Genomic DNA, 57,671 nt, shown 5'->3' with positions numbered 1-57,671 from the left:
TTGTTCCGGCAGGTCGACGCAAGCCGCAAAGTGGGCGCGCGTCCCGACAGGGCGGCGGAGCGCGCATCGAAGCCGCCGCGCCCCCGCCGGATCATGTTGCTCCAGCGGGTTCGCAGCGCGTTGCGGCGCGTCCGGACCTCGATCGTCGCGATCGCGGCGGATCAGAACCGGTGCCGAATGGCGATGCGCAGCGCCGTCTGGTGATTGGACGTCGACGGCGTCAACTGGTTGATGGACGCGACCGCGATACGGCCGGTCGAATCCCGCCCGCTGGCGCGCTGGTACGTGCCGACGAAGTACACGTCGGTACGCTTCGACAGGAAGTAGTCGGCCCCGAACGATGCCTGGTTGTAGTGCGCGCCGCTCTGGCCATCGGCACCGCTGTTCTTCGTGTAGACATACGCGGCGCCGACGAGGAAGGCCGGCGTGACCTGATACTTCACGTTCAGCTCGGCGTTGTTGAATTTCGCCGTGCCGGCGATGCCGCCTGCCGGTACCGGGCCCGTCGTCGTATCGCCGAGGCCGCGAAACTGCGTGTTTGAATAGGTCGCGCCCACGGTGAACGCACCGATCGTGTACGCGGCGCCCGTGCCGATGACCTGCAGCGTATGCGCCGATGCATAGCCCGAAATCACCGGCGATGCGCCGAAGTTCGAGCCGGGCACTTCATTGACGGTCGCGGCGACGGTGCCGCCGGAACCGTAGAACGACGTATTCGGATTCCGGACATTGAGGTAGCCCGCGGCCAGCGCGAGCGGGCCGTTCGTGTAGCTGGCACAGGCCGACCAGATCTGGTTGCGTCCGGTGCGCCCCGCCACGCCGCCCAGCGAGTAGAGGGCGGTCGCGGTCAGGCCGTGAAAGACGGGGCTGGTGTACTTGATCGCGTTGTTGACGCGGTTGGTGTTGTTGAAGTTGTCGTTGTCGGACGGGTGGGCGGCCAGGTAGCCGCCCCATTGATCGCCTGCCTCGAACAGGCCGAGGGAATCGACGACGGAGTCGTACTGGCGCCCGAGCGTCATCGTGCCGTAAGGGCTGGACAGGCCGACATAGACTTGCCGTCCGAACCCGAGCCCGCCCTGGCCGAGCTTGCCGGTATTGACGTCGAATCCGTTTTCCATCACGGCGACCACACCGTAGCCCGCGCCGAGGTCTTCCTTGATGCGCAGCCCCCAGCGGCTGCCGTTCAGCACGCCGCTCGCCATCGCGTACTGGTGGTGGCCCGATGCGTTGCTGACGTAGTTGACCCCTTCGTCAAGAATGCCGTAGAGCTGCACGGTGCTTTGCGCATGCGCTGTCCCACTGACGAACCCGGCTGCTGCGCAAAGCGCAATCGTCTTTCTCATTGAACGTCTCCAAAGTTTCTTCTCGATTCATGTTTTCTGACGCCGCGATTTGTCGTCTGACATTTGATCAGTACAGCAGATCAACGGAATCGGATCGAAGACCAGGTGAAACGCTCATCCTGCTCAATTCAACCGAACCCGGAACGTCATGCCATCGCAGCGTTGGTTGATTAGATTCGGGGCGAATGTCGCCGGTCAACCGCTTGGGCCGAGAGATTCCGTGCATTGAAAACGACGGCGTCGCGGGTGCGGCAATCAGCGTGGAGACCCTTAAGGGTAAAGCCGCATGAGGGCAGGGCGAGCGGAGAAGTGCGCAGCGCAGAGGCTGGCTGAGACATGCGCATCGGCGCATTCGCGGTCGGCCCTGTCATGGTTATTTATGGGCCTGTCGCGCTTGAAGCAATGCTGATTCGTGTACCGTACAGACGGCAGATCGCAGCCGATTACTGGATGCGCTTGCGCTTCCGGGCGGCGCCCGCGTGTGCGATGTCGTCGGCTTCGACATTGGCCTTCGCGATGCGCATCGCCTGATCGAATTGCGTACCGGTCGCAACATGACGATGATCCACGCTGATCAGCCAGCCGCGACCGCTGTGGCACCAGCGGATCCGCCGATCCTCCAGCAGTTCGGCAAACCATCGCCACAGCGCCGCGTCTTCCGCGTTGGCGCTGTCGCGTGCCGCCGCGCGCGCGACCCGCATGTTCGGTGCGCAGCTTTCCGTGCGCCGCATCTGCACGGTGTCCGTCCTGCAGTCGGCCGCGCCGGTCGTGACGTTCGCGTCTGCGACACGTTCGATCGCGAGCGATACCTTCATTCTGCGTCTCCTTTCCATTCGACCACTCACCGCCAGCCACGCGAAAAAAACCGCGGCACTCGGGGAGAACCCACAGTGTCGGTTCGACCGTCGTGACGTCAAGACTGCGCGCCCGACGATTCCGTACTTTGAAAAACGCGTGAAGCCAGTGGAACGCGTCGCGCGTGCCGGATCGCGATGGGCCGACGAGCACGCGGCATGCGGCCGTTCCGACGTACGGAACAACGCCCGTGCGCGCATTGACGCGTTCGGCGGCGGCGCACACGATGGGTATCGACACCGATCGGGTTTCGCGATGTCGTCGGCTGCGTTCAGGGAGGTCCCCGGACGCCGGCCGGCCGATGCGTCCGGAACGATCGCCACGCCGCCCGGCGAGCCCAACATGGAAAGGGAAGCATCATGTCCGAAAGCAGTCAGCACGCGTCCGACTACGCGTCGTATTCAAGCCTCGCGTTCGACCGCCCCGCGAAAGGCGTCTTGCGCATCACGCTCAACCGGCCGGAGCGGCTCAATGCGCTCGATGCGCGCGGCCATGACGAACTGGCGCGCGTATGGCGGGAAGTCGACGAGGATCCGAGCGTCTCCGCCGTGATCCTGTGCGGCGCGGGCAAGGCGTTTTCCGCCGGCGGCGACTTCGACATGGTCGAGGAAATGATCGATTCGTTCGACGCGCGAGTACGCGTGTGGCGCGAATCGAAGGATCTCGTCTACAACATCATCAATTGCTCGAAGCCGATCGTGTCGGCGATCCACGGCTCGGCCGTCGGCGCCGGCCTGGTGGCGGCGCTGCTCGCGGACATTTCGGTGGCCGGCCGGACCGCGCGCCTGGTCGACGGCCACACGCGGCTCGGCGTCGCCGCCGGCGACCATGCGGCGATCATCTGGCCGCTGTTGTGCGGGATGGCGAAGGCGAAGTATCACCTGATGCTGTGCGAGCCTGTGAACGGCGAGAAGGCCGAGCAGATCGGCCTCGTGTCGGTCGCGGTGGACGACGCCGACGTGCAGGAAACCGCACTGTCGATCGCCGTGCGGCTCGCGAACGGCGCGCCGTCGGCGACGCGCTGGACCAAGTATGCGCTCAACAACTGGCTGCGCCAGGCCGGGCCGACGTTCGACGCGTCGCTCGCACTGGAGATGTTCGGCTTCGGCGGGGCCGAGGTGCGCGAAGGCGTGAAATCGTTCCGCGAGAAGCGCGCACCCGAGTTTCCCGTGGATACGCCGGTATCGCCGGCTCGATCTGCATGAACGACATCGCACAGGAGCTTCCGGGCCGCGCGCGCGCTGCCGGCGCGGCTGGCGGCAGCATCGATCTTGCCGCGTTCATTCGTCCCGGCGATACCGTGATGTGGGGCCAGTCGCACGCCGAGCCGGTGACGCTGATGCGCGCACTCGTCGCGCAGCGCGAGCGCCTGAAGCGGATCCGCATTTTCCTCGGGATCGGTCTCTCTGACGTGCTTGCGCCCGAGCATGCCGATGCGTTCGACTTCCTCGCCTACTGCGGCAGCGGATCGAATCGTGCGCTCGCCCGTGCCGGGGTACTCGACATTCTTCCGGCGCACTATTCGCAACTGCCGGAGCTGATTCGTGACGGCCGGCTGCGGATCGACGTCGTGATGCTGCAGGTGTCGCCGCCGGACGAACAGGGCCGCTACAGCCTCGGGCTGGCGCGTGAATACCTGGTCGAAGCAGTGAAGCATGCGCGGGTGATCGTCGCCGAAGTGCATCCCGACGTGCCGTGGACCTACGGCAGTCCGACGCTCGGCGCGGCCGACATCGACCTGCTGGTTGAATCGGATGCGTCGTTTCCCGAGGCCGCCGCTACTGCGCCGGGGCCGGTCGAGCTGGCGATCGGGCGGCACGTCGCGTCGCTCGTCGAGGATGGCGCGACGTTGCAGACGGGCATCGGTTCGATTCCGGACGCGGTGATGGCGGCACTGCACGACAAGCGCGATCTCGGCGTGCATACCGGCAGCATCGGGGACGGCATCGCGGCGTTGTGCGAAGCCGGCGTCGTGACGAATGCACGCAAGACGATCGATGCGGGGATCACCGTCGGCGGCGTGATCATCGGCTCCGAACGCGTGCGGCGCTTTGCGCACCGCAACCCCGCGCTCGAGCTGCGCGGCACCGAGTACACGCACAACCCGTACGTGCTGCGCCGGATCGACCGCTTCGTCGCGATCAATTCGGCGGTGGAGGTCGACCTGACCGGGCAGATCAACGCCGAGGCGATCGGCGGCGCCTATGTCGGTGCGGTCGGCGGTGTGGGGGATTTTCTGCGTGCGGCGCAGGCCAGCCGGGGCGGTGTGCCTGTCGTCGCGTTGCCGTCGACTGCCGGCCGGCACAGCCGTATCGTCCCGCGCGTGTCGGGGCCCGTCACGATACCGCGAAGCGATGCGTGCGTGATCGTCACCGAGTACGGGATCGCCGATCTGCGCGGCCTGTCGCTTGCGCAGCGCATTCCGAGGATGATCGCGGTTGCGCATCCGGATCATCGCGAGCAGTTGGAACGGGAGTTTCATGCAGGCGCGTGAGAAGGCCGCGCACGTCCGCTACGCAATCGTGCGGAAGCGGACTGCGAATGCCGACGCTGATATGCGGAAATCCCTGTAGCAACTCGCCGCACGCTTGCATGCCAATGCACGCCATGCCCGACAAGCACGCCGTTGAGGCGCGCCAGCATCTACTCTCCGGTTCCGCCGAAGGGGCATGAGTCGACGTCGATGGCCGGGGGGCAAAGTGAAGCGCCGGCACGACGCCGGCGCTTCTTCGACTCGACCCGACGCGAAGCGCCAGGCCCCGCGACCGTCAGGCCATGACGATCGTCTTCGATTCCATGAACGCGGTCAGCCCCTCGACACCGCCTTCGCGGCCGATGCCGGACTGCTTGAAGCCGCCGAACCCGATCGAGAAATCGGTGCGCGGGCCATTGTGGCCGACCGTGCCCGAGCGGATCTGCCGCGCCACGTGCAACGCGCGAGCGGGGTCGTTCGTGAAGACCGCCGCATTCAGGCCGAACGGCGTATCGTTCGCCATCCGTATCGCGCTGGCCTCGTCGTCGGCGGGAATGACGCTCAGCACCGGCCCGAAGATCTCGTCCTGCGCGATCGTCGAGCGGTTGTCGACGTTGCCGAATACGGTCGGCTCGAAGAAGAACCCGCGCGACAGTTGCTCCGGCCGCTTGCCGCCGGTGGCCAGCGTCGCGCCTTCCGCGATGCCCGTCGCGACGAATCGTTCGACCGTCTCGCGCTGCCGTGCACTCGCGAGCGGGCCGGAGGTCGTCTCCGGTGCGAACGGATCGCCGACCACGATCTGCTTCGCGATGGCCGACAACGCTTCGACCATCGCATCGTGTTTGGCCCGCGGCACGATCACGCGCGTCAGGCTATGGCAGATCTGCCCGGTGTTGTAGCCGAAATAGGACGGGCCCAGCACGTTCGCCGCGGTTTCGACGTCGTAGTCGTCGAGGATGACCGCGGGCGACTTGCCGCCCAGTTCGAGCGTGACGCGGGCGATCCGGTCGCCGGCGATCGATGCAATCCGGCGGCCGGCGCCCGTCGATCCCGTGAACGTGATCTTGTCGACGCCGGGATGGCGAACCAGTTCCTCGGACACGTCGCGATCGGCCGTCACGACATTGACGACGCCGGGCGGCAAACCGATTTCCTCGCAGATCTCGGCGAACAGGTAGGCCGAGCAGGGCGCTTCGGGCGACGACTTGATGACCAGCGTGCAGCCTGCGAGCAGCGCCGGTGCGGTCTTGTACGCCATCAGGCCGGCGGGGCCGTTCCACGGGATGATCTCGCCGACCACACCGACCGGCTCGTAGACGCGATAGCCGAGATTGCCCGTTACCGATCGATGTTCCTCGACGAACGGGAACGTCGCGGCCATCGCCGCATACTGGCGAAATGCGCCGCTGATGAATAGGCCGATCCGGGGTTGCGCGACCTTGTAGACGATCCCGGTCTCGATCGCCCAGATGCGGGCGAATTCGTCATTCAGCGCTTCCAGGCGCTGCGCGAACTTCTCCAGATAGCCCGCGCGTTCCTGCGGCGTCATGCGCGGCCACGGGCCGTTGTCGAAGGCGTCGCGCGCCGCGCCGATCGCGCGCTGCATGTCGGCCGACGCGGCTTTCGCCACCGTCGCCACGACTTCTTCCGTCGCGCAATCGAGCACGTCGAACGTTTCCGGGGTGGACGGGGCGACCCACTGCCCGCCGATGTAGAACTCTCGAGGATGCTTGAGTTCGATCGTTCTCTTGGTCATTTCATTCTCCATGGCCGTCATTGACGGCGCTTTCCAGATTCCGGACGGCATCGTGATGCGTGCCGTCAAAATACGATGACGCCCTTGCCGCTCGTTTGCTGATTGAAGTGAGCGTAGGCGTCACCGGCTTGCTCGAGACGCCATTCGTCGGTGAACAGCTTGTCGACCTCGACGCCGTGATCGGCGATGAAGTGGGCACACTCCTTCATGCCGGGCTCGGAGAAGGTGAAGGAGCCGATCAGCGTGCGCTGCTTGCCGATCAGGTCTTTCATCGCGTCGATGGTCACGTTGCCGCCGACGGCGACGAGCACCACACGGCCCCAAACCTTCGTGCTGCGAATCGCTTGCGCACGCGGCAGTTCGCCGCCCGCACATTCGACCGCGCAGGACACGCCCTGGCCGCCGGTCAACCGGTGGATCGCGTCGACCGGGTCGCACTGGCTGGCGTCGATGCCGTGCGCCACGCCGAACGCCTTTGCGCGCTCGACGCGGTGCGGGTTGATGTCGACACCGATCACCTCGACACCCATCGCGGCCGCGAGCTGGGCCGTCGACAGGCCGACGGGGCCGAGACCGTAGACGGCCAATCTGTCGCGCGCGCTGATATCGAGGCGCAGCAGCGCGCCGTACGCGGTGCCTGTTCCGCATGCGATGGCCGCACCGCCCTTGAACGACACTTCCTGCGGCAGATGGACCAGCGACGAGATCGGCACCTTCATGTAGTTCGCATGCCCGCCGTGGCTCAACACGCCATAGATGCGCGCACCGTGATCGCAGAGCTGGGTCCAGCCGGTGCGGCACGAGTCGCAGCAACTGCAACCCGCGTAGTGAAACACCATGACGCGATCGCCGACCCGGAATGATTTCGGATCGACCCCGGGGCCCAGCGCGGCCACGACGCCGCACGGCTCGTGGCCGCCGATCACCTGTGCGGATTCCATCCGGTCGCGCATGCCGAGCATGCTCAGCGATTCCGCCATGCCGTGGCGGTAATAGTGAAGGTCGGTCCCGCACATGCCCGATGCCTTCATCTCGATCACGGCTTCGCCGTATCCCGGAACGGGATCGTCGAAATCGAGCACATCGACCTTGCACTCCCCTTGAAAGACCATGCCGCGCATGAAATCTCCTCCGACTGCGTGTTCTTGAGCCGGCGTGTGCGTTTCAGCTCGTGCGCGCAAGGCGACGAGATGCCGATCCTGTTGCGGTGAGCCGGGGCACCACGCGCGGCGTGGTCAATGAATGGTCAATCCGCCGGTCGGACTGAGCGTGGCGCCGGTCAGGTAGGCCGACTCGTCCGATGCGAGGAACGCGACGACCTGGCCGATGTCGGGCGGGGCCGCCACCCCGAGCGGGCAGCCGGCGACGATCTTCTCGTACTGTTTGCGATGGTGCGTCGATACCTGGCTGTCGGCACCGAACACGGCTTCCCACGACGGGCTGTCGCGCACCACCGTTACGCACACACAGTTGACCCGGATCCTGTCTCGCGCCAGTTCCTTCGCGATCACCTTGCTTGCGCGAATCAGGCCGCCGGCAAACGTCGATACGGCTGTCTGGCCGGGCGTCGGCACTCGGCCGCCTTCCGACGTCACGAAGATCACGCTGCCGCCGCCCCGAGGGCGCATGTAGGGCAACGCGGCCTGGACGGGGAAGAGTTTGGCGGCCGTATTTTCCGCCACCACCGCCGCGACACGCGCGAGATCGATGTTGGCGAACGGGCCGCGCACGTCGGGCGAGCGCGCCTCGTCGTCGTTGCCGCCGGCATTGGCGACGACGATGTCGATGCCGCCGTGGCGGCGCGCGGTTTCCGCGGCCAGCGCGTCCATGTCGGCCTTGTTCCGCACGTCACCCGGCAGGAAGTCCGCCTGGCCGCCGGCTTGCCGCAGTTCGGCGATGACCGATTCGGCCTTGGCGGCGTTGCGCCCGCTGACGACGACCGTGGCGCCGCGCGCGGCGAGCTGCAGTGCAATGCCTTTGCCGATCCCGCCGGTGCCGCCGGTGACGATGGCTACTTTCCCTTCAAGACTGCTCATCGAAAATGCCTTCAGTTCGTTGAAAAAATCGTTCGGACTTGCGTTCCTGGCGTGACGCGGGACAGTGCCGATCATGCTGATTGCGCTGATTGCGTGGACCGGGCTGGGGAATCGCGCATGACGGACGCGCCGTCGCCTCGCTGTCCGGCTAATAGTAGGGACGCGAAGGCGTCAATTCGAGTGCCGTTTCTCGAATGCCCGGTTGACGTTTTTCGAATCGGTGCGTGATGGTCGCGCGGCCCGGCGTGCCGGCTGTGTGCAGGCCGATGTCGACGTTCGCAAGACCGCAATCCCGCGTTCATGAATCGGCAATTGAACGGCGCAAGCCGCACCCCTAGCATGGGCCGTGTCGGTGTTGCTCCGGTGAATGCGTAACCGGGGCCCGCGTGTGCAGGGCGCCGGTGCTGCCCGTGACGGAATCGCCACGAAGCCTGCCCAACGTCGCATGCGAACCGCAGTGTCAGGAGACGATGGAAAAGGAGAGGAGATGGAGGAGGTGTTTCATGAGTCGCGCGCCGGAACGACGATCGGCGCGGGACGACCGCTGGCCGGTATTCGCGTGCTGACGGTCGAGAATTTCATCGCGGCGCCGTTTGCGTCGATGTGGCTCGCGGATGCCGGTGCGGAAGTCGTCAAGATCGAAGCGCGCGAAGGCGGCGATTATGCCCGGAGTACGGACCCGGTCCGACCGGGCGCCGACGGCCGGCCGAGCGGGCTCGCCTTTCTGCGGACGAATCGGAACAAGAAGAGCGTCACGCTCGATCTCAAGCACCCGGAGGGGCGGCGCATCTTCACCGAGCTTGCCGCGCATGCCGACGTGGTGCTCGAGAATCTGCGGCCGAACGTGATGGACCGGCTGGGGCTCGGCTACGAGGAGTTGAGCCGGATCAATCCACGCCTGATTTACGGCGCCATTTCCGGTTTCGGCCACGATGACATCCTGCCGAGCCCGTACGGCGACTTCCCCGCGTTCGATATCGTGGGGCAGGCGATGAGCGGGCTGATGTACCGCCCCGAGCGCGGCGACGATCGTCCGACCTATCTCGGCTTCTCGCTGGCCGACATCGAATGCGGGATCCTGGCGCTCTACGGCATCGTGCTGGCGCTGCTGCACCGGCACACGACCGGCAAGGGCAAGAAGATCGATATTTCGATGGTCGATGCCTCGTTGATCCTCAACGAAATCTCGGTCGCGATGTACTCGGCGACGAAACGCACGTCGCCGCCCGGCGTGCATGCCGTCACCGCGCCGTTCGGCACGTATCGCGCGAAAGACGGCTATATCGTGATCGCGGTGCTGGGCGAACACATCTGGAAGCGGTTCGCGGAAGTGATCGGCCGGCCCGGCCTGACCGACGATCCGCGATTCGCCGACGGCATATTGCGCAAGCAGCATGTGGACGCGCTGAACGTCGAGATCGATGCATGGCTCGGCGACCGGTCGCGCGAAGCGGCGCTGGCGGCGCTGCGCGCAGGCGGCGTGCCGTGTTCGAACGTGAATGACGTACCGGACCTGTTCGAATGCCCGCACGTTGCCGCCCGGAAGATGCTCATGACGCTCGACGATCCGGCCTGGGGCCCCATTCAGGTCGCGGGCAATCCGGTCAAGATGTCGGATGTGCCTGAACCGGACGCGAAGACGCCGCCGGTTCTCGGCGAGCACAACGCGGACGTGCTGCACGAATGGCTGGGGCTGGATGAACGCGAGATCACGACATTGCGGGACATGAACGTGATCTGAACCTGCCGGTCCGCGGTGTGCGATCGCGTTGCGCAAAGCGGGTGGCATCGCAGCGACTACCACGGTCGACCCGTCTTCGATTCCCGATTGACGCACGCTGACCCCCGGCTTAGTCTCTATCGCGCATGCTTGCGATCCGGCCGGGCACGAAGACAGGAGAGGAGAAATGGCGGGGCTCAGTCTCCACAATCTGACGAGACGCGTCGACCTGTTCACGTTGAGGCTGTTTCTCACGGTCGTGGAGGAGCAGCAGATGCGTCGCGCGGCGGTGCGGGAAAACATCACGCCGTCGGCCGCGACGCGGCGCATTCAGGATCTCGAGGAGATTGCCGGCATCGACCTGTTCGAGCGGTTGCCGGGCGGCATGGTGCCGAGCCCCGCCGGCGAAGTACTGGCGCGCCACTTGCGTTTGCTGTTCGAGAATCTCGACGTGATGCGCCGGGAGGTTGCCGAATTCACCGAGGGCGTGCGCGGGCAGATCCGCATCAGTTCCACGAGCACGATCATCGTCCATTTCCTCGCGCGGGAGATCGCCGAATTCACGCGGGACTTTCCGCTCGTCGAGATCGAGCTGCAAGAGGACACCAATGCCGCCGTGATCGGCGCGGTCGTGACCGGCAAGGCCGACGTCGCGATGTTCTATGCCACCGCCGATGTCGACCGCGACACGCTCGACATCATCGAGTTCCGGACCGACCGCCTGGTTGCGGTCTTGCCGCACGGGCACCGCCTCGGCGCGCGCACGAGCGTCACGACTCAGGATCTCGTCGACGAGAACATCATCGGCCTCGCGCCGACGACCTTGCTGATGACGCAATTGCACGATGCGGCATCCGCCCTCGGGCGCGAGCTGCGTGTCAAGTACCGGGTCAGCTCGATCGAGGCGGCGCGCAGCCTGGTCAAGGCCGGCCTGGGTGTGATGATCCACCCCGAAAGCATGCTGCCGGTCGAGGACGTCAACAAGGTAACGCTGGTGTCGCTCGACGAACCGTGGGCATTGCGCCGGCTGTGCGTCGGTACGCGGCGCGGCGACGCGTTGACCGCGGCAACGAGGGCGTTTGTCGCGCAGTTGACCGACCACTAGCGACACCTTCAGCAACGCCTTCAGCAACACCTTGGCTCCGGCATTCGCTCCGGGCGACCGACTGCGTCGGTCATGTGCGACGTGACGTCACGTCGCTTCGATTCGCCATTTCCATCACTTCGCCGATAGCGGCGCTTACCCTCGATACGACCGTCTCGTCGAGACAGTGTCGCCACGACTTCCCGTACGAAGAATCACGCTGCGGCAGCCCGAACGACGTACGAATGCATATTTGGCGACGTGCATCGAACGCATTCCTTCCTTCGCGAAGTCGGGGTTCCGATCTCGCGGAACGCGATTCGAATTTGATCAAGCGCTGTTTCGAAATCCGTCACTTGGTCGAAAAATATCGCTTCCCTATAGTGGGCGAGAACATACAAAAAGCCCGGTCGACAACGGGCAATCACGAGTAAAAAAGGAGACAACGTGAACGATTCATCCATTCGCTCTCGCAGCAGCCTGTTCGTGGTTCTGCTGTGTTTCATGACGATTGCCGTCGACGGTTATGACCTCATCGTCTACGGTGCCACGGTATCGGCGCTATTCGCAGAACCCGGATGGGGCTTGAGTGCAAGCGGTGCCGGCATGATCGGAAGCTGGACACTGGCCGGTCTGATGCTGGGTTTGTTCGGTGCCGGATCGCTATCCGACCGGATCGGCCGGCGCAACCTCATCATGGCCGGCGTGCTGTGGTTCTCCGTCGGCTCGCTGCTCTGCGCGTTGGCCCATTCGCCGACGCAACTGGGTATCGCCCGTTTTCTCACCGGGATCGGACTGGGAAGCGTAGTGCCGTCGTCCGTGGCGCTGACGATCGAATACGCGCCGAGAAATCGCCGGCAGCTCTACAACGCACTTGCCCTCACGGGCTATGCGGTGGGCGGCGTGGTCTGTGCGCTGCTGGCCATCGCATTGCTGCAGAGCCATGGCTGGCGAGTGCTCTACGGCGCCGGTGCGCTGTACGTATTCATCCTGCCCGTCATGGTTTTCTTCCTGCCGGAGTCGGTCAGTTTTCTCGTCGAACGCAACAGGATGGACGAGGCGCGCGAACTGGCAGTCCGCTATTCGATCGATCTCGATCGCGTGCTGGCCGATCACGCGCACCAGCGGCAGCTTCATGCGGCAGCGAACCATGCGCGCGGTTTCAGGCTCGCGATGTCGGCCGACTGGCGATCGAAGGTGCTGCTGTTTGCGGTTCTGTTCTTTTGCGGGCAGATCGTCGTCTACGGAATGAACGTGTGGCTGCCCACGCTGATGCGCAAGGCCGGCTATCCGGTGGGATCGTCGCTGCACTTCCTGCTGGTCATGCAGTTCGGTGCCGTCGCCGGCAACCTGATCGGGGCGTGGCTCGCCGATCGCGTGGGCGCCCGGAAAATCCTCATTTCACTTTTTCTCGTGTGCGCGCTTTCGCTGCTGGTCATGAGCCAGAAGCCCGGCTACGCGTGGCTGATGGTGGCGGTGTTCGGCGCGGGCCTCGGTTCGATCGGATCGACGACGCTCGGGTACGGCTTTATCGCCGCGTATTTCCCGGCGTCGTGTCGCGGCTCGGCCATCGGGACGGCGCAGGGTCTGGGGCGAATCGGCTCGGTGCTGGGGCCGATGATCGGCGGATGGGTCGTCGGGTCGAACCTCGGGCATCAATGGAATTTCTACGTGTTCGCGATACCGTCCGTCATTGCCGCGATCGTGGTGACGCAGATTCCTAAAGCAGCACGCATCGACGCGTCGTATGCGAAGGCGTGACGTACCGTCGGCGAGATCGTGCGTTCGCACAACATGCGGCAGGGCACAGGTGTACGATCGCTGAGGGCGGCATCGCACGCCGTTGAAACACGGCATCGCTGCCGCAGCAGGCACGGACTGGCTCGACGCGTTGCCATGGCGGGATGAGCGGGCACGAACCCGCGCGCCGTGCGGCATGACGCCCGACAACGTCATGAACAAGTGCATGCGAGGAGACATGAGTACATTCAACCGATTGCACCTGATTCGGCAGGTCGATCTGTTCACGCTGAAACTGTTCGTGTCTGCGGTTGAAGAGCAGCAGATCGGCCTGGCCGCGATCCGCGAGAATATCGCTGCGTCAACGGCGACCAAGCGTATCCAGGATCTCGAGGACATCGCCGGCGTCAAGCTGCTCGAACGCGGCCCGAAAGGCGTGTCGCCGAGCCCGGCGGGTGAAGTCCTGTTGCGCTATATCCGCAAGATGTTCGACGACCTGGACGACATGCGCTCCGAGATTGCCTCCTTTACCGAGGGCATGCAGGGCGAGCTGACCGTCGCGTCGGCACGGTCGATCATCGTGCCGTTTATCGCGCGTGAAGTCGGCGAGTTCAGCCGCGAGTATCCGCGGGTGGAACTCGTGGTCCAGGAGTTGGAGAACGCGGAGATCGTGCACGCGGTGACCCGCGGCGAAGCCGATGTGGGTGTATTTGCCGCCGCCCACGAGATCGACCTGGGTGGCGTCGACATCACGCCGTACCGCGAGGACCGGCTGATCGCAGTCGTCCCGAAAGAGCATCACCTGAGCGGACGTGCGAGCGTGACTTTCAAGGATCTTCTACCGGAGAACGTCATTGCCGTCACGGCGATGGTCGGCGTGATACGTGCGGCCGCGCGGCGTCTGGGGGAGGAATTCAAGCCACGCTACGGCGTCCGGAGTGCGGGCGTCGCGGTCAGTCTCGTCGAGGCCGGGCTGGGTGTGACGATTCAGCCGGAATGCCTGGTCAGTCATGAGCTGTTCAGCCGGGTGGCCGTGGTGGAGCTGGCCGAACCGTGGGCGGTGCGACGCATTCATATCGCGACGGCGCGCGGTCGCGAACAGAATCCGATCGTGCGCGCGCTGGTCAAGCAACTGCTCGACCGGCCGCGCGACTGACGGGTGAATCGGGCGGCAGGCCTGCCGACGCCCGGCATGGCCGCCCGGGAACGTCAGACGAAAGCCGGTCGATCGCCGTCGGTCCCCGGCTTGTTGACGCCGACGTTGGCACGCACCAGCCTGTCCGGATGCGCGACCAGCTCGGTGACCAGCGCGGCGACGCTTTTGCGCGAAACCTCGGTGCCCTTGAACGGCTCGTCGCGACCGGTGATCTCGTAGCTGACCTCGTCCTTGTCCTGGAGCCACGCGGCGCGGAGGATGGTGTAGTCGGCATCGGATGCCTCGATCAGGTCGGCGGACCGGCGATACGGCGGCAGGTACTGGCCGATTTCCCGGCGGTTCCAGTCGCCGAACTTGCCGGGCACCTCGTCGTAGATGCCGAGGGAATTGACGAAGATCAACCGCTTGACGTTCGCGGCCTTCATCGCGGCAAGCACATGTTCGGTCTGCACGTCGACGTCACCGGCCAGGTTGGCATAGACGATGTCCTGCCCGTCCATGATCCGGGGCAGGAGTTTCTTGTCCAGGACGTCGCCGATCACCACGCTCGCGTTGGCGGGTTCGTTGCCGGCCAGCTTCGCAGGATTGCGCACGAGCAGGGTTTGCCTGACGTCCTGGTGCTCGCCCAGCATCTGCACTGCCCAGCGGGCAATCTGCCCGCTGGCGCCGAGGATCAATACGTTGGTCATGATATTTGTTCCGGATTCCGAAAAAATGAGGAACCCGGGACGGGCTCCTTGGCGCAAGAGATGGCCGGTGTGGTCCCCGCAACGGGGTTACAGGTTTTCCTTGTAGAAGGGGATCAGCTTGGCGAGCGCCTTGCCGACCGGCTCCGGCTTGTCATACAGGTCGTAGTGCGACCAGCCTTCGATGACCACCAGTTCCTTCTGCTTCGATGCCGCGCGGCCGATGATTTCGCAACCGTCGCGATAAGCGCCGAATGCACCGACCTGGTCACCCACCACCACCATCAGTGGCTGGGTGAGCAGCGTTTCACACAGATGGAACGCGTCCCAGCCCACGGCAACAGCCTGGTGCGAGAACAGCGAGCGGTTGACGCCGTTCGGCGTGCGGCCGCGATCCGAGCGGTAGTATTCGGTCGCGCCGTACACGTCGACTTCCGTGATGCCGGCTTCCCAGGCCGCCTCGGGCGACGGCGGCAGCAGGTCGTCCACGCGCAGCGCCGCGCCGCGCGCTTCCGCGGTCCGTTGCTTCGCCATTGCCTCGAGCGCGGCAATGGGGTTGTAGTTGCTGAACCCTTCGCGCATCAGGCGGCCGTAGTTGGCGCCCGTCACGGTGGCCACCGCCTTGATGCGACGCTCGGTCATCGCCGCATTGATCGAGTAGCCGCCGCCGCCGCAGATGCCCAGCACGCCGATGCGCGCTTCGTCGACATACGGCAGCGTCACGAGGTAGTCGCAGACGACGCGGAAATCCTCGACCCGCACCGTCGGATCTTCGATATAGCGCGGCTCGCCGCCGCTGTCGCCCTGGAAGCTGGCATCGAATGCAACGACCACGAAGCCTTCCTTCGCCAGCGCCTCGCCGTATACGTTCCCCGACGTTTGCTCCTTGCAGCTGCCGATCGGATGCGCGCTGATGATGGCGGGGTACTGCTTGCCCTCATCGAAATTCGGCGGGAAGTAGACGTTGGCGGCAATGTCCCAGTACAGATTCTTGATCTTCACACTTTTCATGACAGCTCCTATCAGGGGGCGATTCGAGGTTCGCCGGGCCGGGTGACGCTTTGGCAACCGGGGCAACAACTCGAATATAGAGAGCCGATTGGATTTACGAAAGATCGCAATCCGGACTACAGTGGTATTTTGAAATTGACAATGGCATCGGCATGGACCCTTCATTGCTTCCGTCGCTCGCATGGTTTGCCCACGTCGCTCATCACCGGAGCTTCACGAAGGCGGCCGCCGAGATGGGCGTTTCCCGTGCGAATCTTTCCCAGAACGTAAAAGCGCTCGAGCGCCGGCTGAACGTCAAGCTGCTGTACCGGACGACCCGCGACATGTCGCTGACCGAGGAAGGGCAGCGGCTCTACGACGTGTGGTATCCGGCGCTGGTTGCCGTCGAACGGACCGTCGACGCGTTGCACGAGGCGCGCGACGAGCCGACCGGGCTGATTCGCATGAACACGTCGCGTGTCGCCGCCAAGACGCTGATCGAGCCGCACCTGGAGGAGTTCAGCACCCGCTTTCCGGGGCTCGGCCTGGAACTGGTGATGGACGACGGCCTGGCCAACATCGTGGCCGACGGGTGCGATGTCGGCATCCGGATCGGCGAGAGCCTCGCGCCGCACATGGTGGCCGTGCCGATTACGCCGTCGCTGGAAATGGCGGTCGTCGGCACGCCGGCCTACTTCAAGCGTTACGGCGAGCCGGAGACGCCGGCCGATCTGACCCGGCACAATTGCCTGCGATTCCGGCAGGTCAGCGGGGCCATCCATCCGTGGGAGTTTGCGTCGCCGGACGCGTCGGGGCACGGCTTCACGGTCGAGCCGCTGGGCAGCATCACCACCAATGACGACGACGGGATGATCCGCGCGGCATTGCAGGGCGTCGGGCTGATCCAGCACATCGACATCGCCGTGCAGCCGCATCTGGATTCCGGCGCGCTGGTGCGGGTGTTGCAACCGTGGTGCAGGCCCTTCGCCGGCTTCTACGTGTACGCGCCGACTCGTGCGCAAATGCCGATGAAGATCAGGGCGCTGATCGATTTTCTGGTGGAAAAGCGGGAAGCGATCGTGGCTTCCCGCACCCGGGGCGGCTGTGTGAAGCCGGGCGGCCGGTAAGCGGGGCGATCGCAGTCCTGGATCGCTGCGTCACGCCCCATGCAATCACGCTTGCGGCGCGACGGATGCGCCGGTGATCCCATGCCGCCGCAGCGAATCCGCGACGAAGCCCGACGCCTTCATTTCCTCGACGAACGCATTCAGCGCCGCTGCGGCCGCTTCGCCGCGGCTCTTCGGCACGCCCATGGCCTGCCGGATCACCATGAACCGCTCGTCGAGCAGGCGCAGGCCGGGCGTTTTCGCAGCGTCAGCCTCGAGCTGCTGCTTCACGCCCGCCGCCACTTCCAGTTGCTGTTCGATGAAGGTCTGCACGACGGCTTGCGACGTCGGCGCACGCACGATCTGCGCGGCTTTCAGTTCGCGGGTGAGGAACAGGTCGTACGCGCTGCCCTTGCCGACGGTCACGCGGTTGTCGGGCTGGTCGACGTCCGCGTTCGTGCGGATCGGCGACGCGTCGCGCACAAGGTAGAACCCCTCGATCAGCACGTACGGCGCCGTGAACGCGACCGTTTCGCCGCGCAGCGGATCGACCGCGAAGAAGCCGAAATCGGCACGCTCGTCGGTCAATGCCTGCACCGATTTGCCGGCGGCGTCGAACACCACGAGCTCCAGCTCGGCCGACAGGCATTCGGCGAACGCGCGTGCGAGGTCGATCGACACGCCGAACGGCTCGCCCGTCGCCGGGTCGCGGTTCGCAAGGATCGGGTTGCCGAGATTGATCGACGCGCGAAGCTTGCCGGTCGGCGTGAACGCGGAGAGGACGGAAGGGGCGAGGGGCATGGGAGGCTCGTTGCGGTCGTAGGGTCAGGGTTCGGGGCGCGTCGATGCGCGACGGTGTGTCGGCATCGAGCTTATCACCTGGCTTTTGTCATGGAGCGGCGTCGAGCGGCGCAAGCCTGCCTTCGTCGCCAACTCGGAGATGCAATACACCTGCCTTCCGCCACTCGAGACAAATCAGGCGTCAGGTTACGCAATCACGCTCCAAGGCGCCGCGGTTTCCTGCGAAGAATCGAATTTTTCCGACTGAAATCATTCAGGCCATCGATGATTGGCATCCGCTCGTCGGCAAATCGCCTCCTTATCGAGTTCTCCTTGTCTCCAGGATAAAAGGGAACCTAATGGCCGGATGGCTGCAAGAAACGTCTCAGCTCGGATACGCCGATTCCCACCCACCGCCGAGTGCCTTGCAAAGCGTGACGAGATTCGTATCGGCGGTCGCCTTGCTGCGCTCGAGATTGCTTTGCGCCTCGAGTAGTTGCTTCTGCACATTCAGCACGTCGAGATAGTCGGCGGCGCCTGCCTTGTACCGTTGCCGAGCGATCGCGAGCGCGCGCCGGTTCAGGGACACCACCGTGACGAGGCGATCGCGCCGGCGTTGTTCGGCGTCGTAGACGACCAGCGCATCGTCAACCTCCCGCCACGCAACGAGCACGGTGTGCTGGTAGTTGATCGCGGCTTCCTGCTGTTGTGCCTCGCGCAAATGGAGCGTGCCCTTCAGACGCCCGCCCTCGAAGATCGGAAGCGTAATCGACGGTCCCACGACGAACTGGCCGGATGCCCAGTTGGCGAGGCTCGAGAGCTGCAGGCTCTGGAACCCCGCGCTGCCGTTCAACGCAATGCGCGGATAAAAGTCGGCTTTCGCCATTCCGATCGACGCCGTGGCGGCATGCAACCGCGCCTCCGCTCGTCTGATGTCCGGCCTGCGCTGCACGAGTTCGGACGGAAAGCCGATCGGCACCTTTTCAGGAAGCGGCGGGACGGCTCGCGGCTCGCCGAGCGTCTGCCGCAGCGCACCCGGCTCCTTCGCGAGCAATACCCCCATCGCGTTGATCGTGATCTCGCCCTTCGATTCGAGCGTCGGAATCAGACTTTCGATCGACTCGACCTGTGCGGAAGCATTGGCGACATCCAGGTCCGTCGTCACGCCTTCGCGCACGCGGACTTGCGTCAGCTTCACCGCGTCGCGAGCAATCCCGAGGTTCTGTCTCGCGATCTGGAGCTGCGATTGCGTGTCGCGCAACTCGATATAGTCACGCGCGAGCTCGGCACGAGAAGACAGCAAGACCGCATTGCGATCCTCGTATGACGCATCCGTCAACGCGGTTGCCGCTTCGACACCGCGTCGAACCCGGCCCCAGATGTCGATCTCCCACGAAGCATCCAGGCCGACCTGGTACAGGTTGTAAGCCGGCGAACCCTTGGACCCCGGCAACGGCGCCACGCCGAGCGGCGTGCTGCCCCCGGCCGATTGCGGCTGAGTCTGCGTCGGCGTGACTCCAAGCAGCGACAAGATGCCGTTCTCGCTTCCACGCTCGCGGTTGTACGACGCGGCGCCATCGAGCGTCGGATATTCCGCTGCACCCGCAACACGCTGTTCAGCCCGGCTTTGTCGTAAACGCGACGACGCCGCGGCGACGTCGAGGTTCGCGCTGGGCAGCTGATTTTCCAGCGCGTTCAACATCGGATCGTCGAACAGCGTCCACCAATCCGGGCTGAATGGCGATTCGACAGGCTTGCTCGATGCTTGCGCGGTTTCCGTTCGCTTGAAGACGTCGGGTGTCGATGTCTGCGGACGTTCGAAGTCCGGGCCCAGGGTGCAACCGGCCATCACCAGACAGGCGAGTATCGTCACTACCGCCTCGCGGGCGAAGATTTCGCTCGTGCTCACTTCGCGTTCCCTCCGTCTGCCCGTGCATCGACATGGTCGCCGACGGCCACTTCCGCTTCGACTGAAAGGCCCACGCTCAATGCGGATGCTGCCTGCTGCCCGCGGTCTATCGTGATCTTGACGGGCACGCGCTGCACGATTTTCGTGAAATTGCCCGTTGCATTGTCGGGCGCGATCGGCGCGAAGCTCACGCCGGTAGCGGGCGCAAGACCGTCGACATGGCCTCGGATCACGACGCCCGGAAAGCTGTCGACCTTGATGCGAACCCCTGCGCCTCGCCGCATGTTGGTGATCTGGTTTTCCTGGAAGTTGGCAACGACATAGGCGTCCGAGAGCGGGACGATCGCGAGAATCGCTGCGCCAGGTGTCACGAATGCGCCGACCCGCGCCGAACGCCGCCCGACCTTGCCGTCGACCGGCGCGCGAATCTCGGTATAGGACAGGTTGAGCGTGGCTTGCTCGAGCGCTGCCTCGGCCCGCGCGAGCGCGCCGGCCGCCTTGTCACGCTGGCTGCGCAGCACGTCGAGGTTCTGCCCGGTCGCTGTCAGCGCGGCCTGATCGTGGGCCTGCTGCGCAAGCTGCGCGTCGAGGGCGCTCGACGCGCGCTGTTGCTCTTGCGCCGTTCCCGCGCCGGCGTCCGAAAGGCTCTGGTAGCGCGACGCGTTTGCTCGCGCAAACGCGATACCCGCCTGGTCGGCTCGCAGCGTCGCGCGAGCCTGCTCGACGAGCGAAGGCTGCCGCACGATCTCGGCATCATAGTTTGCGACGGCCGCCCTGGCCGCCGCCACGTCCGCCTGCGCGCTCGCCAAGGCTGCCCGGAAGTCGCGATCATCGATGCGCACCAGTAATTGGCCAGCCTTCACCGACTGGTTGTCGCCAACCAGCACGTCGGAAATCTGACCGGCGATGCGTGGTGCCACGAGCGTGAAATCCGCCTGCACATAAGCATCGTTCGTGGATTCGGCGCCCGGCGCGAAGAACGGCCTTGCACAGGCCCATACGGCAATGCCGGCCACAACGGCCGCAGCGGCAATGCAAGCAATCTTGAGAGGAGAACGGGTGAGAGTCGACATGATTTCGTCCCTTAATGGGGCGTGGGTGGCGTAGTGCTCCACGGCGGATAGATCCGCACGGGCAATACCGGAACAAGAAGAAGGAGGGCAACGGCGACGCTCGCCATGACGCGATAAAGATCCGCTGAAGTCAGGACCAAGGCCTGCTCGTGGACGCGGTGTGCGAGTTCGCCCAGGCCATGCGCGGCGTCGATACCCTGGCTCGTCACCAGCGCGTTGTTGCCCAGATGGTCCACCAGCACGTTCGAATGAAAGCGTTCACGATCGGTGCCCAGCCCTTCGATCAGGGCCGTTGCCGCAGCCGCGGAGAACGTCTTTAGCGAGTTGAACATCGCCGACGCGAACGGGCCCTCCACTGGCGGCAAGCCGGTCGTGACGCCCATCAGGATCGACAGGATCACCATCGGCTGGGCCACGATCTGCAATGATTGAAGCAAGTAGAAGTTGTCGCGAATCCACTCGGAGGTCATGACGCTTCCCATCAGGCATGTCGCGACCATGAGGCACAGCCCGAGACCCAGGACCCATCGGCGGTCAACCTGACGAAGGTTCAGCACGGCCGCCGTCAACGGGAGCGCAATCAACAGCGGCACCGCAACCAGCAACGACAGGGGGGCCGTCTGCAGGGGCCGGTAGGCGTGAACCCTGGCGAGATACTGGCCCGGTATCGCGGCGACGCCGACGAGCAGCACCACGGCGCCCGCGAGCGTCAGGAGGCCGTGCGCAAAGTTGCGGCGGCCCAGCATCTGCAACTTGAAAAATGGCAGCGGGTGAAACCATTCGTTGACGAAGAACGCCGCCAACAACAGCGCGCCCCCGGCAAACATCGCGCAGATGAATCCGGAATCGAGCCAGTCCAGGCGATCGCCTTGCAGCAGCCCGATCACGAGCATGGCGACGGCCGGATATCCCGTGAGGAATCCGATCCAGTTGAATGAACCCAGTCGTTCGAGCTTGAGCGGATCCGCTGGAAGCCCGAACTGGATCGCGACACAGCTCGCGACGCCAAGCGGCACGACCTGAAGAAAAGCCATGCGCCAGCTGACATACTCCGTCCACAACGCCGCGAGCGGCGTGCCGAGCGCCGGCCCGACCGTGGCAGTGAGCGCATAGCCGGCAAGCCCGTACAGCTTGACCTTCGGCGGCAGATAGCGCAGCGCCACGATGATCAGCATCGGCGGCAGGCAGCCGCCGGCGATCCCCTGCAGCACACGCAGCACATAGAGCGCAAGCAGGTTCGGCGCGAACGGGCAGAGTACCCCGAGGAGCAGCGTGGCGAGCGCGGCGCCGATCGTGAACCGCTTCAGCGTGAAGGTGATCCCGAACCATGGAGCAAACACCATCGTCGCGACATTGGTGGCTTCGAACAGTGCGGTCAGCCACGTCCCGTCGTCATGCCCGATCGACAGTGCGCCTTGAATATCGGCCATCGCCGACGCAGTGACCTGTTCGTTGAGTATCGCCAGCAGGGAGGCAAACAGCATCCCGATCAGGCCGACAGCAACACGCGGCGACAGGGCGGCCTGCCTGGAGGCCGGTTGTCCCCGTACCTCCGGCTCTTGTAAGGGAACGCGCGCCGGTGGTCGTGCGAGGGTCGATTCGCCTGTTCCAGTCGTGAAAGGATCGGCGGTACTCATAAGGGGGATGGGCCAACGGCAGATCGAATCGGCATCGGGATGCGGCGTGCGTCATGTTCAGGTAGGGGCGCCACTTCAAGCATTGCGGAAAACATGGGGGGGTATGCTCGTTCGGATACGGTGCGACGTGATGTGGAAGATCCGCGAGGTCGGCGATGCAGGCCAGTTTCCGGCGTGTTGCGACCACGTGATGCGAGCGTTCATTGTCGGAGATGGGCCGACTTTCCCAAAGCGTGAACGAGTCAGGTTTTGGGCCAATGAGTGAGAAAAATTTGCCACGGCGACGACAGATGCCGTCACAACCGTCGTAATCCGAACGAGTCTGTATCTGTCCGGCCGGTATGACGAGCCTCGCCGACGATGCGGATCACGCATGGCCGCTTCATGCCGACTCGACATGTCGTGACGGATTTCGAGCCCGAGCCGATTCCGGTGAACCTGCTTCATGTCGAGCGGCGAGGTATAGGCCTTCGTGGATTTCGTGACGGAGACACAGCGCAGCAGCGCGCAACTTCAAGGCGTGGACGCAACGGCAACGCGAAATGCCCGGTAGGCAGCCACCAGCGCATCGAGGTCGAACGCCCTGTTCAGGCCACTTGGATTCGGCAGGACCCACGCGCGCGCACCGCCGAACGCATCGGGTTGCGGCCCCCACTGAATCTCGCGCCGGCCTGACATGCCAGCCAGCACGATCTTGCCAAGAAAGGCGATGTATCGGGGTGCATAGTGTTCGATCTTTCGCTCGAAGCCGGACGCGGCCGTTGCGAACTCCGAGCGCGACAACTCGTCGGCCCGCGCCGTCGGACGCGAAACCGCCGTGGTGAGGCCGCAACCATATCGAAGGAGCGTGCGATCCTGTTCGGGATGAATCTGTTCCGGAGAAAACCCCGCCAGGTGAACGACACGCCAGAACCGATTGCTACCGTTCGCGAAGTGGTGGCCGCTCGATGCCGAACGAAGTCCTGGATTGATGCCGCAGAATATGACCGACAAACCCGGCTTGAGAATATCCGGTAGAGGTTGACGCGTATCAACGCGCATCACGGATGCGAGGGTTCTTGGTGACTGATCTGCGTGTCCGAGCAGGAAGGTGCCGTTGCGAACGGCGTCAAACCGGCACGCCGGGCCGCAATGACGTGCGTTGCGGCAGCTTACCGCAATGGCCGGATGGCAGGGGCGCGCAGTCCGGCCATTGACTTTTGCCGCGTTGGAAGAAAGCTGACCGCAAGCACGGTCTGCATTTTTGTCGATCATCGCTGGCCGACCATGCATCGGCGCGATGCGCACCGTCACGATTCGTCGTGGCCCGGATGTGGCCCATTTTGGCCTTCAAACGCGCTTCATGGACAGGCAGACAAGTGCAATCGTCGGCAAAATGCGCTTCACCCACCTTCGCAATTCTTCCAGTCGCGCGCTCAAGAAAGTGCTGGATGGACCGGGCCGGATACGGAAAACCCGTCGGCGCAATCGTCCACACACTGGTGTCGAACATACGCTGTTCTCGAGTTGGAAGGGACATCCTTCTTTGATCCAGGTTGCTGACGCCGTCAGCGCCGGTTTCCATGCGAGCCAGCCATGACCCGAAACCCGAGCGTTACTTCGCAAGTTCTTCCTCAGCCGCCTCACGCCGGCGAATCGATGTCGGGTGCCGACATCATTCTGCGAGTACTCGCGGAGCAGGGCGTCGATACGCTGTTTGGATACAGTGGCGGCGCAATCCTGCCTACCTACGACGCCGTGTTTCGTTACAACGAACTGAACAAGGCGCACCCCGAGCGCCAGATCCGGTTCGTCGTGCCTGCGAATGAACAGGCCGCGGGCTTCATGGCCGCAGGTTACGCACGTGCCAGCGGCAAGGTCGGCGTGTTCATGGTGACGTCCGGCCCGGGCGCGACGAACGCGGTGACGCCGATCGCCGACTGCAACGGTGATTCGGTTCCCGTCGTGCTGATATGCGGACAGGTGCCTCGTGCCATGATCGGCACCGATGCGTTCCAGGAGGCGCCCGTCTTCAACATCATGTCGGCGTGTGCCAAGCAGGTATTCCTGGTGACCGATCCAGCGAAACTGGAACAGACATTGCGAAGCGCATTCGAAATCGCACGCACCGGCCGTCCGGGGCCGGTTGTCGTGGACGTGCCCAAGGACATCCAGAACTGGACGGGGCCCTTTCTCGGACACGGTACCTTGCAGTTTCGCGGGTACTCCGATCGTCTTCGCATGGTGGCAAAAGGCGCGCGTCTCGATGCGGACAAGCGCACCGAATTCTTCGATCTGCTGGCGCAGAGCAGGCGACCGCTGCTGTACGTGGGCGGCGGCATTGCCGCGGCCGACGCAACGGCGGAACTGAGGCAGTTTGCGGAGCGCTACAGGATTCCGGTCGTGACCACGCTCATGGGCCTCGGCGCGATGCCGGCGAGACACGAACTGTTGCTGGGCATGCTGGGCATGCATGGTGCCGCCTGCGCGAACTACGCGGTGGAAGACTGCGACTTCCTGATTGCGGTGGGTGCCCGATTCGACGATCGGGTGGTCGGCGGCCGTCCCGAGCGGTTCGCGCCGGGCGCACGGCATGTTGCCCACATCGACATCGACGAGGCGGAGATCAACAAGGTCAAGCGAGCACAGTGGAGTCACGTGGGCCATGCGAAGGACGCGTTGCTGTCATTGATGCGGGATGACCGGGTCGTGACACCCCCGTCGGACTGGCTCGACCGCGTGGCGGAACTCAAGCGTGGCCACGGGATGAACTACGACCGGAACAACGCGGCGATTCAGCCGCAGCTCGTGATCGAGAAGCTCGGCGAGATGACCGGCGGGCGGGCCATCGTCACGACGGGCGTTGGCCAGCATCAGATGTGGGCTGCGCAGTTTTTCGATTTCGTCGAGCCTCGCAGCTTTCTGACGTCCGGCAGCATGGGAACGATGGGTTTTGGGCTGCCCGCGGCGATCGGCGCGCAGCTGGCGCGGCCGGATGCCCTTGTGATCGACATCGACGGTGACGGCAGCATCCGGATGAATATCGGCGAGCTGGAAACGGCGAGCACGTATCGCGTTCCCGTGAAGGTGCTGGTCCTGAACAATCGCGGTGACGGGATGATCCGGCAGTGGCAGCGTCTGTTTTTCGACGGACGGATGTTCGTGAGCGACAAGTCGCTTCATCGCAAGGATTTCGTGATGACGGCACAGGCCGACGGGTTTGAATTTGCCCGCCGCGTCGAAGCGCCAGACGAACTCGAGGACACGCTCCGGGCATTCATCGAGTTTGATGGACCTGCCTTTCTCGAAGTGATGATCGACCCGAACGCCGACGTGTTCCCGATGGTGGGGCCGGGTCAAAGCTACTCGACGATGGTCACGGGGCCCTTCATCCGGGCTCGACCCGATCAGGGCGAAGGTGTTCAGGCCTCGGGGCAGCTGCCCGGCACAGATATGTTCTGACGATATGGCGTCGTGATGAGGCGAGCGCTTGATGCGGGCATCGGCGTGATGCATGTCGTGGCCTGCGCTCGCGTGGTGCCGTTTCGTCAACCTCCCTCCCGATCCTGGTCGACCATCATGATTGACACGAATCTGATTCACAAGGCCCTCGCGAACCCCTTCCGGCGTGAAATCCTCGCGTGGCTGAAGACGCCGAACGAGGTGTTCGCGCGGGGGGCCATCGACTTTGGTCATGGCGTTCCATCGAATGCGATCCATGCGCGCAGCGGCCTGTCGCAGTCGACCGTATCGGCACATATCGCGATGTTGATCGACGCGGGCCTTCTCGTTTCGACCCGAGTGGGCCAGTGGATATTCCTGTCCCGGAATGAAGACGTGATACGTGCGTTCGGCAAGCAGGTCTATTTGCACCTGTGACGGGCGTCCGCCGCGAATCGGTTGCACCTGCGCGCATTCGTCGACAGGACGCCTGATGCACATGGTGGCACGAAATGAGCGGTGAATGTCCCCAAACCGTCGTAGCCGGGGCGTCCGTGAGAACCGGCAAAACCTAAACTGTGGTTACCAGCAGTCAGGAGACGGCTGGTCCTGGCGGGCACAGGGGCCGGGTGGCATGAGCCACGAGGTCTTGCACAAGTCGACGCGAACGGGATGGCATCCAGCCTTGCCGCTTTTCGCTTGAGGATCTTTGTCTTCGTGTACCTGTGAATGCATTGGCTTGGCCAAGGCGGGAGCAGGTGCCGCCTTGGGTAAATTCTTGGCAGCGATCGGGCGTGAGCCCGACAGAGGACAAAGTCATCATGATGATGCGGAACCGGAGTACCTCCTTCCTGTTCGGAGGCAATGCTTCTTATGTCGAGGAGCAATACGAGGCGTACCTCGCAGACCCAAGCACGGTGTCGGCCGAGTGGCGCGATTATTTCGACGCGTTGCAGGGCGTCCCGGCGGCTGATGGATCGGGGGCCGGCGACGTTGCGCACGCACCCGTCGTGTCTCGTTTCGTCGAGTTGGCCAAGAAGGCGCGCACCGGAGGACGTTCGGAGCGCGAGGTACTTGCCTTCGCCCGCAAGCAGGTCGCCGTGCAGGCCTTGATTTCGGCCTATCGCATGGTCGGCACCCGCAATGCGCATCTGGACCCGCTGCGCTGGACGGCGCCGGTGCCCGTGCCCGAATTGAACCCGACTTACTACGATCTGTCCCAGGCGGACTTGAGCACGAAGTTCAGCATGTCGGGCACGCATTTCCCGGACGACGACGCGACGCTCGGCGATCTGGTGCAGGCGCTGACGGAGACATATTGCGGCACGCTGGGCGCCGAGTTCATGCATCTGGCCGATCCGGAGCAGCGCAACTGGTGGCCGATGCGTCTCGAGTCGTCGCGGTCGAGAGCGAGCCTGGATAACGGTGACAAGCTGCATATCCTCGAGCGGCTGACGGCCGCGGAAGGTCTCGAGAAATACCTGCATGCGCGCTATGTCGGCCAGAAGCGCTTTTCGCTCGAGGGGGGCGAGTCGCTCATCGTCCTGCTGGATGAACTGGTTGCGTATGGCGCCACGAGAGGTGTCAAGAGTTCGATTCTCGGCATGGCGCACCGTGGGCGCCTGAACGTTCTCGTCAATATCGTCGGGAAGCCGCCGGCTGCGCTGTTCGACGAGTTCGAGGGCAAAACCGCGAATCTTCTTCCGGCGGGCGACGTCAAGTATCACAAGGGCTTTACCGGCCTGCTCCCGACGGCAACCGGGCCGGCGGAAGTCACGCTTGCGTTCAATCCGTCGCACCTTGAAATCGTGAACCCGGTTGTGCAGGGTATCGCGCGTGCGCGCGCCGAAGTATTGGGGCAGGGTGCGGGTGCGGTCCTGCCGGTGGAGATTCACGGCGACGCCGCGATTTCGGGGCAGGGCATCGTCATGGAGACGATGAACCTGTCGAATACCCGCGGCTACGGTACGGGCGGCACGATCCATGTGGTGGTGAACAACCAGGTTGGCTTCACCACGTCGGACCCGCGGGATGTCCGGTCGTCGTTCTATTGCACCGACATTGCCAAGATGATCGAGGCGCCGATCCTGCACGTCAACGGCGACGACCCCGAGGCGGTCGTTGCCGCAACACGCCTGGCAATCGATTTTCGTGCGACGTTCGGCAAGAGCGTCGTGATCGAGCTGGTCTGCTTCCGCCGCCATGGCCACCAGGAACAGGACACGCCGAACATCACGCAACCGCTGATGTATCGCTCCATCGCGGGCCACCCTGGCGTCCGCGCCCTCTATGCAAGGAAACTGGTGGACGAGCGGATGCTGACGGCGCAAGACGTGGAGAAGTACGTCCATGACTACCGTGAGCGTCTTGACGCTGCGCAAGCTGCCGAAGCGAGGAAGCCGGTCGATCGGGATAACGAAGAAGTGAGCTGGCCGCAACTGCTCGATGGAAACGTCGGCCGCATCTATTACGCGCCGCCGTTGCCGGACCTCGTCGATCGACTCGCACGCAACATCACGCGCATTCCCGAGCAGGTCTCGCTGCATCCGCTGGTCGGAAAAGTGATGGCCGCGCGCCGCGAGATGGCGGAAGGCAAGCGTCCGCTGGATTGGGGGATGGCCGAGCATCTGGCCTTTGCCTCGCTTCTCGCCGCCGGCATCGACGTGCGCCTGAGCGGGCAGGACAGTGAACGTGGCACGTTCAGCCATCGTCACGCGGTGCTCCATGATCAGAAGCGGTCGATTCGGGCGGAAGGCACGTACGTCCCGTTGCATCATGTGTCGGATGACCAGGGACGATTTTCGGTCACGAACTCGGTTCTGTCCGAGGCCGCGGTATTGGGCTTCGAGTACGGATACTCGGTTGTTCGACAGAACGCTCTCGTATTGTGGGAGGCACAGTTCGGCGACTTCGCGAACGGCGCGCAAGTCGTGATCGACAACTTCCTGTCCGCGGGGGCTGCAAAGTGGGGGCAACACAGCGGCATGACGATGCTGCTTCCGCACGGTCAGGAGGGGGAGGGGCCGGAGCACGCGTCCGCGCGCCTCGAGCGCTATTTGCAACTGTGTGCGCAGAACAACATGCGGGTGGTTCAGCCCACGACGCCGGCCCAGATCTTCCACCTGCTGCGGATGCAGGCCGTGCTGCACGATCGCGTTCCGCTGGTCGTGATGACACCCAAGTCGCTTTTGCGCCATCCGGAGGCCGTCAGCAGCCTGGACGATCTCGCCAACGGCCGATTCAACGAGATCCTCGCTGAAGCGCCTGCGGCCGAAGCGGCGTCCAGGGTCGATCGGGTCATCCTGTGTTCGGGCAAGGTCTATTACGAACTGCTGGAGCGCCGGCGCAAGGCGCAAAAGGACAATATCGCGTTGATCCGCGTTGAACAGTTGTATCCGTTCCCCGCGACGCAGATCGGTTCGGCGCTGAAGCGCTATTCGAACCTGAAGTGTGTGGTCTGGTGCCAGGAAGAGTCGAAGAACCAGGGTTCGTGGAATTATGTGCTGGAACCGCTGCTGGACATCGTGAAGGCGCCTGTCACGCTGCGCTATGTCGGACCCGAGGCAACGGCATCGACCGCGCCCGGTTACAAGGCGATGCACATCGCGCGCCAGGAGAAGTTCCTGCACGCGGCGATCGACGAGTAAGGACGCGGCCGGGGCGAGTCGGAGGCGATGTTCGCGTCGCCGACTGATACCCACGGCGGGTCGTTGTCGAAGGCCGGATAAAATCGGGTGCAGGGCGATTTCATTCGAGGGAAGCGTCGATGGACACGCTGCAAATGATGCGGATCTTTGTCGGCATTGCGGAAGAGGGCAGCTTCACCGGCGCCGCTCGGCGCCAGGACATCACCACTGCCTATGCATCGAGATCGATCGCGCAGTTGGAGACACACCTGCGCACACGCCTGCTCAACCGCAGCACGCGTCGCATTGCGCTGACCGAGGCGGGGCAGCGATATCTGGAACGATGCGAGCGGATTCTCGCGTATATCGACGAGGCCGAAGCGGAGGCCGCGGATGCGCAGGCCCGGCCGTCCGGCAAGCTGCGCTTGCATGCGACGACGGGCTTCGGCCAGGCGTACGTCGTGCCGGCGGTCGTGCGCTATCGGGCACGCAATCCTTCGGTATCCGTCGAGCTGACGTTGTCGCATCATGTGCCCGATCTGCTCGACGAGGGTTACGACGTGTCATTTCAATTGAGCTCGTCGGATCTGCCCGATTCGGGCCTCGTGTCGCATCGGCTCGGCACCGTACACAGCGTGCTGTGCGCGGCGCCGGCCTACCTGAGCGCACACGGCACGCCGCGCACGGTGCCGGAGCTCGACGGGCACGCGTGCCTGCAGATCGTCACGTCCGTGTTTCCGCGCGATCGCTGGCATCTGGACGGCCCCGATGGCCGGGAAACCTTCAAGCTGCCGCCGGCGGACTTTCAGGTCAACTTGCCGGGTGCGCTCGGCGCTGCGTTGCGGGATGGCATCGGAATCGGCGCGCTTCCGTTGTCGACGGCTTTGCCGGCGCTTCGTAGCGGCGCGCTGGTGCGCGTGTTGCCCGAATATCAGTTACAGACGCTGACCGCCTACGTGTTGTACGCGTCGCGCCAATATCTCGACGCGAAGATCAGGACGTGCGTCGATTTCCTCCGGGAATACGTTCCGGAAGTGCTGGAAGCCGACAAGGCGGCGCTGTGCGGGTCCGGCGGCCGTGACCCGGCTCTCGGAAGGGCCGAAACCGGATAGGAAATCCCGTCAGCGCCGCTTCCGGGGCTGCATCGTCGCGACTGCTTCGCGCCCCTCAAAAAATTCTTGAATGTATCTGCAATGTCAGATATATTCCCTGTCAGAAAATGGAGGTGGCCGATGACCGACCCGCTCAACGAAGCATTCGAGCGAACCCAGCCTTTCCTCATTGCCCTCGGCAAGGCCTGCAACAGGGTGACTGCGGAACTGGACACGGGGCTCGAGGCAGTCGGAATCAATGCGCGGCAACTGGGCATTCTGCTGACGCTGGCTTACGACAACGCGCGGTCGCCGGCCGCGCTGGCGAAGTTGGTCGGCGTCGATTCCGGCCGCATGACCCGGTTGCTCGACGTGCTGACGAGTCGCGGCCTGGTGGAACGCGCCCGCAGCGACAAGGACCGACGCGTGGTCGAGGTTTCGTTGACGCAGGAAGGGTGGGAGACCATCGCCCGAAGCGCGCAAGTCATCCCCGAGATGCGGAGACGGCGGTTCGCGCACTTTACGCAATCCGACTTCGATGCGTTAAGCGGGCTCGTCCGCAAGTTGCTCGAAGGCTGACGCGAATTTTTTTATCCAAATATCTGACATATCAGATAGTTTCCGCCCCATGACAGGCAGTTCGATTTCAGACTAAAGGATGCAACATGAATTCGTCGCCCCAACCTCGTGTGCCGGTGCCGCTGACCGGCGCCAGGTTCGCACTCGGCACGTTCGCCGTGGCGCTCGCCACCTTCATGAACGTGCTGGATTCGTCGATCGCGAACGTCGCGATTCCGACGCTCTCCGGCAACCTCGGCGTGTCGATCGACGAAGGGACGTGGGTCATCACGCTGTTCGCCGCGGCCAATGCGGTGTCGATTCCGCTGACCGGGTGGCTCACGCAGCGGGTCGGGCAGGTGAAGCTGTTCGTTTGGGCGATTCTGCTGTTCGTGCTGTCGTCCGCGGCGTGCGGGCTTGCACCGAACCTGTTCGTGCTGCTCGCCGCGCGGGTCGTGCAAGGCGCGGTGGCGGGGCCGCTGGTGCCGCTGTCGCAGGCGCTGCTGCTGGCGTCCTTTCCAAAGGACAAGAGCTCGAGCGCGCTGTCGCTGTGGGCAATGACCGCGACGGTCGGGCCGATCGCCGGGCCGGCGCTGGGCGGCTGGATCACCGACAGCTACAGCTGGTCGTGGATCTTCTACATCAACGTGCCGGTCGGCCTCTTCGCCGCCGGCGCGGTCTGGGCGATCTACCGGGATCGCGATACGCCCGCGCGCAAGCTTCCGATCGACAAGGTGGGGCTGATTTCGCTGATCGCATGGGTCGCGTCGCTGCAGATCATGCTCGACAAGGGCAAGGACCTCGACTGGTTCAATTCGCCGGTGATCTGGGCGCTGACCGTCATGGCGGCAATCAGCTTCGTGTTCTTCCTGATCTGGGAGCTCACGGAGGCAAAACCGATCGTCGACCTGCGACTTTTTGCCGGGCGTAACTTTCTCGGCGGTACGGTCGCGATATCGGTCGCTTACGCGATCTTCTTCGCGAACCTGGTGATCCTGCCGCAGTGGATCCAGGGCTTTCTCGGCTATCGCGCGGTGGATGCGGGGCTCGTGACGGCGCCGCTGGGCATCTTCGCGGTGATCCTGGCCCCCGTGATGGGCAAGATCATGCCGCGCTCCGACATGCGGGTGCTCGCCACGCTGGCCTTCGTTGGCTTCGCGGGCGTGTTTTTCATGCGCTCGAACTATACGACCGGCGTCGACACGTGGACGCTGGTGCTGCCGACATTGCTGCAAGGCATTCCCACCGCGCTCTTCTTCACGCCGCTCACGGCCATCATCCTGTCGGGGCTTCCGCCCGAGAAGATTCCGGCGGCGGCCGGCCTGTCCAACTTCGCGCGCATTTTCGCCGGCGCGGTCGGGACGTCGCTGTTGAGCACCGGCTGGAACGACCGGACGATCCTCCATCACGCGCGGCTGGTCGAGCAAACGGACGTGGGCAACCCGACCTACGTCGCCGGCATCGCCAATCTGCAGACGGTGCTCGGCGCCGGCACCGCCAAGGCGACAGCCTTCTTCGAAGCATCGCTCAACGCGCAAGCCACCATGCTTGGCCTGAACGACATCTTCTGGATATCGGGCGTGATCTTTGTCGTGATCGTCCCGCTGATCTGGGTGACCAAGCCAGGCAAGGGCGTTGGCGCGGGCGCCGCGGGTGCTGGCGGCCACTGACCGACGCGAATCCGGGCAGCACGATACACCGTACGCGGCATCCGGAATTCCCGCTTGACAAACTCTGACATTGCAGTTATTGTCATCATCAATCGCATAGGACGGCACCATGGACCATTACACGATCAAAAGCTTCACGCTCACGCACAGTGTCGGCTACATGCTGAGCAAGGCGCGCAACCTGATCGTCGCCGAAATGGACGCGGCGCTCAAGGACCTCGACATCACCAGCCAGCAAATGGGCATTCTGCTGTCGATGCGGAGCGGCATGGCCGCCACGCCGTTCGAGCTGTCGAAGCTGCTCGGGATCGACACGGGCCTAATGACGCGCATGCTCGACAAACTGGAAGCGAAGGGATTGCTGGAACGTTCACGCGACGCGGACGACCGCCGCGTCGTCAATCTCACGTTGACCGAAAAGGGCGCGGAAGTCGCGGCCCGGATTCCGGAAGTCGCGCCGCATGTGTTGAACGCCCGGCTGCGCAACTTCACGAAGGCCGAGTTCGCGGAGCTGTCTCGCCTGCTTCACAAGTTCATTGGCGAGTGAGCGCGGCGGGCGTGCCCGCCTTTTTTTGAATCATTAATCTGACAGGTCAGAAAATGAAATCGCAGACAAATGGATCCGACATCGGCGCCCGCGCATTGAAACTGGGTGTGTCGGCGATCTTCGTGGCGGTGCTGTCGGCATGTGCAAACTATGCGGGCATCCATAGCGACAAGCGGATCGTGGCGCCGCAACAGCTCGATACGGCCCGCAGCCTGCCGGCCGAGCAAGGCCGCTGGCCGGCTGCCGACTGGGCCGACCAGTTCGGCGATGCGCAACTGAAAGCGCTGATCGCCGAGGCGCTGCGCGGCAGTCCGACGATCGAGCAGGCTCGTGCGCGGGTGGCCCAGGCGCAGGCCTTCGCCGAAGCGTCGAACGCGAGCACGCTGCCGCGCGTCGATGCGAGCTACTCGCTGACGCGCCAGCAGTACAGCGGCACGGCGATGATCCCGCCGCCGTATGCCGGTTCCTGGCAGACCGAGAACAAGGGCCTGCTGAGCGCGTCGTACGACCTCGACCTGTGGGGCAAGAACCGCGAAGCGCTGAGGGCGGCCGTGTCGCAGGCGCAAGCGAGCAAGGCGGACGTCGAATTCGTCACGCTCACGTTGAACACCGCAATCGCGCGTAGCTACAACCAGCTGGCCCGCCTTTACGTGCTGCGCGACATCGCGCAACAGGAAGTCGCGCGCCGCGAGCAGATCGATCGCATCACGGCCGGCCGTATCGCGACCGGCCTCGATACGGAGGTGGAGCGCAAGACCGCGCAGGCGAATCTTGCAACGAGCCGCGCCCGCGTCACCGCACTCGACGGCAGCATTCTGACCACGCGCTATCAGCTGGCTGCGCTGCTCGGCGCAGGACCGGATCGCGGCCTTGCGATCGAGCGGCCGGCGCTCGGCATTGGCAACGACGTGCGCCTGCCGGACAACCTGCCGGCTGACCTGGTGAGCCGTCGCCCGGACCTCGTCGCCGCGCGCTGGCGTGTCGACGCGATGACGCACCAGGTCAAGGAAGCGAAGGCGGAGTTCTATCCGGACATCAACCTGAGCGCCGCGATCGGCCTCGACGCGTTCGGTTTCGGTCGTTTCCTGAGCGCCGCAAGCCGCACGGCATCGGCCGGCCCGGCGATCCACCTGCCGATCTTCGATGCAGGCGCACTGCGCGCGCAACTGAAAGGCCGCTATGCAGAGTTCGACTACGCGGTGGCCACCTACAACCAAACGCTGGTTGGCGCGCTGAGCGACGTTGCGACGCAGCTCGCGCAGATCCGCTCGAGCGATGCGCAACTCGTCGACGCAAACGCGGCACGGCAGGCCGCGCAGGATGCCGATCGGCTGGCGATCACGCAGTACAAGGCCGGCCTGACCAATCAGTTGACCGTGCTTGGTGCCGATGTCACGGCGCTGAATACCGAGGAAGCCGTTGCAAACCTGACGATGAACCGACGCGACCAGCAGATTGCACTCGCGTCGGCGCTCGGCGGCGGTTACGTCGACACGTCGGCCGCTACCGACCACAGCGCGGATGCTGCCGCATCCGCCCATCCCGTCGTCGCCGCGCGTTGAACGGCACGTTCACTTACCGGCAAGGAGATTTGACATGAGCGATACCCTCACGCCCGACCGCGAAACGGCGGACCGCGGCGGCGCAAGCAACCGCGGCACGCAAGCCGATCCGGCCGGCCATGACGCCGGCACGACGCCTCCGGGCAAGCGCAAGCGCCTGCTTGCCCTCCTGGTGGCGGTCGTCGCGGTCACGGGGGCGGCGTATGCGGCCTACTATTTCACCGACGGCCGCTATTACCAGGCGACCGACGATGCGTACGTGAGCGGCAACCTGGTGCAACTGACGCCGCAGGTCACCGGTACGGTGGTCGCCGTCAATGCGGACGACACGCAGATCGTGAAGGCAGGCGACCCGGTCGTCACGCTCGACCCGGCCGACGCGAAGATCGCGCTGGTGAATGCCGAGGCGGCCCTTGGCCAGACCGTGCGCCGCGTGAGCAGCCTGTATGTGAACAACGATTTCTATGCGGCGAATGTGGCGCAACGCGAGTCGGATCTCGCTCGCGCCAACGACGATCTGCGGCGGCGCGAGGCGGTTGCGGGCACGGGTGCCGTTTCCGCTGAAGATATCGCCCACGCTCGCGATGCCGTCAAGGCTGCCCAGGCCGCACTCGATGCCGCGCGCCAGCAGGCCGGCGCGAATCACGCGCTGACCGACCGCACGACGGTCGGACAGCATCCCGACGTGCAGGCGGCGGCGTCGAAAGTCAGGGATGCCTATCTCGCTTACGCGCGCAATACGTTGCCGGCGCCGGTGACGGGCTACGTGGCGAAACGGTCGGTCCAGGTCGGCCAACGTGTGGCGCCCGGCACGCCGCTGATGGCGATCGTGCCGCTGGATGGCGTGTGGGTCGATGCGAACTTCAAGGAAGTGCAGCTCACGCGGATGCGGATCGGCCAGCCGGTCACGTTGACGGCCGACGTGTACGGTTCGAGCGTCAAGTATCACGGCAGGATCGAGGGGTTCTCGGCCGGCACCGGCGGCGCGTTTGCCACGTTGCCGGCGCAAAACGCGACGGGCAACTGGATCAAGGTCGTCCAGCGCCTTCCGGTGCGCATCCAGCTGGAGCCACGCGAGCTCGCGGTGCATCCGCTGCGCATCGGGCTGTCGATGACGGTCGATGCCGATACGCACGACGATTCCGGCACGCAGCTGGGTGCCGCCGCGAAAACGACCTATCGTACCGGCGTGTTCGAGCAGTACGGTGCACAAGCCGATGCCGAGATCGCGAAGATCATCGAGCAGAACGAAATGGCTTCGCGCGCAATCGGTACCCAGCAGGCCGCGACGCGTGGTGCGTCGCGCGATCGCGCAAGCCATGCGGGTTGAGCACGGAATGAAGCCAACGGTTCCATGGCGGGTTGGTTCCGGCCATGGCGTCGCGCCGGTGTGAATCGATCCGGCGTCGGCCGGCTGTACGAACGGAAACAGGGTTACACCCGTGAAGGTCACGACATGAAAGTTGCCATCGTTGTATTCGAAGGTGCGCAGGCGCTCGACGTTGCAGGCCCCCTCGACGTGTTCGCCGAGGCGAATACCTTCCTTTCCGAGCATCAACGATACGAGGTGACGCTCGTCGGGAACCAGGCGGGCACCGTGACCTGCTCGAACGGCATGCAGCTGGCCGTCTCGCATGGCTATGCCGATCGCGACATTCAATGGGACCTGCTGCTGGTAGCGGGCGGGCCGCAATTGCCGGATGTGCAGCCGTCGAACGCGTTTCTGGCGTGGCTGCAAGATCAGGCGCGCAGCGCAAGCCGCTTCGGCTCGGTCTGCAATGGCGCGTTTGTGCTGGCGCATGCGGGGCTGCTCGACGGCAAGGAAGTGACGACCCACTGGTCGGACGCCAGCCGACTGTCCAATGAATTTCCACGCGCCAACGTGCAGCCGGACAGGATTTTCGTTCGGGACGGGCGGCTCTTTACATCGGCGGGCGCGACCGCGGGCATCGATTTATGTCTGTCGCTGGTTTCGGAAGACTGGGGGCATGAGCTGGCGGTGCGGGTGGCGAAGCGTCTGGTCGTGTATATCCAGCGCGAGGGCGGCCAGTCTCAGTACAGTCCCTATATCGGGTCGGGCAAGGACGCGGATCCGATACTCGGCAAGGTCTATCGATACGTGAGCGAGCATATGACCGAAACGCTCTCGATCGAGGCGCTGGCGAGCGCGGCCTCGGTGAGCCGCCGCACCTTGTCGCGGGTATTCGCGAAGTACGCGAAGGTGACGCCTTCTGTTTTTGTCGAGCAGGTTCGCGTCGATACCGCGAGGAAGCTCCTCGAGGACACGGATGCGCCACTCAAGACGGTCGCATTCAAATGCGGTTTTCATAGCGCAACGCACATGCGCACGACGTTCTCGCGGCGGCTCAATGTCACGCCCAAGCAATATCGCCTGCGATTCAGAGGCGAGGCAAGTGCGCAGCAATGATCCCGTCACGGCGTTCGCGAGCGCCCCGTCGGTGACGAACGCACATTCGGCTTAATCGCTTCCCGACATCGTTGAGCCCGGGTTGTCGATACTGTTTTGTGGTGTCGATCAGGGTATGTGCACGGCGTCGACGGGGCACCATTTTGCTGGCAGAGGCACGGGATATGGAGAGGGCGAGCTTGGTCCATTGCTGTCGGTTGCAGTGCAAGTCGCGCAGGAAATCGACGTCGGCGAGGTTGAAATGCGCTTCATCAAGCCGCTCGTTGAAGAACCGTTGCTGGTCGATTAAATGAGGCACGAGACCATCGCGCCATCGATTGGCGGCCACGTGCCGCATGCGCAGAACGGATCACGGATGAATGATTGCCAGTGTGCGTTCTACACGTTGGCATTCCCGATGAGTTCATACGATACGGCGACCGTTCGGAGCCGTTCCGATTGAATGGGTTGGGAGCAGCAGAGGTACGGGAATGTGTGCTGCGGACCGCTGACGAAGGGGACGTCCTCGACAAAGTCTGACTGTCGTTTCATACCGCCGATCTTCGTTACGCGGTGTAAAAAATGAATTGAGCTTTACCAGGTTGGTGGCACCGAGGTTTGATCCTATAGTTTTTCCAACAGATTCATTCGGCGGTTGGTGCGCGCCGGACGGCAGGCACATCGTGGCATGGCGCTTACGAGTCGAGAAGAACTGCTTTACTGGAACGTTGTTGACTGGAGAAGTGAAAAGTGAAGTTCGCGATGAAAACTGAAATCCATGCAGACGATCGTTCGACGATCGAGCATGCGATGAAGACCGTCGATGCCGACGCGAAAGTCGACGTTGACATCGGTGCGCAAACGGTGAGCGTCGACTCGTGGCTGATGCCCGAGGAGTTTCTTGTCGCTTTCTACGACGAGGAATATGACGTGACCATTGCCGAATGGTAGGCAGGATGGGATCTTGTCGCACGTGAGCGCCAGGCACTGCGGCGTCACGCGGTTCACACCGAAGCAGCCTGCGGAATGCCGCATGCCTGCCGGTTGTCGCGACCAGGCTGTTGCCGTTCCCGGATCAGGTCATGCGTTCTCCTGCTCGAGTTGCTTGATGTCGGCCGCCTCCAGGCCACCGAAATGCTGTCGCCAGTTGTAGATCGATGATTCCGTGATTCTTCGCGACCTCGGCGACTGGCCTCAGTTGGAAGCCATCCTCTCAAGTTACAGTCGGTCCGAAAATGCCAGGGCAGGCCACCGTTGCCGCAAACGCATTGCGGCCGATATTAGATCGTCGCCGGGGCAAGCATGGGTACGATCGTGGGCAGGGCGCCTATCAGCAATCGAGGGAGTCTTGCCTGGCGGGCCTGTGCGAGCAGCAGTTGGCGTCGGCTGTCTTCGCCTTACCTTGTTGCCCGAACCATAAGCCATGAAGTGACAGACAGGTAAAGGGCCGAGTGGCTGCAAGGGGCGAATGGGTACGGGGAAAAGGGACTGGATTTCCTTGCTTTGTGCCAGTGGCTGAGTCCGGTTGGCAGTGTCGTCGTCCCCCGCCGGCAGCGTCCAGCCGGGAGCGGCGGGCCTTGATCCGCCCGGCAACCGCTAGAATTGCGGTTTTAGCCCGGAATACGACCATGTCTTTTGCCTCGCTCGGCCTGATCGAACCCTTGCTGCGTAATCTGCAGGAACTCAATTATCAGACCCCTACGCCGGTGCAGACCAAGGCGATTCCTGCCGTGCTCGGCGGCAAGGACGTGATGGCGGGCGCCCAGACCGGCACGGGCAAGACGGCGGGTTTTGCGCTGCCGCTGTTGCAGCGGCTGGTGCAGCACGGCCCGGCGGTGTCCAGCAACCGCGCGCGCGTTCTGGTGCTGGTGCCTACGCGCGAACTGGCTGAACAGGTGCTGCAAAGCTTCATCGCTTACGGCAAGGGCCTCGACCTGCGATTTCTGGCTGCTTACGGCGGCGTGAGTATCAACCCGCAGATGATGAAGCTGCGCAAGGGCGTGGATGTGCTCGTGGCCACGCCGGGCCGTTTGCTGGATCTCAATCGCCAGAACGCGGTGCAGTTCGATCAGGTGCAAACGCTGGTGCTGGACGAAGCCGACCGCATGCTGGATCTCGGCTTTGCGCGCGAACTCAACGCCGTCTTTGCCGCGTTGCCTACCCAGCGCCAGACATTGCTGTTTTCCGCCACGTTTACCGACGATATCCGCGCGATGGCGGCGGGCATTCTGCGTGAGCCGGTCAATATCAGCGTCAGTCCGCCCAATGCCACGGCCAGCAGGATCAAGCAGTGGGTGGTGACGGTCGACAAGCGGAACAAGCCCGACCTTTTCATGCACCTCGTGGCCGAGAGCAAGTGGGAGCATGCGTTGGTGTTCGTCAAGACGCGCAATGGCGTGGACTACCTGGCTGCCATGCTGGACGAAGCGGGCTATGCGGTCGACACCATCCACGGCGACAAGCCGCAACCCGCGCGTCTGCGTGCGCTGGAGCGCTTCAAATCGGGTGAAGTACAGATGCTGGTGGCGACCGACGTGGCGGCGCGCGGGCTGGATATCGACGATCTGCCGCTGGTGATCAACGTGGATCTGCCGATCGTGGCGCAAGACTATGTGCACCGTATCGGCCGTACCGGCCGCGCGGGCGCCAGCGGTGTGGCGGTGTCCCTGGTGTGTGCCGACGAAGCGCCGCAACTGGCCGCGATCGAAGCGCTGATCAAGCAAACGCTGCGGCGCGAAGAGGAGCCGGGTTTCGAGGCCGAACACCGTGTGCCGGAAACCAGCGCGACGGGCCAGATCATCAAGAAGCCCAAAAAGCCGAAGAAACCCAAAGTGCCGCAAGCCGTGGCCGGTGCGATGCCTGCGCCGGGTAAAAAGCCGCGCCCGCAAAGTAGCGAGAACAAGCGCAAGCCCGCGGCGCCGCGCGCCGGGGCTGCGGGTCAGGGCAAGAGCTTGTCCAGTGGTAGCCCGTTCAGCGTGCAGAAGCCGCGCGGAAAATCCGCCGGCAAGCCGGCTGCGGGAGCGCGCAAGCCGGCTGGCAAACCTGCTGGTGGCCGCGGAAAGCGCCCGTCTTGATTGGTGGGGATGAGGCGCGCCGGCCATCGAACATGGCTGGCGGCTCGGGGGCTGCTGACAGCCTCGAGTGTGTTGCGTCGACGGGTTGAATCTGCAGCCAGGAGCGGCCCGTCGACGCAATTTTCAGAACCACCCCGTCAGGTTGAAAGCGGGAGTTCACGAAGGTCCACCTGGACAAGAGCCTGCTGCTGGTGCCGGGGCGGCGGCCAGGGTTAGCGCGGCCAGGACAGATCGGGCGACTGGACGGATTGCCGGGAAACCTGTTCGACTGTTTGCTGCGGCAACAGCGGGCGCGGGCATCGCCGGCGAAGGCCGGAATCTGAACCGGCAATTCGCCTTCGCAGCCTGGCGGAATCTTGTCCTGCTATAGGTGCGGCCTTACTGCCATTCACCGGGATGACAGATCACCCAACCCGGAAGGTAGCTATCCATGTCCGTATGACCCCAGCACCAGTCGTGCTGGTGAATGGTCTTCATCAACTGTTCGCGTTCTGCGCAGGCGCTGCCCGGAGCGTATTGGCCGCTAGGCAATAATTTCGGTGCCGGGCCGTTCCGGCATTTGGCATCGACCACTTCTTCCTGATCCATCAGTGCCTGGACTGCAGATGGAATGGTGCGGGCTAACGTGGCCTTGTATTCGATGCAGGCTGGCGCCTTGGGATCGTTGGACTTGCGGGCACATTTGGACTGGAGCTTGTCGATGTTTCTCGACACTTCTGGTGAATACGTCTCGGCGTGCGCGGTAGAAATACATCCAGCAAGCAACAGGTAGGCGGCAAGTGATCTGATCAAAATCATTTCGCGGATGACACGATGCGTTCGGTAGCTCAGGAACAGGCGAATTATGGCATGTGCGCGTTTTCGACGACGCGACCGGCAATAGCGTTGGATTGAACTTCTCATCATGCGAACGATGCTCGGTGAGGCAATAAGTCACCGCGCCGTTCGTCGATGGGTCGCTTGGGGGAGATCTGAAGGGCAGTTGCGGGGCGGCCGCGGCCTTGTGCATCGGGCAGTGATAGGCCATGAACGGTCGTTCGATGCCAGCGCTAGCCGTTTCATTTCTTCAGTAGCACATTGTAGTAGTCGGAAATGTTCGCTTCTGAGCCTTTTGTAATTCGATCGAATGCGCGCGCCCACGGCCAAAAATTCGTACCCGAAGTGGTTCGCAGTCCAGGGAATCGGTGGTCACCGAGCGTGACCATTCCCCATTCTCCACCATGATTTCGGCGAAACACCTCACCAACGTAACTTCCAAAGCCTTTTGCAAAAGACATGACTTGTTCGTCAGACGGCTTAGGACTCTCGTCGGTGTAAGAGGCATGCATTTTCGATAAGGATTTTTCGACGTTCGCTATGCTTGCATCCGACCAATCTAGTTTGATGGAAAACTGCTTTTCGGAAAAATCGACGGTGTCTTGTGCGTACGCTTCAGCCAACTTGTCGATCCTCGGGTCGGGAGAAAAAGACGGACTTCCGGTACTGTCTGCGCTGGCAGCGTTCGAGATGGTTAAGGGCGCCCAGGCAAGCAGTGCTGCGATCAAAAATTTGGTCTTCAATATCGCCCCAACTCGTGTGTTCCGATTGTTTGCGCTCTCCCGACGCGTCGCCATGACGGAGCAACTTGACTGCAGTGTGATCGACCGCAATCGGGAAATCTGAGATCCAACTCGCGTGTAAAGTACGCGGCAAGTCAAGGTCTGCGCCTGACAATGACGCAGACGGCGCCCAAGCCCCTGGGCGCGGTCTGCCTTACCCACTGGTGCCCCTTAACGGGGTGTCCTTCCCCCGCCGCGACGACAGTATATCGATTGCGACACTAGCTCGAACTGTTGGGCTCCCTAAGCGAACGATCTGCATTGTTGCTCGCGTCTGTCCTCCAAGGGGAAAGCAGAAGGAATCCTCCGGGCCGGATAGCGCCCGTCGGAACGAGCGCACGCTCAATCCCCGTTCGATTGAAGGGAGATGTTATGGAAACCTAGAAGGTCGTCGTTGCCCCCGTATGCCATGGAACAAGGGGCAAGCTCATCGGCCTGAAGCCGCAGCTAAAGCTCCGAGAAATCGGGTCGATCTGAACGCGACTTCAGATGACATCGAACCTTCGTGAGCTCGCGATGTTCAATCTCGCAATTGATAACAAGCTCCGAGCGTGCGATTTTACGCGGTTGCTGGCCCAGGATGTCCACCACCGAAGCCACGTGGCGTCCGAGCGACTATCTTGCAGCAGAAGACCCAGCTGCCGGTGCAGTTGCTGCTCGGGCATACGAAACTCGAAAGCACAGTTCGCTATCTCGGCATCGAAGTCGAAGATGCCCTTGAGATGGCAGAGCAGACAGAGGTTTGATGGCATCGCGGCCGGCGGGCGTCGCTTGCCGGCCATGAAGCGTCGTTCGCTCGACGGTGACGTATCGCTGAAACTAGTCCCGTTTCGGTCACATTCGCCTCATTTGATGTCACCTATGAGATTATCTCGAACACTTTCGACAACGAATGCTCACTCAAGCGCATGGAAAACTCGCTCGCAGTCTCACCCTATGCTCTTGCGGTCTACTTCTACGGCGGAATCCAGTATTGCTTCGAAAGCGCGCCTAGGGATACACCGTCTATGGATGATGTAAACCGCAAGCTGGCGCAAATCGTATGGCAGAAAACAGGCCCCTCAAATGTGCCCATATCAGCTCGCCGCGATGGATTTCTGATTTTTGATTTCGACAAGTCTCCAAACTTTGCACAAGTGCCAAGTACGACGTTTGACGAGAAGATTATGCGAGAGCAGCAGGAGCTAGCCCATCAGCGCTTTCAATACATGAACGCATTCTTGATGGCGCTACATTCGGGTCTCGCTGAGACGATGCAAACCGGAACACCCGTCCAGTCGCCGTTGAATCCAACTAGCTACTACAAGGCTTTTGAGCAGCAAGGCCACTGGCTTATCACGGACACCTTGATCCACCAAGTGGAAGGCTCAAATTTCTTGGCGCAGGATATAAAGCTAGCCGCCCTAGATCATGCGTTGCATGTGATGGCACGCTGTGGCGAAGTGTTTGAGGACGACGGCCTAAAAATCTTGGCACTCTGCCTGACTGCGGGCAACCAGTTGACGCTTCATCAATACGAATCAGCCCACCTTATTGCTTGGTCCGTGATCGAAAAATCACTCAATAAAGTGTGGGCCAGCCTCGTACATGAACTAGACGCAAGGAATGGCGGGCACACTGAGATGAACCGCGATCGCCGCAGGATGCTGCTTGAAGGGCACGATTACACTGCTTCGATCGTGACGCAGATGCTCTCCTTTCATAAAAGAATTGACGACGACATGCTCGCACGCTTGGACGATGCAAGGCGGACACGTAACAATTTTGCGCACAGCCTCCGTCCCGTGAAGTGGGACGACGCGGCTCGCGCGATCAACACTGCAAACGAACTTATCAGCAAGGTCGTCGGCACGAAGGTCCATTGTCAGACTGCGTTGCAGTGGCACGGCTGAACTGATGGATGTCGTCTTCTCGACAGCTACTAATGCTAGTGACCGCAGCGCTGCATGCGAATGTCTCATATCGGTGAGACAACGGACCAGCGCCCATGCTATCTAAGTGACTCAAACGGGTCGAAAGTGCCTATTCGCTGAGCCTGACAGCAGACGTTCGGTGCAGATGCTCAGCCGAACGTCCGCAAGGTAGCGTCAAGTCGACCTACCGCGGCCGACACGTGAACGCCTGCAAAGGCCGAGCACTTGCCGCTCAGCGCGTAGGCACGGGGCCACTGATATCCGGTTAAACAGCTGTTGAGGCTGCGCGGGCTCCAACGGCGGTAGTGGATCGATTGATCGCCATGCCATCCACGAAACAATCGACAACTTGGAACTATACTGGGCAACCTGGAGGCTTCCATGACCGATCACGAAAGACTGCATCCACTACGTCCGCTCCTGAAAAATTGGGTTTGGGAGCATGGTCGAATCGGGACTCGCTATCTGGACTGCGTTGATGGCGAAATCAGGTTTGACGAGGGCAAGAAGTCGCATTTCGCGGCCGAGAAATATATCTATGTGCCCCTTGGCAAGGGCGCTGAAGACGATGCATCTGCGGAGGGGCCTGCGATCCAGGAGGCTGGACTTGCCCGGTTTTTGCGGGCCGCGCAGTTGGGTACGCCGGAGGAAGCCGGTTCTGTAGCGGATGTCCAGCGCGCAGTGCAGGACTGCGTGGAGATTGGCCTGTTCAGCGCATATCAATCGGAGGCTCGAAAGGCGTTTGCCCGATACGCGCAGGAACCAATGTTCGATGACGAGATTCGCGCGGCGGTTGTCGACGACATCCGGCGTATTTACGCCGGCATGCGGGAGCAACTGGCGCTGTACGATTTCAGTGTGCTCCACGGCTTGCCCATGCCGCTGCTTATCGGCGACACGCCCTTCATCGACTGGCGCGTGCGTGCCAGTCCGGCACTTCCGTTTGTATCGCTCCCGCTGGGACCTTACTGCCTGCTGGTAGGCGCGCCGTCAGGCAGGAAAAGCCGAATCGCCCCGGTCGTCTGGAAGGCCGCTGCCGCGATGGGCCCGTTGAAGGATCACAACCGCCAAATCGAGGAGCAGGCACGTCTATGGCTGGTGGCGACCACGGATGACCAACTCGTCGCTGTGCAAAGCCGCATTGCTGCGGGCATCGGCTCCAGGCAAGGGAATGTGAAACCCTGACCGAAGTTGACCATAAGCAGATCGTCGGCGGTGGCTGAGTTATGAACGGTAGTCCGTTGCCTCGTCGGGCGGTGATTGCCTACAAATATCGTCGGATCACCGGGTTTCCCTGTTTTGCCGTACGCCGCAATGCGGTAACGTCGCCATGCGGCCAGAGTCGGTCATTAGCTCAAGTGGTCAATTTGCCGTTTGAACGGCGGCTCCCGCTCAGTAGCGGACCTATGCCGTCATTCCGTGGAGACCAGCGTCGCGGGGGGGCACGTTGCAGGTACAACCGGACCGCGCAATGACTCGTATCGTGCGGGTTATCGATGCGACTGGTCGACCATGCTTCAAAGCCCGCATAATAATGCGAAACGTCAGTTTACTGGCCAGTAGAGACTCGACGATTGAATGGGAGCGGAGAAGTGAAAAGTGTGGAACTCGACCTAGACTGGAGGGGCAATCTGAAAGGCTACAAGGTTCATGAAGATGGATCTCCGCCCAAATGGGTACCGAATGATGTCAGTAATTCAGATTGCACCCGGATTCGAGAGGAAATCGAATCACATAAGCTGTTCGCACAGCCTCCAAAATTTTCGTACGCAAAGCGAACATACTCAGAGTCCGGCTTGCATACGGGTTATCACACGAACCTCGGCTTTGTGCCCGTTGAACCAAGCAATGCACTATACGGGTATTTGATGGACTCACTAAATACCGGCGAATTCGCTGAGGATGCGGACCCGAAGGTTACGTCGATTGACGAGTCAGACTATGTGTCCGATCTCATCGTTTTGGTGCTTTTTGATCAACCATGGGCGCATCTGGCCGGGCCTTACCACGGCCAGTTGCCGATTCGATTCAACCGGAACGCTAAACCAGAGCCTTTCTCATTCACTATCCGGAATATCTCTGACCCGTCTGGAGAGCATCCGCTGCAGCTGTTGTTGGGTCTGCATGGCATTGAGAGTCCGGAAGGTCTAGCACAGCCAGCGGTGCCGGTAGGTGGCGTGTTCGAAGTCGAAATACCCGCGGGGCGCCTAAGAAAGATACTGCGTGGTGTGTTGGCAGACGCCGACGATCCGCTCTATGAATTCCTACGTGACCGGTTCAATATGGAGCTAGTACGCAGTGGGCGCAGGCCCGCCGACGGACCATCGACTGCATGGCATGTTGCAATGGCCAACAACTATCTTCAACCGTTTCTTGCGGACTTCTCTAACAGAGTAATAGAGGCATTCTGGCAGGAATACGGGGGGGTCCCGATAGCTCATGTGTCGCCGTCATCGCTACAGCGAAGATTCACAGTTATCCACAAGTTGCGATCCGGACAGAAACGCCTCGGCCACTACTCATCATTCACCGGACATAGTTTTAGCCTCAAGGGCGAATGGCATCTTAGCGGAGCGCTTGAGTCAGTAGCAGACGGGACGACGCCGACACTTCATCCGATGCGACGCTCGCTGAGTCGCCTTCGCATGCTCATGGAAGGAGGCTTTCTCATGGAGGCACTCGTGTTGATAAATTCAATTCTCGAGGTGAGTGTTTCGGCTGCTCTCGAGACTGCGGCGAACGATTGCGATGGCGTTCTATCCCGGGTTAAATCACTTGGACATCGTATGAGACTGCAACTACTAGAGGAACTGAGCAAACAGGAGTGGCCGCAGATCCGAGGGGGGGCACAGGAGGCATTCGTTAATGCTGCGCTCGGCATCTATGACTGTCGGAATGCATACGTCCATCAACTCGTAATGCCAGACAAAGGGCGGTTCATAGATTACCGCGAGCAGCGAAGAGTCATCGAATTGATGAGTCCGTTTTCGGAAGTATTCCGGCAGGACCAATGGTTTCGTTGGCTGCATGCCATTTCGAGCGGCAACGACGAAGTACGTCATGCAATAGCCGATTTCTGTCATAGACATCCGGTCACGCCCCCAGATATGGACCGCCCAAGAAGCGTGACTGAATGAAAGTCCGTTTCACACCTGAAAGCTGCCGTCGAGGCAGCGTTTATACAGGCGGCAGCAGTGGGTCAATAACCGCCACTCCGGAAAGCACCTCTGATGTGAGAACGCGAAGTGCACCTTCTGACCTGGCCCTAGCGGCCGCAACAGTAAGTTTTCGGCAACGCAAATCCATTCATCCCGGCGATCTGGCAAGATGCATCGACAGACCTCAGCCAGGGGCCCCCCCATGCACATCGCAATTCTGACCTTCCAGGGCTTCAACGAACTCGATTCGCTCATCGCACTGGGCGTGCTCAATCGCATCAAGAAGCCTGACTGGCGCGTAACGCTGTCATGCCCGGAGCATTTCGTCACATCGATGAATGGTGTGACCGTGCAGGCGCAGTCAACGTTGGGGGACGCATGCACGGCGGATGCCGTCATCGTCGGGAGCGGTATTCAAACCCGGGATGTCGTCAACGACGCGACGCTGATGGAGCAGCTGAATCTCGATCCGACCCGGCAACTGATTGGTGCCCAATGTTCGGGCACGCTGGTTCTGGCAAAGCTCGGCCTTCTCGACAACATCCCCGCGTGCACGGACCTCACTACCAAACCCTGGGTCGTCGAGGCGGGCGTCGAAGTCCTCAATCAGCCGTTCTTCGCTCAAGGTAACGTCGCAACGGCGGGTGGCTGTCTTGCTTCGCAGTATCTGGCCGCATGGATCATTGCGCGCCTGGAAGGCGAGGAAGCCGCACGGAGTGCGCTGCACTACGTTGCGCCGGTCGGGGAGAAGGAAGAGTACGTCGCTCGTGCGCTGACGAACATCAAGCCTTACCTGCTGTAGCTCGAAAAAAAGGAATGGCACTCCCTCCATCGCAGTGAGCCGGGTTCAGCAGTAACGCCGTGTTCCCGATACCGGCTTCTCCAGGGCGCCCGGTTGCCACGTCGTTCGGCTGCGGTGTGGAGGAGGGGGCGAGAATGTTTGACGACCCGTTCAGGCAGAGCCATTCGGTGATCCCGGTTTGCAACGGATCAGACTCCACCAGCCAGTTCGTATTGCAAAGACGACAGCGATACTGTCGCACGACTATTGCAGGTCGACCCAGCGGCCGCAATTTCGTTGGCTTGTGCAATTCCACCAGTTCGCGATGTGCGACAGGATCGGAAGTTGCGTGCATGTTCGTGCAGGCTTCGCAACGCATATGCGTCAGCTTTCGGGAACTCGTCGGCTCGAGGAGGCGCCTCGTCGCTCATGGCTCAAATGGTCCGCTGATTGCAACGTGATCGGCAATGCATCCGTCCCATGATCGATTCAAGCGCGCTCGCCATCGCGACGTGCGTCAAGTTTCGGCCCTAGCGGACACGCTGGAAGATCATCGAAGGGATGTTCTCCTTCGCTGCGAGGCGAATGCGGACGATTGCGCGTCCCATCCGGATCATTCAGTTTGCAACCGCCTTACCGGAGGCATCCTTGACTTTCACTTTCCATTGCTTGCGGATTTCGGACACCACCGAATCGGGAAGCGAGATGTAGTCCAGCTCCGTCGCGGCCTGGTTGCCGTTGTGGAATGCCCAGTCGAAGAACTTGAGCGTTTCCGCACCTTGCGCCGGCTTCTCCTGCGTTGCGTGCAGCAGCACGAACGTCGCGCCGACGACCGGCCATGCGTCCTTGCCCGGCTCGTCCGTCAGGATCTGGTAGAACGACTTCGACCAGTTCGCGCCTGCGGCAGCGGCCTTGAACGTTTCCGTCTTCGGCTCGACCACCGTGCCCGTCGAGTTCTTCAGCGCGGTGTAGACCATGTTGTTCTTCTTCGCGTACGCCCATTCGACGTAGCCGATCGAGCCCGGCAGGCGCTGCACGAACGCTGCAACGCCGTCGTTGCCCTTGCCGCCCGTGCCCGTCGGCCAGTTGACCGTCGTGCCTTCGCCGATCTTCGACTTCCATTCGCCGTTGACCTTCGACAGATAGTTCGTCCAGATGAAGCTCGTGCCCGAACCATCAGCCCGGCGCACCACGGCGATGTCCGTATCCGATAGCTTGACCTTCGGGTTCAGAGCGGTGATTGCCGGGTCGTTCCACTTCTTGATCTTGCCCAGATAGATGTCGCCGAGCACCGGTCCCGACAGCGTCAGTTCGCCAGCCTTCACGCCCGGTACGTTGACGACGGGCACCACGCCGCCGACCACGGTCGGGAACTGGAACAGGCCTTCCTTCGCGAGCTCGTCATCCTTCAGCGGAGCGTCCGAACCGGCGAAATCGACCGTCTTTGCGTTGATTTGCTTCAGGCCGCCCGACGAGCCGATGCCCTGATAGTTGACCTTGCCACCGCCGGCCTTCTTGTACGCATCGGCCCACTTTGCGTAAATCGGTGCCGCGAACGTGCTGCCTGCGCCGGTGATATCTGCAGCGTGCGCGCTGAGGGCTACAAGAACCAGGGTGCAGGGAACCATGATCCGGATGTTCATGAAACGCCTCCTGTCTGCTGTCGGCATGCTGGCCTGCAAGCTGGCCTCGGTTTAGAAGTCTGACTGGTCGAGTGGGATCCGCCGGCCGTCTTTCGGCAACGTCTGTCGGTTGACCGCGGCAGTGGTCTTCTCTCGATTGCTTTCAAACACGGTGAGCAATTGCGTGGGTGGAGCAGTCTCTGCGCCGCGCATTTCTCGCATGACGTCCGCCGGGAACTTGATTGCAACGTATCCCCAACTGGGGCCGTAAGAAGCGAGCGACCGGCCTGGATCGTCACCGACGATCGGGTAGGTCAGACAAGTGGCGGATTCCGTCATCGTGCGCGGCAAGCGGTCTCACATCGAACGGTGATAGGAGTATTGCAGCCGGCTGTGAAAACTCAAGGACAGTGCAGCTGCTCGATCCGCCAGGTTCAATGCACGTCACTTGCGGCGATGGCGGCCAATGCTCGGTCGCCGTCGCGTTGGGCGGTGTCTTCAGTGGAAAAGATGTCGGTACTGAATGCGATCAGTTTGAAGCCGGACCCGGCGGAGCGAGGCACCGTGATGCCCCAGTGCCAGCCGCCATCTTGCTGGAACACATGGAGGGCCGGGGGCGCCTGGCTTAGTGCTGGGGAAGAAGTCGTCATGGCGTGCTCTCCCGTCATGGGGCGACTGCGAGGCAACTACGTCGAACGTGCGATCTCAGTCTACGGACACTTTTGCTGCGGCGCAATATCCGGGTTTCTCGAAAATGGTAATGTGTGAAGCGCCACAATTTTGAAATACAAATATGCAACGTACGGGATGGCTGGCATATTGATGTGACGATTAGGATTTCTTGGAGGCTTTATGGATCGCAGTTCGCTTGTGTGGGCGGGGGTGCCGCATAGCAGCGATGGCGTCGTGTTTCAGATTCGGATCGGCCGTGGACTTCAGCGATTTCATGTTGCCCGGTTGATTCTCGAGAAGGCGTGCGACCTTGAACGACTGGCATCTGACGCGCGACAGCTCGAATGCTTTTACGAGCATTTGGCTCCGATCCTGGCGATTGCGCGGAAGACGCGCTCAAAGGCGAAGGCCGATACGGTTTCGCTGAATGTCTCGGATTTTGGTCGAACGGGGAACGCGCGAGGCGAGCAGAGGACTTGGGCGGTGATGCGGTGAGCGTCGCAGGGAGGTTGAGGGGGCCGAGTTCTCGGTCTCGGAACGGGCGGGCGTAGGGCTTGGCGTAACTTTACGTGTTACGTCTTGTCGGGTGCGGCCCAGGTACTGCCGCATGGTTGGTGTGATGTTTGCGGGCTTTCGCGTAGTCTCGTGATCGAGTCTCGCGATGAAAGGGCGTCGCTCAATGACTGCGCACCCAAGAATGAAAAACGCTGGCCGGTGAACTGGCCAGCAAAATGGTCCTGGCGATCCGAGGTTGAGGTGTGCCAGAACCAAAGGCACTGAACGGCGTGCGCGTGCAGCCAGCCGGGCATGTCGAACAATCGGTCCCGAAAATCGGGGTTGTTCCGGCTCGAGCTCGCGCAACAATCTGTGATCGCAGTTTAGGCCAGACTGGCGGATGCGACCAGACGTGCACTCACGCTCGGAAACTTGAAGGCATCGTAGGGCTTTTTCGGTACGTCCCATGTTGCGATCATCGCGTCAGTCGGCAGATAGTCAGGATCGGCCGACGCGACCCCGGCCCACATTCCTCGAGACACCTGTCTGCCATGGAGATAAAAGTGCAGCGCCCGGCCAGCGCGGTCGCAAATACACCGGATTCTCTCCACCGATTGACCCAATCCTCTAATCCGTGCGACTTGGTTGCGATCCAGCTCGAACATGGCACTCATCACCCCGTCACAATCGACAATGCCGATCATGTTGCTGTCGTCAGTCAACGCCCACGCCGGATGCGGCGTGCCTAAGCGGAGCATAAAATAATCTGCAGATTCAGAACCAACCATACTGCTTCTCCTGCAAAAGATTCGTCGTTCTACTAACTGAATATCAATAGAGGAGAATGTTCACACTCCTGTTCTCCTCGCCGTACCTGGATGCTCGAGTGGATGTGCGTCGGTGCCTTGCAATGGGCGGGCGCAAGATTGAAACGCGCTGCGCCCATAGCATCCGGAGCACCTACACGCTTGCCTGACGAGTCACGGTTTCCGCGGCGATACTGTCCGAACCGGAAAGTCTCACCGCAACAGCAGCGCCCGCCGTGCTCCCGTAGACGTTGAGGGCGGTTCTCCCCATGTCGAAAAAGGCGTCGACGCCCAAAAGCAGCAGCACCGCATCGGCCGGCAACCCGATCGACGTCAGAACGATGGTGATGGCTACGATCGCCCCGGAGGGCACATTGGCTGCTCCGTCGATGGTGATGATCGTCAAGATCAAAATCGTAATCGCCAACGGCCAGGACCAGGCAAGGTGATATGCGTCGGCCAGATAGCCGACCGCAAGGGCCGTATAGAGGACCGCACCGTCGCGATTGAAAATATATGCGAGAGGCAAAATCGTGGACGCCACGCCGTAGGGAACGCCCAATTCAACCAGCTTCTTCAGGTGCAACGGGTATGTAATTTCAGACGAACGCGTCGTGAAACCAAGGATCAGGGGTTCCTTCACCTTCCTGAGCACGGCGAGAGGCGACTGACCGGCGACGCGAATGACGATGGTGAGTACAACCGCCAGAACCGCCATGCCGAGATAGGCCACGCCCAGAAGTTCGATCAGCGAGTGCGCGCCGCTAAAGCCCTTGGCTGACAACAGCTGCGCGATCGCGGCGAAGATCGCGAGCGGCGACCATGCGATCACCCACTGGGTCATCTTGAACAGTCCCGACAGCAGCGCCTCGAAAACGGCAATCGCAGGCTCGGCACGCTCCGGGGCAGCCGCCAATGCTGCACCGAAAATGACGCCGAAAACGAGTACGGGGAGCGAATTCCCTGCAGCGAGCGCAGCGACGATGTTTGCGGGGATCAAGTCAACGAGAAATTTCGTCCAGTCGATGCTGGACGCGAGTGCCGTGGGCATCGATCCAGAGTGAACGATGCTCGCACCGAGACCCGGTCGAAATGCAAAGTTGAGCAGCAGGCCGAGCGATGCAGCCAGGCCCGTCATGAAAACGAAGAAGACGATACTGGACAGTGTGACCTTTCCAAGCCGCTCGCGAAGTCGGCCCGCACGAAAGACCCCGACCGTGACCGACAGGAAGATCAACGGCATGACGACCATCTTGATCGCGTGGCCGAACATCGCGCTTAGAAAGCCTAGCTTCGCGGCAAAGCCGGGAGCAAACACGCCGCAAGCGACGCCTAGGACAAGCCCGCCAAGCATTTGCATCGGGAGGGAAAGTCCCTTGTTTTTAGTGTTCATGCCGTGCCTTTAATAGTTTTATCCGTGCGGGAGTACCGTCAACGATGTGATTCCACATATGCTGACGCGCAAGCTCGCCGTCGTTCGCTTCGATTGCGTGAAAGATTCGCAGGTGCTCGATCGTGCCGCGCCGAACGGTTTCGGCGTCGCTACGCGGGAGTTCGTTCAGGGCCAGGGTTTGGGCCCGCAATAGACCATACGCCGATGAGATTCGCGCGTTCCTTGCGGCGGCAAACAACGCTTGATGAAATACCCAACCGATACGTTGCTCGAGCATGATGTCCGCGACGTCCTGGTCAATCAGCTCCTGCATTTTCTCTGCCGTCTCGCGAAGGCCTGCCGTTACTCCCGATCTTGCTGCAAGAAACGCGGCTGTACTCTCGAGGGCCAGCCGCATTTCAAAAATTTCGCGGAGATCGCTCGTCGTCGGCGATGCGACATAGGTCCCACTCTTTTCGATTACGACGACCAGCCCTTCGGACTCAAGCAAATGCAATGCGCTGCGCACGGGCATTTGACCGAAGCCGAGTTCGTCCGACAGGCCTCGATGGGATACTTTCTGCCCAGGCGCAAGGCGGCCGTCAAAGATCCTTAATCGGATCTCGTCGTAGGCAAGCTCTGCATCTGTCGAGGCTTTCGACGTCATCTGTGATCGCAGTTAGCGTATGATTGGAAAAGAAAAGACGGATAGGAAATTACCCTTATTGGTAACGCCCGGCAACTGCTATTTTTGCGAGTGCCTTTGCTGCAAGAAAACCGGAAGAAAATCAGTGTCACGAAGAGAGTTGGCAATTAGATGACTTCACAAGATGTGCGCTTTACCATCTGCGTCGTTCGTGCGGAAGAAACCTATCCCCTCAGGGCCGCAATCTTGATGGCTGGAGATGCGGAGGGGAGCGCTCTACACGGAGACCTCGCTCCAACGACAAGGCACTTTGCCGTTCGTGACAACGCCGGTATTGTGGCCGTGGCGTCGGTGTGTAAAGAAGGACAATCCGGTGTATTGAACGCAGAAGCCTGGCGCCTTCGCGGCATGGCTGTCCATCCATCGGTACGTGGTCTGGGATTCGGACGCCTTCTGGTCAATCTGTCCATTCGCTATGTCCGCGAACAGCGCGGAATTCTGCTCTGGTGCACGGCGCGCGAATCTGCATACCCGTTCTACGAAATGCTCGGCTTTAATCGCGATCTGAAACCGATTTCAATGCATGGTCGCGACGACATGAAATTCTATCTAATGCAGAGGCAGATCGAGTGCTGATTTGCGTTTGCTACTGACGTGAGACGACCTCACGCTGTCTGTGTGGTCTGGTTCAGGCTTCCACGTTAAGTCGTCTCCGATTGCGTCTGATGTTCATGGATTTTCGCGGTCAACCTGAAAAAATCAACGATCTCCTCGATCATTACACTCGAGTGCCATACGGTGCCAACGTACGCCTCCGCGAGCGACGTCACGCAATTTAAAACGGCGATGCACATCATGCCTGGGTACTACTCCTCTGGAACTTGTCCAATGATGACAGTCCCGCCCTTGCGTGGAATTCCGAATATCGTCCCCGGGACAGCAGCTTGTCGTACTCCAGACACCAGGACACCTGTTATTTGAGTCAAGACGTCAGCTTCGGACGATCTGTCCGTTTCCTTGATATGTCGATCTGAGGTCACTACGTGAACGAATCGACCAACTGCGCCATTTTCGGCGTTGTCTGGACCGCGTATGGCATCGCGATGTCCGCACAACCGGTGTAGCGAAGTCCAGGGGTCTTTCGAGGCGGCCTGTCTGACCCTGCTGCCGCCGCCTGCGAGCAAGAAGTTGACCGATCGCAGTAGGATAGGGCTCTGCTACGCGCAGACCACGAGCGTCGATAACGCGTCTTTGCCGGCGCGACGCGCGAGGTTCTCCAATGAACGCGATATCCCCCGACTCCGGCGGTTCGCCAATCAATTCAATCAATTGAAGGATGCAGACATGAGCACGATTTACGATATTCCTGTCAACGCGATCGACGGTGTGCAGACATCCCTGCGGTCCTACGAAGGCAAAGTGCTTCTGGTGGTGAACGTGGCGTCCAAATGCGGGCTGACGCCGCAGTACGAAGGTCTGGAGGCGCTCTATGAAGGCAAGCGCGCCGAAGGCCTCGAAGTGCTGGCGTTCCCCGCCAACAACTTCAAGGGCCAGGAGCCGGGCACCGATGCGGAAATCCAGTCTTTCTGCACCGGCACCTTTGGCGTGAAGTTTCCGTTGTTTTCGAAAATCTCCGTGATCGGCGACGACAAGCATCCGCTCTATCGCTCGCTCACCCAGGCGCAGCCGCAGGCGGCCGGCGACGGTCCGTTCCGCGCACGCCTCGAAGGCTACGGTATTCAGCCGAATCCGGCGCCCGAGGTGCTGTGGAACTTCGAGAAGTTTCTCGTGAGCCGTACGGGCGAAGTGGTGGCGCGCTTTTCGCCCGACACGCCCGCGGACGACCCGAAGCTGGTCGCCGCCATCGATGCGGAGCTTGCCAAGGCCGCGTAAGCCGGTGCACGCCGGCCGATCGGTCTGGCGTGGGTGCGTCGAATCCACTTCACGCCGTCGCGGCAACGCCCGTCGAATGCTCGAGCACCGCGACATAGTCGTATCGATCGCCGCGATACAGCGAGCGCGTCAGTTCGAGCGGAGAGCCTTCGCTCGAAAACGAGCGGCGCTCGATGGAAAGCACGGGATCGCCCGTGCCGATACCCAGCAACTCGGCATCGCGGGCCGACGCCAGCTCGGCGCGCAGGCGCTGGATCGCACGGCCGGGCTGTACGTTGGCGTCCTGCAGCGCGCGATAGAGCGACTCGCCGAAATCGACGTTGTAGTCGAGCAGTGCGGCCGGCAGCGTCGCGCGCTCGATGGCCATCGGCACCGCGTCCGCCGTTCTGACGCGTTCGAGGCGCAGCACCTGCGCATCGGGCGCGAGGCCGAGCGCGAGCAACTCGTCGGGCGTCGGGCGGTCGAGTGTTCTCCTGATCCACTGCGACCCGGGCGTGAGCCCGCGCCGCAGCATGTCGTCCGAGAAGCTGGTGATTCGCGCGAGCTGCTGTTCGACCCTGGCGGCGACGAACGTGCCCGCGCCTCGTCGGGATTCGATCAGGCCTTGCCGCGTGAGCCTGTCGATCGCGCGCCGCACGGTGTCCCGCGATACCTGGAAGTGTTCGGCGAGTTCGCGTTCCGGCGGCAGGCTTTCGCCGGTCTTCAGCCGGCCTTCGACGATCGCCTCGCGCAGCAGCCGGGCGAGGCGCATCGAGATCGACGATTCGCCGTCGCCGCCCGGCGCGCGAAGTTCCGCCGCCCGGGTGGCGTCGAACAAGTCGGTCAGGCCGGCCGGGCGGACACGAGGCCGGCCGCGGGGCATCGGATTTGAAGGTTTCATACGGGTTGTCGTGATTCGTGTGGGCGTCATGCGCGCGCGGATGGCGCAAGCGTCGCGAGCGCCTTGCGGATCGAGCCGCCCGCGGCATCGGCCAGCCGCTCTGCGCCGGCTCGGTCGACGCCGGCGCGGAGCATGAGGATCGCGATGCGGGGCCGGTCGCCGGCCTGTTCGAGCGCGCGCGCCGCCACGTCGGTGGGCACGCCGGCCGCCTGCGACACGATGCCGATCGCCCGCTGGCGAAGCTTGTGATTATGAACCTGGACGTCGACCATCAGGTTGCCGTACGTCTTGCCGAGCGCCACCATCGAAATCGTCGACAGCATGTTGCAGATCATTTTCTGCGCGGTGCCGGCCTTCAGTCGCGTGGAGCCCGTCAGCACCTCGGGGCCGCAGTCGACCTCGATCGCCACGTCCGCGAGCGCGGCCGCCTCGCTGCCCACGTTGCACGCGACGGCGATGGTCCGGCACCCGGTGTCTCGCGCATGACGAAGCGCGCCGAGCACGTACGGCGTGCGTCCGCTCGCGGTAAGCCCGACGACCACGTCGCCGCGCGCGAGCCCGGCCGCGTCGAGATCCTGGCGGCCGAGCGTGTCCGAATCCTCGACCGATTCCGTGATGCCCGCGAACCCGCCCGCGACGATGCCGATGATCTCGCCCGGCTGCGTGCCGAACGTGGGCTGGCATTCGAGTGCGTCGAGATAACCGATGCGGCCGCTGTTGCCGGCGCCGATGTAGATCAGCCGCCCGCCCGCGCGCAGCGCGTCGGCAATCACCGCCACGCCGGAAGCGATCGCGGGCAGCGCGTGCGCGACGCGCGCGGCGACGCCGGCGTCCTCGCGGTTCATCAGCGCCAGGGCTTCGCCGATGCCGAGCGCGTCGAGATTCGCGCTTTGCCCGTTGGGCTGCTCGGTGACAAGGTGCTCCAGATGCATGGCCGTGCGCTCTCCCGGAAGAAGTTCTTCGCATGATAATTGGTACGGACATATTTTAAAGCAGGTATGGCTGCCGTGATCGCTTCGAGCATCGGGCGATGCGCTGCGATTCAACCGTAAATTCCCCGTGATATCGTGGATTTCATGAGATTTCTCCGAACCGGGAATATCGATATCAGAAGAACGGTTTTGCGAGTGGATTGATATTTGGTACGGTCCAATTATTGCGAACCCATACCTTTCGCATGGAGCCTGTGCGAGCCGCCCTGAGCGGCAGGCAGGCGTGATTCAACGGACCGATCTGTAGGAGCAAGGCATGACTTCGGATGAGAGCGCGCGATTCGACGCGCTGGCTCGCGCAATACTCGGGGCGATCGGCGGGGCGTCGAACGTCCGCCGTCATTTTCATTGCATGACGCGCCTGCGCCTGGTGCTCGTCGATCCCGACCGGGCCAACGTTGCGGCGCTGAAGGCACTGCCGGCGGTGCTGGGCGTCGTGCCTGGCGAGCCCCTGCAGATCGTGATCGGCCCGGGGGCGGTCGCGCAGGCGTCGGCCGCTTTTGCCGCCGCGCTGGCCGAGCAGCCGGCGCAAGGCGAGGCCGTG

The 57,671-nt window shown here is 62.5% G+C and carries 50 protein-coding genes and 1 pseudogene; 30 read left to right on the top strand and 21 right to left on the bottom strand.

The window, feature by feature from the left end; all coding sequences use genetic code 11:
• Positions 1–161: 161 nt before the first annotated feature.
• A complete protein-coding gene (locus tag G3O06_RS15675; protein WP_205816658.1) occupies positions 162–1,343 on the bottom strand; it encodes a porin in 1,182 nt (393 codons plus the stop codon).
• A gap of 443 nt (positions 1,344–1,786) precedes the next feature.
• Positions 1,787–2,158, bottom strand: coding sequence for a hypothetical protein (locus tag G3O06_RS15670; protein WP_241020049.1), 372 nt, complete (start codon positions 2,156–2,158; stop codon positions 1,787–1,789).
• 399 nt (positions 2,159–2,557) lie between these two features.
• Here G3O06_RS15670 and G3O06_RS15665 point away from each other — a divergent pair, with 399 nt between their 5' ends.
• Together G3O06_RS15665 and G3O06_RS15660 are read left to right on the top strand one after the other, a co-directional pair.
• Positions 2,558–3,403 (top strand): enoyl-CoA hydratase/isomerase family protein, encoded by an 846-nt coding sequence (locus G3O06_RS15665; RefSeq protein WP_174949441.1) that lies wholly within the window; start codon positions 2,558–2,560, stop codon positions 3,401–3,403.
• A complete protein-coding gene (locus tag G3O06_RS15660; RefSeq protein ID WP_205816657.1) occupies positions 3,400–4,692 on the top strand; it encodes an acetyl-CoA hydrolase/transferase family protein in 1,293 nt (430 codons plus the stop codon). The genes G3O06_RS15665 and G3O06_RS15660 overlap by 4 nt, the downstream gene beginning before the upstream one ends.
• A gap of 274 nt (positions 4,693–4,966) precedes the next feature.
• On the opposite strand, the gene G3O06_RS15655 is transcribed toward G3O06_RS15660, so the two are convergent.
• From G3O06_RS15655 to G3O06_RS15645, 3 genes are all read right to left on the bottom strand, one after another.
• On the bottom strand, positions 4,967–6,427 hold the full coding sequence (locus G3O06_RS15655; RefSeq protein ID WP_205816656.1) for an aldehyde dehydrogenase: 1,461 nt from the start codon (positions 6,425–6,427) through the stop codon (positions 4,967–4,969).
• 65 nt (positions 6,428–6,492) lie between these two features.
• Positions 6,493–7,548: a zinc-binding dehydrogenase gene (locus tag G3O06_RS15650; protein ID WP_205816655.1), complete on the bottom strand. Its 1,056-nt coding sequence runs from the start codon at positions 7,546–7,548 to the stop codon at positions 6,493–6,495.
• Between the two features lie 114 nt (positions 7,549–7,662).
• The gene (locus tag G3O06_RS15645; protein ID WP_205816654.1) at positions 7,663–8,463 is read right to left on the bottom strand and encodes an SDR family oxidoreductase; all 801 of its coding nucleotides are present in this window, start codon (positions 8,461–8,463) and stop codon (positions 7,663–7,665) included.
• A gap of 487 nt (positions 8,464–8,950) precedes the next feature.
• Here G3O06_RS15645 and G3O06_RS15640 point away from each other — a divergent pair, with 487 nt between their 5' ends.
• The 4 genes from G3O06_RS15640 to G3O06_RS15625 all read left to right on the top strand — a co-directional run bounded on the left by G3O06_RS15640 (position 8,951) and on the right by G3O06_RS15625 (position 14,163).
• On the top strand, positions 8,951–10,204 hold the full coding sequence (locus tag G3O06_RS15640; RefSeq protein ID WP_241020048.1) for a CoA transferase: 1,254 nt from the start codon (positions 8,951–8,953) through the stop codon (positions 10,202–10,204).
• Between the two features lie 166 nt (positions 10,205–10,370).
• Positions 10,371–11,288 (top strand): LysR family transcriptional regulator, encoded by a 918-nt coding sequence (locus G3O06_RS15635; RefSeq protein ID WP_205816652.1) that lies wholly within the window; start codon positions 10,371–10,373, stop codon positions 11,286–11,288.
• Between the two features lie 426 nt (positions 11,289–11,714).
• A complete protein-coding gene (locus G3O06_RS15630) occupies positions 11,715–13,028 on the top strand; it encodes an aromatic acid/H+ symport family MFS transporter (RefSeq protein WP_205816651.1) in 1,314 nt (437 codons plus the stop codon).
• A 217-nt stretch (positions 13,029–13,245) separates the two neighbouring features.
• Positions 13,246–14,163 carry a LysR family transcriptional regulator gene (locus tag G3O06_RS15625; protein ID WP_205816674.1) on the top strand — a complete coding sequence of 306 codons (918 nt, stop codon included), beginning with the start codon at positions 13,246–13,248 and terminating at the stop codon, positions 14,161–14,163.
• 53 nt (positions 14,164–14,216) lie between these two features.
• Here the strand turns inward: G3O06_RS15625 and G3O06_RS15620 are convergent, their stop codons facing one another.
• Together G3O06_RS15620 and G3O06_RS15615 are read right to left on the bottom strand one after the other, a co-directional pair.
• A complete protein-coding gene (locus tag G3O06_RS15620; RefSeq protein ID WP_205816650.1) occupies positions 14,217–14,852 on the bottom strand; it encodes an SDR family oxidoreductase in 636 nt (211 codons plus the stop codon).
• Positions 14,853–14,939: 87 nt separating this feature from the next.
• Positions 14,940–15,860: an alpha/beta hydrolase gene (locus G3O06_RS15615; RefSeq protein ID WP_205816649.1), complete on the bottom strand. Its 921-nt coding sequence runs from the start codon at positions 15,858–15,860 to the stop codon at positions 14,940–14,942.
• 164 nt (positions 15,861–16,024) lie between these two features.
• Here G3O06_RS15615 and G3O06_RS15610 point away from each other — a divergent pair, with 164 nt between their 5' ends.
• Complete coding sequence (locus tag G3O06_RS15610; RefSeq protein ID WP_241020047.1) at positions 16,025–16,966, top strand: LysR family transcriptional regulator; 942 nt, start codon at positions 16,025–16,027, stop codon at positions 16,964–16,966.
• A gap of 45 nt (positions 16,967–17,011) precedes the next feature.
• On the opposite strand, the gene G3O06_RS15605 is transcribed toward G3O06_RS15610, so the two are convergent.
• From G3O06_RS15605 to mug, 5 genes are all read right to left on the bottom strand, one after another.
• Positions 17,012–17,746 (bottom strand): ABC transporter substrate-binding protein, encoded by a 735-nt coding sequence (locus tag G3O06_RS15605; protein ID WP_205816647.1) that lies wholly within the window; start codon positions 17,744–17,746, stop codon positions 17,012–17,014.
• Between the two features lie 364 nt (positions 17,747–18,110).
• Positions 18,111–19,634 (bottom strand): efflux transporter outer membrane subunit, encoded by a 1,524-nt coding sequence (locus G3O06_RS15600; protein WP_346779528.1) that lies wholly within the window; start codon positions 19,632–19,634, stop codon positions 18,111–18,113.
• Positions 19,631–20,707: an HlyD family secretion protein gene (locus tag G3O06_RS15595; RefSeq protein WP_205816672.1), complete on the bottom strand. Its 1,077-nt coding sequence runs from the start codon at positions 20,705–20,707 to the stop codon at positions 19,631–19,633. The genes G3O06_RS15600 and G3O06_RS15595 overlap by 4 nt, the downstream gene beginning before the upstream one ends.
• Before the next feature lie 11 nt (positions 20,708–20,718).
• Positions 20,719–22,344: an MFS transporter gene (locus tag G3O06_RS15590; RefSeq protein WP_205816646.1), complete on the bottom strand. Its 1,626-nt coding sequence runs from the start codon at positions 22,342–22,344 to the stop codon at positions 20,719–20,721.
• Positions 22,345–22,857: 513 nt separating this feature from the next.
• On the bottom strand, positions 22,858–23,385 hold the full coding sequence (gene mug / locus G3O06_RS15585; protein WP_205816671.1) for a G/U mismatch-specific DNA glycosylase: 528 nt from the start codon (positions 23,383–23,385) through the stop codon (positions 22,858–22,860).
• Between the two features lie 238 nt (positions 23,386–23,623).
• Here mug and G3O06_RS15580 point away from each other — a divergent pair, with 238 nt between their 5' ends.
• From G3O06_RS15580 to G3O06_RS15515, 14 genes are all read left to right on the top strand, one after another.
• Positions 23,624–23,923 (top strand): hypothetical protein, encoded by a 300-nt coding sequence (locus tag G3O06_RS15580; protein WP_205816645.1) that lies wholly within the window; start codon positions 23,624–23,626, stop codon positions 23,921–23,923.
• A complete protein-coding gene (ilvB, locus tag G3O06_RS15575) occupies positions 23,920–25,785 on the top strand; it encodes a biosynthetic-type acetolactate synthase large subunit (protein ID WP_205816644.1) in 1,866 nt (621 codons plus the stop codon). The genes G3O06_RS15580 and ilvB overlap by 4 nt, the downstream gene beginning before the upstream one ends.
• A 117-nt stretch (positions 25,786–25,902) precedes the next feature.
• Positions 25,903–26,202, top strand: a complete 300-nt coding sequence (locus tag G3O06_RS15570) for a helix-turn-helix transcriptional regulator (RefSeq protein ID WP_205816670.1) — start codon at positions 25,903–25,905, stop codon at positions 26,200–26,202.
• A gap of 383 nt (positions 26,203–26,585) precedes the next feature.
• Positions 26,586–29,411 carry a 2-oxoglutarate dehydrogenase E1 component gene (locus G3O06_RS15565; RefSeq protein WP_205816643.1) on the top strand — a complete coding sequence of 942 codons (2,826 nt, stop codon included), beginning with the start codon at positions 26,586–26,588 and terminating at the stop codon, positions 29,409–29,411.
• Between the two features lie 119 nt (positions 29,412–29,530).
• Entirely contained in the window at positions 29,531–30,502 is a 972-nt protein-coding gene (locus G3O06_RS15560; protein WP_205816642.1) for a LysR family transcriptional regulator, read from the top strand.
• Between the two features lie 120 nt (positions 30,503–30,622).
• A complete protein-coding gene (locus G3O06_RS15555; RefSeq protein ID WP_205816641.1) occupies positions 30,623–31,060 on the top strand; it encodes a MarR family transcriptional regulator in 438 nt (145 codons plus the stop codon).
• An 86-nt stretch (positions 31,061–31,146) separates the two neighbouring features.
• The gene (locus tag G3O06_RS15550) at positions 31,147–32,709 is read left to right on the top strand and encodes a DHA2 family efflux MFS transporter permease subunit (RefSeq protein ID WP_205816640.1); all 1,563 of its coding nucleotides are present in this window, start codon (positions 31,147–31,149) and stop codon (positions 32,707–32,709) included.
• Positions 32,710–32,818: 109 nt separating this feature from the next.
• Positions 32,819–33,256: a MarR family transcriptional regulator gene (locus tag G3O06_RS15545; RefSeq protein ID WP_205816639.1), complete on the top strand. Its 438-nt coding sequence runs from the start codon at positions 32,819–32,821 to the stop codon at positions 33,254–33,256.
• Between the two features lie 53 nt (positions 33,257–33,309).
• The gene (locus tag G3O06_RS15540; protein WP_205816638.1) at positions 33,310–34,818 is read left to right on the top strand and encodes an efflux transporter outer membrane subunit; all 1,509 of its coding nucleotides are present in this window, start codon (positions 33,310–33,312) and stop codon (positions 34,816–34,818) included.
• 34 nt (positions 34,819–34,852) lie between these two features.
• Complete coding sequence (locus G3O06_RS15535; RefSeq protein WP_205816637.1) at positions 34,853–36,148, top strand: HlyD family efflux transporter periplasmic adaptor subunit; 1,296 nt, start codon at positions 34,853–34,855, stop codon at positions 36,146–36,148.
• 126 nt (positions 36,149–36,274) lie between these two features.
• On the top strand, positions 36,275–37,246 hold the full coding sequence (locus G3O06_RS15530; RefSeq protein ID WP_205816636.1) for a GlxA family transcriptional regulator: 972 nt from the start codon (positions 36,275–36,277) through the stop codon (positions 37,244–37,246).
• A gap of 82 nt (positions 37,247–37,328) precedes the next feature.
• Complete coding sequence (locus tag G3O06_RS49970) at positions 37,329–37,535, top strand: hypothetical protein (RefSeq protein WP_205816635.1); 207 nt, start codon at positions 37,329–37,331, stop codon at positions 37,533–37,535.
• A 452-nt stretch (positions 37,536–37,987) separates the two neighbouring features.
• The gene (locus G3O06_RS15520) at positions 37,988–38,176 is read left to right on the top strand and encodes a copper chaperone (protein ID WP_241020046.1); all 189 of its coding nucleotides are present in this window, start codon (positions 37,988–37,990) and stop codon (positions 38,174–38,176) included.
• Between the two features lie 677 nt (positions 38,177–38,853).
• Positions 38,854–40,299 carry a DEAD/DEAH box helicase gene (locus G3O06_RS15515; protein WP_205816633.1) on the top strand — a complete coding sequence of 482 codons (1,446 nt, stop codon included), beginning with the start codon at positions 38,854–38,856 and terminating at the stop codon, positions 40,297–40,299.
• A gap of 378 nt (positions 40,300–40,677) precedes the next feature.
• Here G3O06_RS15515 and G3O06_RS15510 read toward each other — a convergent pair whose 3' ends face one another.
• On the bottom strand, positions 40,678–41,205 hold the full coding sequence (locus tag G3O06_RS15510; RefSeq protein ID WP_241020038.1) for a hypothetical protein: 528 nt from the start codon (positions 41,203–41,205) through the stop codon (positions 40,678–40,680).
• A 152-nt stretch (positions 41,206–41,357) separates the two neighbouring features.
• Entirely contained in the window at positions 41,358–41,858 is a 501-nt protein-coding gene (locus G3O06_RS15505; RefSeq protein ID WP_205816632.1) for a hypothetical protein, read from the bottom strand.
• A 468-nt stretch (positions 41,859–42,326) separates the two neighbouring features.
• Between G3O06_RS15505 and G3O06_RS15500 the strand changes: the two are divergent.
• The 5 genes and pseudogenes from G3O06_RS15500 (at position 42,327) to G3O06_RS15480 (ending at position 47,770) form a co-directional block, all read left to right on the top strand.
• Positions 42,327–42,643 (top strand): annotated as a pseudogene (locus G3O06_RS15500) (hypothetical protein).
• Between the two features lie 162 nt (positions 42,644–42,805).
• Entirely contained in the window at positions 42,806–43,789 is a 984-nt protein-coding gene (locus tag G3O06_RS15495; RefSeq protein ID WP_205816631.1) for a hypothetical protein, read from the top strand.
• Between the two features lie 402 nt (positions 43,790–44,191).
• Positions 44,192–44,995: a hypothetical protein gene (locus G3O06_RS15490; RefSeq protein WP_205816630.1), complete on the top strand. Its 804-nt coding sequence runs from the start codon at positions 44,192–44,194 to the stop codon at positions 44,993–44,995.
• A 416-nt stretch (positions 44,996–45,411) separates the two neighbouring features.
• Positions 45,412–46,947 carry a hypothetical protein gene (locus G3O06_RS15485; RefSeq protein WP_205816629.1) on the top strand — a complete coding sequence of 512 codons (1,536 nt, stop codon included), beginning with the start codon at positions 45,412–45,414 and terminating at the stop codon, positions 46,945–46,947.
• Between the two features lie 223 nt (positions 46,948–47,170).
• Entirely contained in the window at positions 47,171–47,770 is a 600-nt protein-coding gene (locus tag G3O06_RS15480; protein ID WP_205816628.1) for a DJ-1/PfpI family protein, read from the top strand.
• A gap of 596 nt (positions 47,771–48,366) precedes the next feature.
• Here G3O06_RS15480 and pstS read toward each other — a convergent pair.
• Positions 48,367–49,392, bottom strand: a complete 1,026-nt coding sequence (gene pstS, locus G3O06_RS15475) for a phosphate ABC transporter substrate-binding protein PstS (protein WP_205816627.1) — start codon at positions 49,390–49,392, stop codon at positions 48,367–48,369.
• A 413-nt stretch (positions 49,393–49,805) separates the two neighbouring features.
• Positions 49,806–50,021, bottom strand: a complete 216-nt coding sequence (locus G3O06_RS15470; protein ID WP_174980122.1) for a hypothetical protein — start codon at positions 50,019–50,021, stop codon at positions 49,806–49,808.
• A gap of 202 nt (positions 50,022–50,223) precedes the next feature.
• Between G3O06_RS15470 and G3O06_RS15465 the strand changes: the two genes are divergently transcribed.
• Positions 50,224–50,538, top strand: coding sequence for a hypothetical protein (locus G3O06_RS15465; RefSeq protein ID WP_205816626.1), 315 nt, complete (start codon positions 50,224–50,226; stop codon positions 50,536–50,538).
• A gap of 383 nt (positions 50,539–50,921) precedes the next feature.
• Here G3O06_RS15465 and G3O06_RS15460 read toward each other — a convergent pair whose 3' ends face one another.
• From G3O06_RS15460 to G3O06_RS15450, 3 genes are all read right to left on the bottom strand, one after another.
• Entirely contained in the window at positions 50,922–51,326 is a 405-nt protein-coding gene (locus G3O06_RS15460; RefSeq protein WP_205816625.1) for a hypothetical protein, read from the bottom strand.
• A gap of 172 nt (positions 51,327–51,498) precedes the next feature.
• Complete coding sequence (locus G3O06_RS15455; RefSeq protein WP_205816624.1) at positions 51,499–52,737, bottom strand: dicarboxylate/amino acid:cation symporter; 1,239 nt, start codon at positions 52,735–52,737, stop codon at positions 51,499–51,501.
• Entirely contained in the window at positions 52,727–53,383 is a 657-nt protein-coding gene (locus tag G3O06_RS15450; protein WP_205816623.1) for a GntR family transcriptional regulator, read from the bottom strand. Before G3O06_RS15450 ends, G3O06_RS15455 begins: the two co-directional genes overlap by 11 nt.
• A 150-nt stretch (positions 53,384–53,533) precedes the next feature.
• Here G3O06_RS15450 and G3O06_RS15445 point away from each other — a divergent pair, with 150 nt between their 5' ends.
• Both G3O06_RS15445 and G3O06_RS15440 read left to right on the top strand, forming a co-directional pair.
• On the top strand, positions 53,534–53,998 hold the full coding sequence (locus G3O06_RS15445) for a GNAT family N-acetyltransferase (protein ID WP_174996741.1): 465 nt from the start codon (positions 53,534–53,536) through the stop codon (positions 53,996–53,998).
• 708 nt (positions 53,999–54,706) lie between these two features.
• Positions 54,707–55,255 (top strand): glutathione peroxidase, encoded by a 549-nt coding sequence (locus G3O06_RS15440; protein ID WP_205816622.1) that lies wholly within the window; start codon positions 54,707–54,709, stop codon positions 55,253–55,255.
• A gap of 49 nt (positions 55,256–55,304) precedes the next feature.
• Here G3O06_RS15440 and G3O06_RS15435 read toward each other — a convergent pair whose 3' ends face one another.
• Positions 55,305–56,135, bottom strand: coding sequence for a GntR family transcriptional regulator (locus G3O06_RS15435; RefSeq protein ID WP_241020035.1), 831 nt, complete (start codon positions 56,133–56,135; stop codon positions 55,305–55,307).
• 26 nt (positions 56,136–56,161) lie between these two features.
• The gene (gene murQ, locus G3O06_RS15430) at positions 56,162–57,067 is read right to left on the bottom strand and encodes an N-acetylmuramic acid 6-phosphate etherase (RefSeq protein WP_174980543.1); all 906 of its coding nucleotides are present in this window, start codon (positions 57,065–57,067) and stop codon (positions 56,162–56,164) included.
• Positions 57,068–57,383: 316 nt separating this feature from the next.
• Here murQ and G3O06_RS15425 point away from each other — a divergent pair.
• On the top strand, positions 57,384–57,671 hold a 288-nt coding region (locus tag G3O06_RS15425; protein ID WP_205816621.1), incomplete at its 3' end, for a PTS glucose/sucrose transporter subunit IIB.

It is taken from the genome of Burkholderia sp. Ac-20345 (assembly GCF_017104825.1).
Lineage (GTDB): Bacteria > Pseudomonadota > Gammaproteobacteria > Burkholderiales > Burkholderiaceae > Burkholderia > Burkholderia lata_B.
Note: the sequence above shows the minus strand (reverse complement) of the source record. Positions and strands in the feature narration are given on the sequence as shown.

Bases quoted from the DNA above. Each gene is read 5' to 3' on its own strand.
- G3O06_RS15605 (WP_205816647.1), bottom strand. From the start codon at position 17,746: ATGCCCCTCGCCCCTTCCGTCCTCTCCGCGTTCACGCCGACCGGCAAG.
- G3O06_RS15635 (WP_205816652.1), top strand. From the start codon at position 10,371: ATGGCGGGGCTCAGTCTCCACAATCTGACGAGACGCGTCGACCTGTTC.
- G3O06_RS15660 (WP_205816657.1), top strand. From the start codon at position 3,400: ATGAACGACATCGCACAGGAGCTTCCGGGCCGCGCGCGCGCTGCCGGC.
- murQ (WP_174980543.1), bottom strand. From the start codon at position 57,067: ATGCATCTGGAGCACCTTGTCACCGAGCAGCCCAACGGGCAAAGCGCG.
- G3O06_RS15650 (WP_205816655.1), bottom strand. From the start codon at position 7,548: ATGCGCGGCATGGTCTTTCAAGGGGAGTGCAAGGTCGATGTGCTCGAT.
- G3O06_RS15570 (WP_205816670.1), top strand. From the start codon at position 25,903: ATGATTGACACGAATCTGATTCACAAGGCCCTCGCGAACCCCTTCCGG.
- G3O06_RS15435 (WP_241020035.1), bottom strand. From the start codon at position 56,135: ATGAAACCTTCAAATCCGATGCCCCGCGGCCGGCCTCGTGTCCGCCCG.
- G3O06_RS15465 (WP_205816626.1), top strand. From the start codon at position 50,224: ATGGATCGCAGTTCGCTTGTGTGGGCGGGGGTGCCGCATAGCAGCGAT.
- G3O06_RS15620 (WP_205816650.1), bottom strand. From the start codon at position 14,852: ATGACCAACGTATTGATCCTCGGCGCCAGCGGGCAGATTGCCCGCTGG.
- G3O06_RS15555 (WP_205816641.1), top strand. From the start codon at position 30,623: ATGACCGACCCGCTCAACGAAGCATTCGAGCGAACCCAGCCTTTCCTC.
- G3O06_RS15440 (WP_205816622.1), top strand. From the start codon at position 54,707: ATGAGCACGATTTACGATATTCCTGTCAACGCGATCGACGGTGTGCAG.
- G3O06_RS15595 (WP_205816672.1), bottom strand. From the start codon at position 20,707: ATGTCGACTCTCACCCGTTCTCCTCTCAAGATTGCTTGCATTGCCGCT.
- G3O06_RS15535 (WP_205816637.1), top strand. From the start codon at position 34,853: ATGAGCGATACCCTCACGCCCGACCGCGAAACGGCGGACCGCGGCGGC.
- G3O06_RS15640 (WP_241020048.1), top strand. From the start codon at position 8,951: ATGGAGGAGGTGTTTCATGAGTCGCGCGCCGGAACGACGATCGGCGCG.
- G3O06_RS15625 (WP_205816674.1), top strand. From the start codon at position 13,246: ATGAGTACATTCAACCGATTGCACCTGATTCGGCAGGTCGATCTGTTC.
- pstS (WP_205816627.1), bottom strand. From the start codon at position 49,392: ATGAACATCCGGATCATGGTTCCCTGCACCCTGGTTCTTGTAGCCCTC.
- G3O06_RS15550 (WP_205816640.1), top strand. From the start codon at position 31,147: ATGAATTCGTCGCCCCAACCTCGTGTGCCGGTGCCGCTGACCGGCGCC.
- G3O06_RS15645 (WP_205816654.1), bottom strand. From the start codon at position 8,463: ATGAGCAGTCTTGAAGGGAAAGTAGCCATCGTCACCGGCGGCACCGGC.
- G3O06_RS15545 (WP_205816639.1), top strand. From the start codon at position 32,819: ATGGACCATTACACGATCAAAAGCTTCACGCTCACGCACAGTGTCGGC.
- G3O06_RS15445 (WP_174996741.1), top strand. From the start codon at position 53,534: ATGACTTCACAAGATGTGCGCTTTACCATCTGCGTCGTTCGTGCGGAA.
- G3O06_RS15675 (WP_205816658.1), bottom strand. From the start codon at position 1,343: ATGAGAAAGACGATTGCGCTTTGCGCAGCAGCCGGGTTCGTCAGTGGG.
- G3O06_RS15560 (WP_205816642.1), top strand. From the start codon at position 29,531: ATGGACACGCTGCAAATGATGCGGATCTTTGTCGGCATTGCGGAAGAG.
- G3O06_RS15495 (WP_205816631.1), top strand. From the start codon at position 42,806: ATGGAAAACTCGCTCGCAGTCTCACCCTATGCTCTTGCGGTCTACTTC.
- G3O06_RS15530 (WP_205816636.1), top strand. From the start codon at position 36,275: ATGAAAGTTGCCATCGTTGTATTCGAAGGTGCGCAGGCGCTCGACGTT.
- ilvB (WP_205816644.1), top strand. From the start codon at position 23,920: ATGACCCGAAACCCGAGCGTTACTTCGCAAGTTCTTCCTCAGCCGCCT.
- G3O06_RS15665 (WP_174949441.1), top strand. From the start codon at position 2,558: ATGTCCGAAAGCAGTCAGCACGCGTCCGACTACGCGTCGTATTCAAGC.
- G3O06_RS15490 (WP_205816630.1), top strand. From the start codon at position 44,192: ATGACCGATCACGAAAGACTGCATCCACTACGTCCGCTCCTGAAAAAT.
- G3O06_RS15590 (WP_205816646.1), bottom strand. From the start codon at position 22,344: ATGAGTACCGCCGATCCTTTCACGACTGGAACAGGCGAATCGACCCTC.
- G3O06_RS15460 (WP_205816625.1), bottom strand. From the start codon at position 51,326: ATGGTTGGTTCTGAATCTGCAGATTATTTTATGCTCCGCTTAGGCACG.
- G3O06_RS15540 (WP_205816638.1), top strand. From the start codon at position 33,310: ATGAAATCGCAGACAAATGGATCCGACATCGGCGCCCGCGCATTGAAA.
- G3O06_RS15510 (WP_241020038.1), bottom strand. From the start codon at position 41,205: ATGATGAGAAGTTCAATCCAACGCTATTGCCGGTCGCGTCGTCGAAAA.
- G3O06_RS15515 (WP_205816633.1), top strand. From the start codon at position 38,854: ATGTCTTTTGCCTCGCTCGGCCTGATCGAACCCTTGCTGCGTAATCTG.
- G3O06_RS15615 (WP_205816649.1), bottom strand. From the start codon at position 15,860: ATGAAAAGTGTGAAGATCAAGAATCTGTACTGGGACATTGCCGCCAAC.
- G3O06_RS15450 (WP_205816623.1), bottom strand. From the start codon at position 53,383: ATGACGTCGAAAGCCTCGACAGATGCAGAGCTTGCCTACGACGAGATC.
- G3O06_RS15480 (WP_205816628.1), top strand. From the start codon at position 47,171: ATGCACATCGCAATTCTGACCTTCCAGGGCTTCAACGAACTCGATTCG.
- mug (WP_205816671.1), bottom strand. From the start codon at position 23,385: ATGCGCGTTGATACGCGTCAACCTCTACCGGATATTCTCAAGCCGGGT.
- G3O06_RS15520 (WP_241020046.1), top strand. From the start codon at position 37,988: ATGAAAACTGAAATCCATGCAGACGATCGTTCGACGATCGAGCATGCG.
- G3O06_RS15470 (WP_174980122.1), bottom strand. From the start codon at position 50,021: ATGACGACTTCTTCCCCAGCACTAAGCCAGGCGCCCCCGGCCCTCCAT.
- G3O06_RS15455 (WP_205816624.1), bottom strand. From the start codon at position 52,737: ATGAACACTAAAAACAAGGGACTTTCCCTCCCGATGCAAATGCTTGGC.
- G3O06_RS15655 (WP_205816656.1), bottom strand. From the start codon at position 6,427: ATGACCAAGAGAACGATCGAACTCAAGCATCCTCGAGAGTTCTACATC.
- G3O06_RS15670 (WP_241020049.1), bottom strand. From the start codon at position 2,158: ATGAAGGTATCGCTCGCGATCGAACGTGTCGCAGACGCGAACGTCACG.
- G3O06_RS15565 (WP_205816643.1), top strand. From the start codon at position 26,586: ATGATGATGCGGAACCGGAGTACCTCCTTCCTGTTCGGAGGCAATGCT.
- G3O06_RS15580 (WP_205816645.1), top strand. From the start codon at position 23,624: ATGCGCACCGTCACGATTCGTCGTGGCCCGGATGTGGCCCATTTTGGC.